The sequence below is a fragment of the Pelomonas sp. Root1237 genome (assembly GCF_001425055.1).
Taxonomy (GTDB): Bacteria; Pseudomonadota; Gammaproteobacteria; order Burkholderiales; family Burkholderiaceae_C; genus Pelomonas.
Genome location: NZ_LMDK01000001.1, coordinates 109043 through 164379, shown reverse-complemented (window position 1 = coordinate 164379; position 55337 = coordinate 109043). Strand labels below are relative to the sequence as shown.

Genomic DNA, 55337 nt, shown 5'->3' with positions numbered 1-55337 from the left:
ACGCCGGCCATCTCGTCGTCGGGCCTACCGAGGCCTACACGCCGGAAGAGATCACCGCCGTCTTCAACACCAATGTGCTGGGCGCCCAGCGCGTCAACCGCGCGGCCCTGCCGGTGCTGCGGGAGCAGCAGCGCGGCCTGCTGCTGTGGATTGGCAGCACGACGACACGCGGCGGCTTCCCTCCCTTCCTGGGCCCCTATGCGGCAGCCAAGGCGGCCATGGACTCGCTGGCCGTGACCATGAGCTTCGAGCTGGCCCGCTTCGGCATCGAGACCAGCATCGTCGTGCCCGGCGCCTTCACCAGCGGCACCGACCATTTCGCCAACGCCGGCAAGCCGGCCGACGAGGCCAAGGCCGCGGCCTACGCCCGCTATGCCGGCCTGATGGACCAGATCGGCACGCGTCTGACCGCGCTGATGCCGCCCGAAGCCGACCCGCAGGCCGTCGCCGACGAGGTCGTGCGCGTCGTGGGCCTGGCGCATGGCGAGCGGCCCTTCCGCTCGGTCGTCGACTTCATGGACGACGGCGCGGCGGCGGTGACCGATGTGGCCGAGCGGGTGCGCGAGGACTTTGCCGCGCGCATCGGCATCGCCGACCTGCTCAGACCCACTATCGCCTAGAAGCCGAAGTTGACCGTCAGCGTGCCACCCGCCGTGACAGCCAACGGGCCGACGACCTTGACCGTGCCGTTGAGGCTTGCGTTGAAGGAGTAGGACAGGCCGGCCGTCACGTCCGCCGCAAAGACCAGGCTGGCCGGCGGCGCGGCATAGGGCGCCACCCAGGGCGGCGCGGCGGGCAGGGTCAGCTTGAAGGCGCCGGTCGTCGAGTCCGACATGGTCTCGGCGATGGTGATGATGCCACCGCTGGCCAGCTTCTGCGTCGCCGCGACGGCCGCCGTGTTGACCACCCCATCCACCATCACCGTGCCCGTGGCCTGGCCATCGATGGCCGGGGCGGGCGACAGCGGCGCGACGCTGGTGCTGACGGCTGTCACGGTATTCGCCGTCACCGGCACGCCGGTCACGACCATGGTGGCTCGGGCCGCGGACTTGATGACGAGGTCGTAGCTGCCCGGTGCCACCGGCGTGAGCACGAACTTGCCGCTGCTGTCCGGCGCGGTGGCCTTGAGCACGACGCCGCCCTGTTGCAGGCTGACCTGGGTGCCGCCATAGGCGACGCTCGCATCCACATAGCCGCTGACGCCCGACAGCAAGTTGGGCACGACGGCGACGACGGGCTTGAGCAGGTATTGGCCCGAGTTGCCGGCCGTGACGACGGACTTGCAGGCGTCGAAATCCAGCACGAAGTCGGCCATCTGGTTGGCTGCGATGTCGATGCTGGCATTGAGCTTGAGGCCACTCTGCTGGCCGCTGGGCGTCTTCAGCGCGACCTCGCTGCCGCCCGTGGGAACGACCGAGTTGGCCAGCGGCGTGGCGCCGCCGTTCTCGGCCAGCACCAGGCGCAACTGGGCGTAATGGCCCACCGCCAGCGGCGTCTGGCCCAGGCTGGCGAGCACGCCGTTTTGCAGCGCCAGCAGGTCAAAGCGCTGTGTCGGGCCCACCACCAGGTCCGTCCAGCCGGCGCCATCTTCGACGGCGTCGGCGCTGGCGTTGACGCGGACCTTCTGCACCGTCACATAGACATGATCGAAGCCGCAGGCCGGCGAATCGGTCAGGCTCAGAGCCAGCGTGCCCGAGGTGCTGTTCGAGGGCGTCGTGACAGGAGTGCCGGCATCGCCGCCACCACCGCCGCAAGCCGCCAGGGCGACGGCCGCCGCACATACGCCCAGAGTTCTGTAGCTCATGAGAGCCTCCAATTCAGATGCCCTCCCCGTCTGCAGTGTTGGCTTTCGCCGTGTGCCCAGGCTTTACCAATCGCGTCGGCTTGTTACCCGCTCAGCGGCGCTTGCGGGCGGCCGCAGCCAGCTCCTGAGCGCTGACCACCCAGGCCGGGTTGCCCACCACGCGCTCAACGACGAGGTCGATGAAGGCCCGCACCCGCGCCGGCTGGGCCACGCGGCTGCCGTAGTACAGGTACAGGCCAAGGTGGGCGCAGACATGCTCGGTCAGCAGCGGCACGAGCTGGCCGCTGCGGATCAGCGGGGCGGCAGTGGCGCCGACGAGCTGGCCGATGCACTGGCCGGCCACGACGGCATTGGCCTCCAGCTCGACGTCGTTGGTCATGAAGACCGAGGCGACGTCGCGCCCGACGATCTCGTCGCCCACCAGGAACTCCCAGGGCATGGGCTTGCCCGTGCTCGGGTGGCGAAAGCCGCTGCAGCGGTGCCGGGCCAGCTCGTCGATGCTTTGCGGTGCGCCATGGCGGGCGATGTAGGCGGGCGCGGCGCAGACGATCAGCTGCAGTGGCAGCAGGTGGCGGGCAATCAGGCCTTCGCCCGGCGGCGTGCCGGCGCGAAAGCCCACGTCGACGCGGTCCGCCACCCAGTCGCCGATGCGGTCGTCCAACTGCACATCGGGCTCGACGTCGGGGTGGCGGGCGCAGAACTCCTCCAGCACCGGCCACAGCACCGGCAGCATCAGCGAGCGCGAGGCCGTGACGCGCAGCGGCCCGGCAATGACGTCACGACCCAGGCGCGCGCCATGCAATGCGCGCTGCAGTGCTTGCAGCCCGGGCGCTGCGGCGCCGAGGAAGCGCTCGCCCTCCTCGGTCAGGCTGAGCCGACGCGTCGTGCGGTGGAAGAGGCGCACGCCAAGGTGGGCCTCCAGCTGCGTCAGCGCCTGGCTCGCCGCCTGCGGCGTGATGCCCTGGGCCACCGCGGCCTGGCGCAGGCTGCCCAGCTCGGCGGCCTTGGTGAAGGTGGTGATGGCGCGCAGTTCGTTGAAGGCCATTGTCAGGATTTACTTGCCAATCAATGAAGCGATTCTGGGCTAGTTGAAGATCAATCCCGATCCTAAATTTCGCTCCATCGGCCGATCCACCCTTCACCCCACACCGGAGCCCAACATGACCACCACCCCCACCTTCAAGCGCGTCTGGATGATCACCGGCGCCTCGCGCGGCATCGGCGCACGCATCACCGAAGCCGCCCTGGCCCATGGCGACGCCGTCGTCGCGACGGCCCGTGACGCAGCCGCCATCGAAAAGCGCTTTGGCGCCCAACCGGGTCTTCTGGCCGTGGCCCTGGACGTCACCGACGAAGCCCAGGCCGTCCAGGCCACGGCCGCCGCGCTGGCCCGCTTCGGCCGCATCGACATCCTCGTCAACAACGCCGGCTACGGCCTGCTCGGCGCCGTCGAGGAGGCCAGTGCCGATGAAGTGCGCCGGCTGTACGAGACCAATGTCTTCGGCCTGCTGAACGTGACCCGCGCCGTGCTGCCGCAGATGCGCGAGCGCCGCAGCGGCCATGTCATCAACATCTCGTCGCTCGGCGGCGTCCGTTCGGCCGCGGGCTTCGGCGTCTACTGCTCGACCAAGTTCGCCGTCGAGGGCATCACCGAGGCCCTGCATGCCGAGCTCGCGCCGCTGGGCATCCACGCCACCGTCGTCGAGCCCGGCTATTTCCGCACCGAGTTCCTGGAAGGCCAGTCCCTCGTCACCTCGCCGCGCGAACTGGCCGACTACGCCGCCAGCGCCGGCCAGGTGCGCGAAGCCGCCAGGCGCATCAGCCTCAACCAGCCGGGCGACCCCGAGCGCCTGGCCCAGGCCGTGCTGACGCTGGTCGATGCCAAGACCCCGCCGCTGCGCCTGCCGCTGGGCACGGACACGCTGCAGGCCATTGCCGACAAGCATGCCTTTGTGGAGCGCGAGACGGCCGAATGGCGCGGTCTCGCGGCATCGACGGACTTTCCGGCCTGAACCTCAGCCGCGCCGACGGCCGTGGTCGTGCACCACCTCGCCGTCGGACTTGGTGAAGGGCGGCAGCGGGCCGACGGGCAGCAGCTCCAGCACCGCTTCCGACGGCCGGCACAACGCAGTGCCCAGGGACGTCACGACGATGGGGCGGTTCAGCAGCACCGGATGCTGCTGGATCGCATCCAGCAACGCGTCGTCGCTCAAGGCGGGGTCGTCCAGGCCCAGCTCGGCGAAGACGGCTTCCTTCTCGCGCAGCAGCGCGCGCAGCGGCTGGCCCGTCGCCGCGGCGATGGCGCGGATCTCGTCGCGGCTCGGCAGCGCGTTCATGTACTCGACGACGCGCGGCTCCAGGCCGGCATGGCGGATCAGCGCCAGCACATTGCGCGAGGTGCCGCACTTCGCGTTGTGGAAGATCGTGATGTCGCTCATCGCGCCACCTTAGCCTGTGTGGCGATCCACGCGTCGATGCGCTTCTCCAGCACCGACAGCGGCAGCGAGCCCTCGCCCAGCACCTGGTCGTGGAAGGCGGCGAGGCTGAACTTCGCACCCAGTTTCTGCTCGGCGCGACGGCGCAGCTCCTGGATCTTCAGCGCCCCGATCTTGTAGCCCAGGGCCTGGCCGGGCCAGGCGAGGTAGCGGTCGATCTGAGCGACGGCCTGCTGCTCGCCAGCGCCGGTCGTGTCCATCCAGTACTTCAGCGCCTGCTCGCGGCTCCAGCCCTTGGCGTGCATGCCGGTGTCCACGACAAGGCGCGCCGCGCGGCTGATCTCCATGCGCAGCATGCCGGCGTAGGCCACGGGGTCGTTGGCATACAGGCCCAGTTCATGGCCCAGGGTCTCGGCATACAGCGCCCAGCCCTCGCCATAGGCATTGATCCACATGCGACGGCGGAACTCGGGCATGGGCATCACCACCTGCTGGCCAAAGTGGAAATGGTGCCCGGGCTGGCCCTCATGCAGGAAGAGGGCAGTCATCGTCGCCACGGAGTAGTCCTTGGGGTCGTTGATGACGGCCCAGAACACGCCGGGCGCGCTGCCGTCGGCCTGGCCGGCGGTGTAGTGATCGGAAGCCGTCTCGCGCGTCAGCTCGGGCTCGGCGCGGATCTCCAGCGCCATGCGCGGCAGCTGGCCGAAGAGCCTGGGCAGCTGCGGCGCGACACGGGCGTTGATGGCGCGATAGGCATCCAGGATCTCGGCCTCGGTCTTGAAGGGCCGGAAGCGCTCGTCGGTACGCGCCCAGGCCAGCAGGCCGCCGTTCTTCAGCGGGTCGCCCGTGAAGCCGAGCTGGGGTGCGATGCGCGTGATCTCGCCCTGGATGCGTGCCACCTCCTTGAGGCCCAGCTCGTGAATCCGTTCAGGCGTCAGGTCGGTCGTCGTCTGCTCGCGCACCCATTGGCGGTACCAGGCCTGGCCGTTGGGCAGGGAGGTCCAGCCGATGCTGCCGCGCTGCTTCGCGGCGGGCAGGTAGTCGGTCTCGACGAAGGCGAGCAGGCGACGCAGCGCGGGCTGGGCGCGCTCGGTCAGCTCGCGGCGGTAGGCCTCGATCAGGCGCGTGCGGTCCTCGGCGGTGAGGTCGGCGGGCAGGGCGCGCACCGGCGCCGTGTAGGGGCTGTGCTCGGCGTCGACCTCGGCCAGGTTCCGCAGCTGCGGCAGTGCCGCCTCGACGACGGGCCGTGACTGCACGACGCCGCGCTTGATGCCTTCGCGCATATTGGCGATGGCCTGGTCGCACCAGGCCGGCAGGCCGGCGACGCGCTTCAGGTAGGCGTCGAGCTGGGCGGCCGTCTTCAGCGGCTGGCCGGCCTGGCCGCTGGAGAAGAAGGCCAGCTGGAAGGGCGTGGCGCCCATCTGGTGCAAGGGCAGCAGGTGGTCGGGGTAGCGCTCGAAGGCGAGCTGGGCGCGCAGCTGCTGCTCCAGCAGCTCGCGGTTTAGGCGCTCGGCCGGTGGCAGGCGGGCGGCGGGCAGGGCGGCCAGCTCCTTCAGGAAGCCGCGCCAGGCGGCGAAGCGCTTGGCCCGCTCGGCCGGCGCGATGTCCAGGCCCAGCTGGTCGTCAAAGCGGTTGTCGCCGGCCTGGGTGGCGTTGAGCGGGTCGAAGCGGGCGCGGGTGTCGTAGTAGCGCGTCGCCACATCGGCCAGGCGCTCGGCGGGGGTGGCGGCCTGGCTGGGGGCGATGAAGCAGGCAAGAGCCAGGGTCAGGGCGAGCAGTCTCATCGTTATCGTCCTTGTTGGGAGGACGGCATTCTGTCGGCGTCCGCAGTCTCGCGCTGTCAGCAGCGCGGGCAGCCCCACAATCTCGCGGCTGACTTTTTCACCCCGCAATGCGCCTCATCTCACTCGCCCTGCTGCTGACCATCGCCTTCGCCCTGACCGGCTGCAACAAACGCCTCAGTGAAGTGCCCGCCGCGCTGCCAGCCGCCTCGGCCGCGCAGGACAGCAGTGCGACGGCCAAGCTGCGTGAGGAAGGCGACGGCCTGCTGGCCCTGCACCGCCAGATCGTCGTGCTGATGGACGGCGAGGCCACCCTGCCGGCCGCCCAGCGCCGCGAGGTCCAGGCCCTGGGCCAGCAGCTCTTCCACGAGCTGCTGCAGCGCCAGCAGCGCCTGGCCGATCTGGCGCTCAAGCCCGAATCGCTGGACGCCACCGCCGCGCTGCTGACGCGCATCGAGAGCGAGCCGAGCTGGTTCGACGCCGACCGCCTCGCCTTCAAGGAAGTGCTGAGCCAGCTCGCCACCGGACTGAAGAGCGCGCAGACGCTGGACGGCATCAAGCTTGCGCGCCGCGCCCAGGAGGACCTGGACACGCTGGCCGAAGTCGAGAAGGCTTATGAGCAGGAGCTGAAGGAAGTCTTCGGCGGCTTTGCAAAGCGCGGCATCGAGCTCAAGCGCGAGCGCGAGCGCTGGAGCGACTACGTCGCCAAGCTGAAGGCGCTGCACACGCGCGACGCCGTCATGAAGCAGCACGGCGCACAGTTGCCGGCCGCGGCTGACCTGGCGCCGGAACCCGCCGCGTCAGGTGCGATGCGCGGTGTCGCCGCCAAGGAGCGCGAGGTCTTTGGCGACAAGCTGCCGCCCAAGACCGTGCTGCTGACCTTCGACGACGGCCCGCATGCGCGCTACACCGACGAGATCCTGGAGATCCTGAAGCGCTACAACGCACCGGCCGTGTTCTTCCAGCTCGGCCAGAACCTCGGCAAGGTCGATGCCGACGGCAAGATCCAGCCGGGCAATGGCAGCGCCGTGGCCAAGCGGGTTCTCGCCGCTGGCCACCAGCTGGCCAACCACAGCTTCACGCATGAGCTGATGTCCAAGTTCGAGCTCGTCAAGGTCAAGGAAGAAGCCGCCAACACGGAGGCGCTGCTGGACGCGGCGGGTCGCAACGGCGACGCGTTGTTTCGCTTTCCTTATGGCGCGCGCAACGATGGGGCGTTGACCACCATTGAGGCGCTGAAGCTGCGCTCGATGATGTGGAACGTCGACTCGCTGGACTGGAGCGACCCCATCCCCAAGAGCATTGCCGCGCGGGTGATGGCCGAGCTGGACAAGCAGCAGCGCGGCATCGTGCTCTTCCACGACATCCACGCCCGCACGGTGCAGGCCCTGCCGCTGGTGCTGGACCAGCTCGCCGCCGAGGGCTGGCGCTTTGCGAGCTGGAAGGACGGGCAATTCGTCGTGTCCACCGACAAGACCGCCGCCGCACCGCCACCCGCCCCCGGCGAGCTGTATCGCGACAGCCATGCGCTGGTCATCGGCATCAACCAATACGCGGCCTGGCCCAAACTCTCGCACGCGGTGCGCGACGCGCAGGCCGTGCGTGAGTCCCTGGTTACGCGGTTCGGTTTTCGCGCCGACAACGTCACGCTGCTGACCGACGCCGAGGCCACGCGCGCCAACATCCTGAAGGCGCTGAATGAGCGCTTTGGCGACGCCAAGCGCGTGAAGCGCGACGACCGCGTCTTCGTCTTCTTCGCCGGCCACGGCAGCACGCGCAAGCTGCCCAGCGGCCGCGAGGTCGGCTATATCGTGCCGGTGGACGCCGGCCTGAACGACCTGCAGGCCGACGCCATCGCCATGCCGCAGCTGCAGGAGGTGGCCGAGGCCATCACGGCCAAGCACGCTCTCTTCGTCATCGACGCCTGCTATTCGGGCCTGGGCCTGACGCGCGGCGGCTCGGCGGCAGCCGACAGCAACTTCGCTCGCACCAACGCGCGCCGCATCGGCCGCCAGATGATGACCGCCGGCGGCGCCGACCAACAGGTGGCCGACGACGGCCCCGGCGGCCATTCGGTGTTCACGTGGACGCTGCTGCAGGCACTGAACGGCAAGGCCGACCTGAATGGCGACGGCCTCATCACGGCCACCGAACTGGCCGCCTATGTCGCGCCCGCCGTGTCCTCCATCGCCCACCAGACACCGGCCTTCGGCAGCCTGCCCGGCTCGGAGGGCGGCGAATTCATCTTCGAGCTGCCGACGGCGCAGGAGCCGGCGCTGAGCGGCGCCGTGGCCCAGCTCGACGACAAGGCCAGCCAGTTCGCCGCCAAGCTCGACGAGGCCAGCACCGCCGGCCGCCAGGTGTCCGCGGCCGCGAGTGGTGCAGCCAGCGGCGTGCAGGTCACGATCAAGGGCCTGGACGGCAAGGACCAGGCCCTGGCCGCCACGACCGCCCGCGTCGACCCCGGCGCCCGCGTCGCCGCCCAGCGCGCCAACGACCGCGGCCTGCAGCTCTACCGCGAGCGCCGCTACGACGAGGCCGAAGCCGCATTCAAGGAGGCTTTACAGCTGCAGCCGAAGTTCGCGCTGGCGGCCAACAACCTGGGCTTCGTGTTGTACCGGCGCGGCAAGCCTGCCGATGCTGCAGTGTGGTTCGAGAAGGCCGTCGAAATGGACGGCAGCCGGTCCCTGGCCTGGCTCAACCTCGGCGACGCGCGGCTGCTGGCAGGCGACGAGGGCAAGGCGATGGCGGCCTACAAGACTTTCCTGGAGCTGGCGCCCAAACATGCAAGGGCGGCGGAGCTGCAGGGGTGGATTGCGAATCCGTCTGAGGGGACGCGGCCGAAGCCGGTGTGATGATCGAAGCTGACCGTATGACCTTATGAGCGACGAGCGCGTTGTCCGGCTGGTGCAGGCATTCGATTCCTCTTTGGAGGAGGGCCTAGCGGTACTGGCGACAGATCCAACAGCTGTTCATTTGAGGACAAGCCTCGGCGAAACGGCTCTGCATTTGGCTTGCTTTGATAGCCCGATAACCGCAATCCATGAACTGATCAGGCGCGGCGCCGAGGTCGACACCCTCAGCGACTGTGGGTCGACCCCTTTGTCGGATGCGGCCTCAATCGGACGCGTTGAACTGGTTCGCCTGCTGCTCGATTCAGGCGCTTCAATTTGGCTGGATGGCCAACTCGAACCAACGTTGCACCAGACAGTTCGCGGAGGCCATGTTGAGGCCGCCCGCCTGATCCTGGAAGCCGGCGCGGATGTGAATCAGCAAGCGGACTTTGCCGATACCCCGTTGCATCTTGCCGCTGAAGATGACCTCCTGGAGATTGCGCAACTGCTTCTTGAGCACGGCGCTGATCCCAACCTTCAAAACAGCTATGACGGGACCGCGCTTGACATGGCGATTCGACACAACAGCGAACGCTGCGTCGCGCTTTTGTCGAGTAAGCACTGAGTCTGCGCCGCCTGTCGGCCTACTTCTCCATCAACTCCTTCAACGCCCGCAAATCCTTGAGCACATGCACCGCATCCCGCTCAAAGTCCTCATCGCTCGCCCCGGCCATCCTCAGCACCACGAACGTCAGCGCACAGCCCTCATCCACCGGCGTGACCCGGAAGGCGTTGTGCGTGATCACGCCGTCCGGCGTCGTCACATCGTGGTCCAGCACCCCAAACTCGTTGCGCGACGCCATCCTGATCTGGATGCGGCCCATGGGTGAGTCGGTGACCACCCAGTGGTCGCCTTCCTGCTCGATGTCGGCCGACGCCAGGCCCGAAGCCCAGCGATGCAGGTTCTCGCGCCGGCTGGCGAACTCGTAGACCTCGTGCGCCGGCGCGGCGACGGTTTCGCTGACGACCTTGATTTCGCGTGGCATGCGGGCCTCCAAAGCAGTTGCAGAGCTTGTCACGAAGGAATGGGCACCGGCAAACCGCGCGCCCGTCGGCCCTCGTGGCGAGGACGCAATCAGCTCGCCTGTGTTCCACTTCCGCCGTGAATTCCGAAGTCTCCTCGCCCAAGCCGGCCAAGCCGCCTGCACCCGCCTTTCCCCTCCCGCAACCCAGCCACGCCGCCCGCTTCCCCGCGGGCCTCGCGCCTGAGGACTGGGCCCGCATCCGCCAGGCCGCGCACGCGCTGCCCCAGGTGCTGGTGCCCGCCGATTTCGACGATGGCAGTGACGAGACCCTGGATCGCCTGGGTTGCATCCAGATCTCCCGGGCCGCTGGCGGTGGCCGGCCGAGCCGCTGGATACTGCCCGCGCACATTGCCGTCGCGCTGGCCCAGCTCGAAGCCACGCCGCAGACCAACACGCTGCGCCCACAGCTGCAGCAGCGCCTGCACCAGCTCGAAAGCCTGGGCCTGCGCCGCGAAGGCCTGGTGTTCACGCGGCTTTGCGTGCACCCGATCACGCTCGCGCACGAGGGTTGGCGCATCGACCTGTCGCACCGCGTGCCGGTGCCCGAGGAGCCCGTCTGGGCCTTTTTCCGTGATGGCGACACGGCCGCGCTGCGCCACAACCTGGGCCAGGCGCCCGAGTACTCCTACACGGCCGAGCTGATCCTGCACCTGAACCACCTCATCGCCCGCAGCGAGGCCATGGGCCATGCCAGCCAGCTCGCGTCGTTGTTGCCGCGGCTGCAGGCCGAGTGCGGCGTGCCCATGCCCTACGAGGACCTGAAGGCCGCACTGAACCGCGCCCAGGACCGCTGGGAGCAGACGGTCGAGGAGCAGGACACGCTGGCCAGCCTCGGCCGCGAACTGGCCTTCCAGGGCTACCCGGACAGCTTCGACGCGGCGCGCAAGCTGGGCCGCAAGGTCACGCTCTACCTGGGCCCGCCGAACAGCGGCAAGACCTATGCCGCCTTCGAGCGGCTGGCGCAGGCACTGGACGGCGCCTACCTGGCACCGCTGCGCCTGCTGGCGTTGGAGGGCCGCGACCGGCTGGTGGGCCGCGGCGTGCCCTGCTCGCTGCTGACCGGCGAAGAGAACGTGCCTGCCAACGACGCCCGCGTCGTGAGCAGCACCATCGAGATGGTCAACACGCGCGACACCATCGACGTGGCCGTCATCGACGAAGCGCAGATGATCTTCGACGACTCGCGCGGCTGGGCCTGGACGCAGGCCATCGTCGGCGTGCCGGCGCGCGAGCTCATCATCATTGCGTCGGCCTATGCAGCGCCGGCCATCGAGCGGCTGCTGCTGCTGTGCGGCGAGAAGCCCGAGCGCCGCGTGTTCGAGCGCAAGCAGCATGTGCAGCTGATGCCCGCACCCGTGCCGATGACGCATCTGCACGCGGGCGATGCGGTGGTGGCCTTCAGCCGCCGCGACGTGCTGATGCTGCGCGACCAGATCGCGCAGAACGGCCACGTTGTCAGCGTCATCTACGGTGCGCTGCCACCCGAGGTGCGCCGCCGCGAGGCCGAGCGCTTTGCCGTCGGCGCCAGCCAGGTGCTGGTCGCGACGGACGCCATCGGCATGGGCCTGAACCTGCCCATCCGCCGCGTGCTGTTCTCGACGCTGGAGAAGTACGACGGCGTCGGCGACCGCGCGCTGACCGTCGGCGAGGTGCACCAGATCGCCGGCCGCGCGGGCCGCTACGGCATGCATGACGAAGGCTTCGTCAGCGTGCTCAAGGAGGCCGAGGCCGACGCGATGAAGACGCTGCGCGAGCTGCTGCCCAAGGAGCCCCGCGCGCCGCGCGACTTCAAGTGCCCGGTGGCGCCCAACTGGCGCCATGTGCAGACGATCTCGGCGCGCCTGGGCGTGAACAGCCTGCACCAGGTGCTGACCGTCTTCATGCAGCAGCTGCGCCTGGACGACGCCCACTTCGAAGTGGCCGAGCTGGAGCAGATGCTGGGCCTGGCCGAGATGCTGGACCGCAACGCGGGCGCGTTGTCGCTGCAGGAGCGCTTCCGCTACGCGCAGGCGCCGGTGGACGACCGCCTGCCCCAGGTCGTCGAGCAGTTCCAGGCCTGGGCCGCCAGCCACGCGCGCACCGGCAAGGCCGGCACGCCCTGGTTCCTGGACGACGTCGACGAGCACAGCCGCCTGGACCGCATGGAGCAGGCGCTGCGCCAGTGCACGCTGTGGCTGTGGCTGGACCTGCGCTTCCCCGAGGTGTTCGGGCACGTGGAGGCGGTCATCGACCTGCGCGGCCGGCTCAACGACGGCATCGAGAGGCACCTGAAAGGGAAGAAGCCGTTGTGGCAGAGACGGGGAAGGTGAGGCGTACCATTGCAGCCATGCAGCTCACCACTGGCACCGTCGTTGGCGGCAAGATCGTCGTCGAAGGAGATCCGCTGCCCGAGGGCACGGTCGTCACAATCCTGACACGCGATAGGAACGAGACCTTCCTTGTGTCTCCTGAACTCGAAGCCGAGCTGCAAGCATCGCTCGGCGAGTTGGAGCGCGACGAAACGATGCCGGCCGACGTGCTGCTGCAACGACTTCGCATGGCATCGTGAGTGGCCGCGTCGCCGTGGTGGTGACCCGCAGGGCCGCCACCCAGTTGGAGCGGGCAGCATCGTGGTGGCGCGAGAACCGGCCGGCTGCGCCTGACGCCGTGGCGAACGATTTCGAGGACGCACTGCGTCTGCTGGCCTTTCAACCCGAATTGGGTGCGCGCTCTGCGTCGCCACACTACCCGGACCTGCGACGGCTCTTCCTCGCCCGCATCCGCTATCACGTCTACTACCAGGCGCTGCCGGACAAGGTGGTGATCCTCGCGTTCTGGCACGCCAGCAGGCAGTCGCCGTCTCTCTGAGTTCGCTGGCAGGTCAGCCAAATCGGCTCAACGCCGCGTCACATGCACAGTGCGATCAGATCGCGAGCGGTCGCCACGATCGCCTCCCGCGGCGGCCGTGGCACCCAGCCCAGCCGCTCCCGCGCATGGCTTGAATCCTGGTGCCGCGCCGTGCCCAGCTCGCTCGCCGCCGCCCGCACCGCCGGGCTGACCTTGGCCAGCAGGCGCACCGCCCAGTCGGGCATCTGCAGCGTCGGCACGCGCTGGGCCTGTTCTCCCAGCTCCGCACGCAGGATGGCCGCAATCTCGCGCAGCCAGAGAAAACCGCCGCAGGCGATGAAGCGCTCGTCGGCCATGCCCAGCGCGGTCAGCGCGCGCCAGTGCAGCTCGGCCACGTCACGCACGTCGACGATGCCGAAGCCGATGTTGGGCAGGGCCGGCACCTTGCCCTGCAGCAGGCTCTTGACGATGACGACGCTGGCCGAGTAGTCGGCACTCGCCACCGGGCCGAGCACGACTGACGGATTGACCGTGCAGAACTCCAGCCCGCCGCCCTCGCGCGCCACCCAGTCGCGCGCGGCGCGCTCGGCGATGGTCTTGGACTGGATGTAGGGCGGGATGCCGGGCGTCTCCAGCCGCGTCCAGTCGTCCTCGGTGAAATGGTGCTCGCCCGGGCCATGCCCATAGGAGATGGCCGCGACGGATGAGGTCATGACGACGCGCTGCACGCCGGCATCGCGCGCGGCCTTCAGCGCGCGCAGGGCGCCGTCGCGGGCGGGCACGATCAGCTCGTTGGCGTCGCGCGGCACGCCCACCGGCAGCGGCGACGCGAGGTGGGCCATGTGGCTGCAACCAGCGGCCGCCTCGGCCCAACCGGCGTCGGCCATCAGGTCGGCGGCAAAGCAGCGCAGCTGTTCGCTCGCGTCTCCGTCATCTGCGCCCAGCAACTGGCGCAGCGCCGGCTCGCGCCTGAGGTCGCGCACGGTGGTGTGCACCTGCCAACCGTTGGCCAACAGCTGGCGGATCAGCACGCCGGCGATGTAGCCGCTGCCGCCGGTGACGAGGACGCGAGGAGGGGTGTTCATACGCTTCACTCCACGAACACGCGCGCGTGCCCCTCGTGCGCCGCGGGCGAGCGCCAGTAGGGCGATTCAAAGGTGACGTGGATGGACGGGCACTCGTCCTTCGGCCGCAGGAACACGCTGCGAACCTGCCTGCCCTGGGCCTGCAGTGCGCGGCGCAGCTCATCCTCGCTGGGCAGCTGGAATCCTGGCTGGGTGTACAGCAGCAGCTCCGCTGCCGAAGGATGCCGGGCGAGCGATGCGAAGTCGACCTGGCCCATGTGCAGCAACACGCCGGCGTTCTGCAGCTCCGGCCAGTGACTCAAGGTCTCGTAGCTGGCCAGCGTCCCGCCGCGGCTGCAGACGAAGACCCAGCGCAGCCGGTTCACCCCCGCGATGGGCTCGAAGCTCTGCACCTTGGGGGTCTTGTAGATCTCCAGCATTTCGATGCCCGGGGTCTGAGCCAGCTCGCTGATGTCCGTGAGGCTCAGGCAATGCGCCAGGCGCAGTTCACGCAGCGCCGAGAACCGCGCCAGGCCTTCCAGCGAGGTCAGCGGCGCGCCGGCAAGGATGAGCGATTCCAGGCCGCTCCAGCCGTTGAGTGCATTCAAGGACTTGAGCTTGCGGGGCCGCCTCAGCTCCACGCGGCGCAGGCTGGGGTTGTTCAGCCATTGGGGGTTGAGCTTCTCGGCGTCCAGGCAGCGAAAGGCGCGCAACCGAGGGAGCTTGCGGTAGTCGCCATGGGCCTGCGGCGCCTTGTGCAGGTAGATCTGCTCCAGTGCCGGCAGCAGATCGATGTCCTCCAGGCTCAGCTCTTCAGACGGGCTCCTGAGGCCGCGGATCTTGTGGGCGTAGGGTTGCAGCGCCCCCAGCGAACCCACGCCGGCACCAGGGCTGACCCAGTAGACGTCGTTCTCCGCCAGTGCGGCCTCCGAGGCGGCGCTCCAGCGGTAGATGTCCAGATCCAGCGTGCCATCAGGGCGCCCTTGCAGCCAGTGGTCATCGCTCTTTTCGAGAAAGTCCGGCGTCTCGCCGAACCATCCCTCGAACTCGCAGTCATGCTGTGGGCCGAGCTGGCACATCTCCTTCGTCCATGCGAGCAGGGCGTCTTCCGTCATCAGCAGCGGCGGGGTGTGGCCGGTGACCACCCACGACGCCACCTCCAGCGAAGCGGCGGTCCAGTCCACGAAAGCGCCCGTCTTGCGCGCCTGCGGCTCATAGCCGCGCGCCTTCAGCACCGCCGCCAGCGAGTCGGCCTTGGTCTGCGTGTTGGTGTGGAAGAAGAACTTCAGCGGCTTCGCATCGGTCGGCCGGACCCGCCAGGCCCGCAGCGAGGCCAGTTGCTGGGGCGTCTTCCAAGCCGCCCGAGCCACGCTGCGCTCGAAGCGCTCCTCGGTGACAAAGCTTTCCATGCCGACGCCTCTCCCTGGATGAATGCGCCCCATCGTAAGCAACGAAAACGACGGGCCGCCCCCATGACGCCCGTCATGCCCGGGCCATTCCCATTGCCAGACGGTCACCCGGCATGGACAGTCTCGGCTTTCCGCAAGTTTCCGGGACACCCCCTTGACCTCCGCCACCCTGACCGCGGCCGCCGACGCCACAAGCGACGCACGCGCCCGCCATGACCGATCCTTCCTGGGCCACCCCGCCGGCCTGGGCTGGCTGTCCTTCTGCGAGCTGTGGGAGCGTTTCAGCTACTACGGCATGCAGGCGCTGCTGGTGCTCTATCTGAGCAACTACCTCTTCCTGCCGGCCCACATCGGCCATGTGGCCGGCATGGATGCGCTGCGCTCGGCAATAGAGAACGTCACCGGTCCGCGCTCGCCGCAGCAGCTGGCGTCTGCCGTGTTCGGCCTCTATGTGGGCCTGGTCTACCTGCTGCCCATCTTCGGCGGGCTGATCGCCGACCGGCTGCTGGGCCGCACCAAGACCGTCGTCATCGGCGCGCTGCTGATGGCCACCGGCCACTTCCTGATGGCCATCGAGGCCGCGCTGCTGCCGGCCCTGGGCTGCCTGCTGCTGGGCGTGGGCTGCTTCAAGGGCAATATCGCGGCCCAGGTGGGCGACCTCTATGCGCCGGGCGACAAGCGCCGCGCCAGCGCCTTCCAGATCTTCATGCTGGCGATTCAGATCGCCGTCATCGCCGCCCCCATCGTCTGTGGCACCCTCGGCGAGAAGGTGGGCTGGCACTGGGGGTTCGGCTCGGCCGGCGTGGGCATGTTGATCGGTCTGTTCGTCTATCTGGCGGGCCGCCGCTGGCTGCCGCCCGAACCGCAGCGCAGCGCAGCCAAGGCTGAGGTGCGTCCGCCATTGGGCCGCCGTGGCGTCGTGCAGGTCGCCCTGCTCGTCGGCATCCTGCCGCTGCTGATGCTGTCCATCGTCGGCAATCAGCAGTTCAACAACGCCTACCCACTGTGGTCGCAGCAGCACATGGACATGATGGTCGGCAGTTTCCAGGTGCCAGTGACCTGGCTGCAGGCCGTGGACGCCACGGTGAGCTTCATCACCATGCTGGGTTCGATCGCCTTCTGGCGCTGGTGGGCCACGCGGCGACGCGAACCCGACGAGGTCACCAAGATGGCGCTGGGCTCCTTTGTCGCGGCTGGCGCGCCGCTGCTGCTGCTGATCCCGGCTTTCGCCATCGAAGCCGGCGGCGGCAAGATCAGCATCCTGTGGACCTTCGCCTACACCCTGGTCAACGACATCGGCTTCGCCAACATCATGCCAGTGGGCCTGGCCTTGTATTCACGCGCCGCGCCGCGCGGCCTGCAGGGGGTCATGATCGGCATCTACTACCTGCACCTGTTCTTCGGCAACACCTTCGTCGGCTGGCTGGCCGGGCTGCTTGAGACCATGCCGGGCTCGCAGTTCTGGGGCCTGCATGCGGTGCTGGTGGCCGCGGCGGGCGTGGGGTTGCTCATCGTCAAGCTGGTGTTTGGCCGCTTGCTGGCGCCGGACGAGGCGCCGGCTCAGGCGTAACGGGAGCTTTGGCGCGCTCGGGCGTCGACACGCCCAGCGAGCGCGTCAGGGCCGCCATCAAGTCCTTGTAGGTGGCCAGCACCTGGTCCTTGCCTGCGGCGTTGCGGGGCTCCGAGAAGCAGGGGTTCCAGGCCTCGCTCCAGGCATAGGCGCTGTCGGTTCGCCGGTCGCCGTCGGGCCCCTGGACCAGGGCCCGCAACCTGGCGTCGTGGCCGGCGCCGGTGTAGGTCTCGAACAGCACGTGGATGTAGGCCTGGTAGGTCTTGTAGACCTCGGCCTCGAACACATGGCGGTAGATGTTGAGCGTCCTGTCCAGGTCGCGCTTGGCGTGGATGGCGTCGGCAGGCGAGATGGTCTTCCAGTAACCCACCCAGGTGAAGAAGCACAGCAGCTGGTTGAGCTTGGGCGCGATGTCGTCGTAGATGGCCAGGCGCTTCTCGATGAGCTTCTGATTGGTCCAGTTGCTGAGGTCCAGGCGCTTGAGCTGGCGGCTGAACAGCCAGCCCAGCAGGGCCACCGACAGCGGCGTCAACACGCCGACGATGAGCTTGGCGATCTCCAATGTCGGCCATTGAGCCATGCGACCCTCCTTCGGCACGGCGTGCCGCGCCGCAGCGTAGCCGGCCGCGGCCTTGCGGTGCAATCCCGTCTGCCTAAACTGGGTGGCCATGAACGACGCCCTTGACCGCCTGGCCCGTGAGCTTGCGCTGGACGCACCGGCGCAGCAGGCGCTGCGGCTGCGCTTTGGCCTGGCCTGCGTACAGCGTGTGCGGCACCTGCTGGAGGACGCAGCGGTGGTCGCCTGCCTCGATGTACTGGCCCGTTTTGTGGCTGCGGGTGCGACGCGGGAAGACCTGGACGCGGCGGCTGCCGAAGCTGCGCGGCTGGCCAACCACCACCCTGGTTCGCGGTCATTGGACGGCGTGGGCCATGCGGCCGTGTCGGCCTCCTATGCCGTCGCCAATGCCCTCGCCGGCCGGGCGTTGCAAGCCGCCGAGTACGCCGCCTACGCCAGCGTCTACGCCGAGGGCGGCTATGGCGCCGTACAGCAGCGCGAGTCCTTCCAGCCCGAGTTCGACTGGCAGCTGGAGGAGCTGCGCCGCCTTGCCGCTGAAATGCCGATGTAGCGTCGGCTGGGTGCCTGCCTACACTGCTGCACATGATCACCGTCCACCACCTCAACAACTCCCGTTCCCAGCGCGTGCTGTGGCTGCTCGAAGAGCTGGGCCTGCCCTACGAGATCAAGCACTACCAGCGCGACGCCAAGACCGGGCTGGCGCCGCCCGAGCTGCGCCAGGTGCACCCGCTGGGCAAAAGCCCCGTCATCACCGACGGTGGGCTGACGGTGGCCGAGAGCGGCGCCATCCTGGAGTACCTGGTGGACCGCTACGGCCAGGGCCGGCTCAAGCCCACGGGCGAGCAGGACCTGCTGCACTACCGCTATTTCATGCACTTCGCCGAGGGCTCGGCCATGCCGCCTCTGGTCATGAAGCTGGTGTTCAACAAGGTCAAGCGCGCGCCCATGCCCTTTTTCGTCAAGCCCATCGCCAAGGGCATTGCCGACAAGGTGCTGAACAGCTTTGTGCAGCCCAATATCGACGCGCAGCTGAAGTTCCTGGAGGGCGAGCTGGCGTCGCGGCCCTGGTTTGCCGGCGCCGAGTTCAGCGCGGCCGACGTGCAGATGAGCTTTCCTGTCGAAGCCGCGGCAGCACGGGGCACGATGGACAGCTACCCCAAGCTGAAGGACTTCCTGGCCCGCATCCACGCGCGGCCGGCCTACAAGAAGGCCCTGGAACGCGGCGGGCCTTACAGCCTGATGAGCTGAGCGGCCTCGGTGGACCGCTTCGTCTTCAAGTCTGCCTCAAAGGTCTTCGCGTTTCTGTCGCCACTGATCGTGCTGGCCGTCGCGCTGACGGTGCTTGTCAGCCAGAGCGCGGACTTCTTGCTCTTCGCGGTTTCGGTGGACGCATTGGCCCTGGCGGCCGTAGCGCGGCAGTTTCCGCTGAACAAGCCCATCCTTGAATTGACGACGACGGAGATCCGATACGGCCAAGGTTTGCGCGACACGATCCTGCTTCGGGATGTCAAGTACGCATCCGCCCCTGGCGCCAGTTCTCATGACTGGCCAGGCGTCGTGAACATCAACCTGAACATGGAGGCCCGCAAGGCTGGCGGGCAGTTGCACTACGACATGAAGGTCATCAAGCTCTTCTGCCCTGACGTCGCGCCGAAAGAGCTTGAAGCGCGAATCAATCAACTTGTCGAAGCGGCCAAACGCAACCTCTGATCGGGCCTGCGACGCGCGCAGACCTACACTGCCGCAGGGCCGCGCCGACGTGCGATCCATCCGTCTTGCCCCGCCGGCCTGTCGCCCGGCCGCTGTGAACGAACAGCGGCGCTGACCTCCCCGTGTCGCATTGCGCTCTGACACGCAGGTCACCTGGGGGCTCTCATGCCCGGCTATGAAATCAAAGTCCAGGCGCTCGCCATCGATGGCGCGGCGGATCTGCAGATCCGCTCGCTGCTGGACAACGACCAGTTCGCCGACCCGGCGGGTGCGGCCGAGGCCCTGGGCATCTCGCCCGCGCAATGGCCGTTGTTCGGCCAGGTCTGGCCCTCCGGGCTGCATCTGGCCGCCGCGATGGCGATCCGGCCCCTGCTAGAGGGCGAACGCATCCTGGAGATCGGCTGCGGTCTGGCTCTGGCCAGCCTGGTGTGCCACCGCCGCGGCGCCGAGGTCACGGCCAGCGACATCCACCCGCTGGCCGGCGCCTTCCTGCTCGAGAACCTGCGCCTGAACGAGCTCACGCCCATGCGCTACTGCCATGGCGACTGGAGCGAGGACGCGGTCGCCGCCGAGGGAGGCGCACCGCGTGTGCAAGGACGCTTCGATCTCATCATCGGCAGCGACGTGCTCTACGAACGCGACGACGGCGGCGCGCTGGCGGCCTTCATCGAGAAGCACGCGCTGCCGCAGTGCGAGCTGTTGATCGTGGACCCGAACCGGGGCAACCGCGCGGCGTTTGGCAAGCGGATGGCGGGGTTGGGGTTTGAGTTCAGCGAGACGGTGTTGAGTGCGGAGGCGGGGAGACCGGACTACCGGGGAAGGTTGATGAGGTTCGCGAGGGGTTGAGAATCACAACACCCTCCTACAACCAACGCCCGACGCCCGGTATCCACAGATCGCAAGCTTACGAATCGCTGTTTGCTGCAAACGCATCTTTCGAGCGACCGACCAGATAGTTAGCCCTGAACTCCTGGACGCTATGCACGAATGCTGTACGGTGAATCATTCGATGGCAGTTGGCGCACAGAACGGTGAAATCCACTCGCGGGTCGAGCTCAACGAACTGCCCTTTGAGTTGCGCGATTGGCGTGAGGTGGTGTGCCTCAATGAATTCTTTGCCGATAGCACCATAGGTCGCCTCAAAGTCGAATCCGCAAGCGGTGCACTTGTAGCCGTGAACTAACTTTGCTTGCTGAGACAGCTTGCGATTGCGTTCGAGCCGCTTGTGCTCTCTGAGTGTTCGCAGGTCCTCCTTGCCCAATAAAGTCTCGTCCGCCTCCGCATCCGCCCTTTCAAAGAGCTGGGCTTCTTTAGAGACAAGCGCGTAGTAGAGGTCCACGAATCTTTGCAGGTCCGCTCGCAAACGTTCATCGGCTGGCAATTCGCTCCTCGGGTAGTAAACAGAGCAAATGTTCCCGGCTTCATAGAAAGCGCTCAGATTTGTTGCGTCGCCCGCAGCTAAGTCGATCTCGCCGATGTGCAAATCACTCGCCAGCGAGCCCAATCGCGCAACGAAATCAGCCGCTCGCACTCGCAATGCATTTTTGGCTTTGGAGCGGTACTGCTTTTGTGCACTCGTGATGCCCTGATTGAGCGACAAGTAGACGCCAGCAAAGTCCTCGCGAACAAGGTAGACCACGTAATAGCCGTCTTGAGCCGTCTCGGTAACGAAGCGGTCGAATACCGCCGCCCATGGAGCTTGCGCCCACCCTCCTTGCCCCGGACTCCCTCGCGTGACGTAGCGCGGGTTCGCGCTGATCGCTTCGCTAAGTACCTGCGGCATGTCCCTGCGAACAAACTCAGCGACCGAATCTCCTGCAAAGGGGCGCGCCATTGCTTTCGGATACTCGTCAAGGAATAGGCTGAGCGCCGCCTGAAGGCTCATCTTCTATCTCCGCTCGCGTGAGGCGCTCCCTTCGGCCCGTACTCCACCACCCTACAGCCCGCCCCCTGCGGGTTGTCGCAGCAGGCCGCCAGCTTCTTCAGGCTGTCGCTGAACTGCTCGTCCCATTGCGCCTTGCTGTGCAGATTGCCCGGGCTCATCCAGTGCGACTGCGGGAAGTTCTTTGACCACTCGTCGCCGCCCTCTTGTGGCGCGTTGCCGGTGGACTGGCGCATCGCGACCTGGCAGGAGTTCATATTGCCCATGCGATGGCAGGCCGTGCAGGTGTTGCCCCGCGTCGTGATGCCGAAGGCATTCAACTTCGCCCAGGCGCGCTTGAAGTCCTCGCCGATGGCCTTGGGTTGGTAAAAGCCAAAGGGATCGCCGGGCAACATGGTCGTCTGGGCGATGTAGGGGCTGTACATGAAGGGACCGCTGTCGTGGCAGCCGATGCAGGCGGGCTGCTTGAAGGCCACCTCGTAGGGTGACAGCCAGACCTTGTCGGCCCCCGGCACCAAGCGCGCGCGCGTGCTGGGTGAAGGCACGGCGCGGCCATCAATGCCCGCGCCCTCAGTCAGTGGCGCCTTGGCCTTGGCAGTGAACCAGCAGGTCTTGCCATCCCTGAGGCTGTGCGAGATGACATTGATCTCGTCGAACAACGGGCTGCCCGCCGGCCGCGCGACCTGCTTGCGGCAGACGGCACTGATCTGCGCGGTCTTGTCGTCGCGCAGCACCAGGGCGCGGCTGCCGGGCACGCACTGGCCCTGGCTGCCGGCGTCGTGCTGGGGCAGCAGCGAGGGCCTGTCGCAGCGCGGTGGCGCGGGTTGCGAAGGCACGGGCTTGCCGTCAACGGTGATGGGGATCTCCTCGCCGGCCATGCAGTCGAAGGCCGGGATCTCGCTGATCTGCTCGGCGCATTGGCGGCCGTATTCGTACAAGGTCTCGGCCTGGGCGGCACCGGCCAGCAGCAGTAGCAACAGGGCTCTCATGCGACCACCAGCCCTTTCTCCGCCATCACGACGGTGCGTATGGCCTGGTGGTAGCGGGCGTAGCCGGTGCAGCGGCAGATGTGCTGGCCGACGGCGTCTTCAATCGCCGCGTCCAGTTGCTCGCGGCGGATGGGCTGCGCGCGCAGCCGCCCGAGCAGCATCTCGGTCGCCATGACAAAGCCCGGCGTGCAGTAGCCGCACTGGAAGGCGAAGTGGTCGAGGAAGGCTTGCTGCACAGCGCTGGGTTTTTCCATGCTGCCGGTGCCCTCCACCGTCGTGATGCTCTGGCCTTGCAGCAGGGCCACCGGCGTCGAGCAGGCCAGCATGGGCTGGGCCTGGCTCGATGGCGCACGCCGCGCGGCTACGGTGCAGGCCTTGCAGACGCCGATGCCACAGCACAGGCGCGTGCCGGACAAGCCGAGCTCTTCGCGCAGGAAGTCGACAAGGGGCAGGTCGGTGGGCACCTCGGTCTTGATGGGGCGGCCGTTGACGTGGAATTGGACGGGGACGAGGTCGGTCATTGGGAGGCCTCTCGTTGGTGTTGGTTGATGGCGAGGCCCAGCCGGGAGTTCGCCCCGGCGGGCGACCTACTTTCTTGTGTCGACAAGAAAGTAGGCAAAGAAACGACCCCCGATCCGCCCGCCCTTCGCTGCGCTTCGGGTCCCCTGCGGTACTCAGGCCTTGAGGCCCCGCGCAAAACTCCCTTCGCTACGCTGCGGTCAAACAGTTGCGCGGAGTCAGTTCTTGAAGCGTGCTGCGCACGCGGCCTCAAGGCCCTCCGTTCCTCGGCAGGCTCAGAGGGGGCAATAGAAATGCCTCGTTGCGAACGGCCTCCGGGTTTGGCTGTTGGCTGTTCAGGAGCCTCCCCTTCTAAACCGCCGAGAAGCACAGGAGCCCGGGGCGCGAGCGCAGCTCGCATCAACTTCTGACTTCGCGCCCCTTTGTGCGGCCCCGGGCTTCGAGCATCGCAGGGGACCCCGACAGGGGCGGTTTCGCAGGGGAGAGCTTTTTGCCTACTTTTTGGCGGCGCAAAAAGTAGGTCGCCCGCGGGGGCGAAATCCCCGCTGGGCCTTGCCACAAAGCCGCTCATGACAAAGCCCTCTCAATGTCAGCGCCAGTAATCGGCAACGACCGAAACCGCTTCCCTGTCGCATGGGCGATCGCATTCCCGATCGCCGGCGCAATGGGGCAGAGCACCGCCTCCGCAATGCCCTTGGCCGTCGTCTCGGTGGTCGGCAGCGGCGTGATGCTCATGCGCGCCAATGGCACATCGGCGCTCAGCGCCACGTGATAACGGTCGAGGTTCCAACGGCCATCGCCCGCGCCGCCCGCCTCCAGCGGCAGGTCTTCCAGCAACGCATAGCCAATGCCCATCGCGATGCCGCCCTGGGCCTGGCCTAGCAGCAGATCGGGTTGCAACACCTTGCCGGCATCCACCAGCAACTGCACGTCGACGACACGCGGCGCAAAACTCTTGGGCCCGATCTCGACGGCGACCAGCACGCCCGACGGCGCATACAGGCTGCGACCGTAAAGCGCGGCCTCGGGCTTGGGCGGGATGACGTTCTGGCGCAGCACCGGCGTCCAGCTCGCCTGGCCAGCGGCGCGCAGCGACAAGCCGTCGATGGGCAGCTGCAGCGGCGGCCCGGCCGGCACGGCGTAGGTGCCGACCACCCAGGACCCTTCGTAGAGCCCATGCACCATGGCAGCCGAGGTCAGGCCCATTTGATGGACTTTGGTGGCCAGCGCACGCAGCGCCAACGGCGCCAGGCCCGGCGCGGTGAGATGACCCTTGTCCCACTTCGTCTTGCCTTGGACCTGCGCCAGCGGCACGCCCCAGAGCGCTGCCGCCGCCGGCAGCAGACCGGCCTGGAAGAGCACCTGGCTGGCCTGCTCGGTCACATGCACCTGGTGGAAGGCTGTCAGGCAGGCGCTGCTGGACATGGCAAAGCCGGCTGTCCAGTTCGGCTTGCTCCAGTCACCGCCGGCATAGGTGCTGACGTCCAGCGCATTGAAGCTGCCGACGTCGCCCATGACGATGTCATGCGCGTTGTGGCCCAGCCAGGCGGCCGTGCTGATCGCCAGCGTCGTCGCCGAGCCATTGCCCATGTCGACGCAGTTGGTGCGCACGGTCAGGCGCCCGATGCCGTCCATGGCCACCTCGGCCATGACGCCATCCTTGCCCGTGCCATAGGCCTGGTTGGCCAGCGCAAAGCCGACGCCGTAGCGGATGCCCTCGCGCGCCTTGCGGGCCTTCACCAGCTCGCGGTCGCGCCACAGCGCGTGCTCGCGCGAGCGGCGGCAGATCTCGCGCAGCGTCGTCGCCTGGGTCAACGGCGCGCCGGTGATGGTGCGGTCGCCTTCACGCAGCGCGTTGAGCTCGCGCAGCGCGATCGGGTCGCGCTTGAGCGCCACGGCCACCTCGTCCACCAGCGTCTCCACCGCGAAGCTGGCCTGCGGCCCGCCGAAGCCGCGCATGGAGCCGGCGACGACGCCCGTGCTGGGCTGGGCGATGGCATCGACATAGGCTTGGCGAATGTCGTAGCCGCTGAGGCCGCAATAGGCCGCCAGCATGGCGACGAACTGGCTGTAGTTGTTCTGCCCACCAGAGGGCAGCACCTGCTGGCTGCCGAAGGCGAGGAACTTGCCGGTCTTCGCGTCCACCGCGATGCGCTGGGTGATGTGGCTGGCCAGCTGCTTGAGGCCGCCCTGGAACTGCTCGTAGCGGTCCTGGGCGATGCGCACCGGCCCGTCGGCCAGGGCCGCGGTGACGGCCAGCAGCGGCGGGAAGGTGGACACGTCGCGACCACCAAAGCCGCCGCCGGGATAGCAGGAGTTCAGCACCACGGTCGCGACCTTGACGGGGCAGTCCTTGCTGAACAGCGCCAGGCTGTCGCCCGAGTCGCCGTTGGTGGCCTGGGTGCCGAGCACGAGGTTGAGCGTGCCGGTGCCGGAGCGGTCCAGCCAGGCCAGGCCCGCCTCGGGCTCCATGAACATCGGGTCCAGCACCTGGGTGCTGTAGCTGCCGCCGAGCTGCAGCACGGCGGAGCTGGGCGACTGCAGCGCGGCGTTGATGCGGCCGCGCAGCCGGCGGGCGGTGCTGTTGTAGGGCTGGGTCTTGGAGTCGGGCTGGTAGGGGTCGGACGCACAGCCCACCTGCACCTGCGAGAACGGCTCGATGCCCGCCGCCTCATAACGCGTCAGGTAGTTGACCGGGCTGTAGGCCATGACCCAGGGCTGGGCGGGAGGCGCGGCCAAGCCGCCGGTCTGCACGACGCCGGGCTGGAACTGCAGCGCGCGCTTGGCGCGGCGGTAGGTGTTGCCATCGGCAAAGATCAGGATGGCCACGGGTTGGCCGTAGAACTGCGGCGCCGTACCGACCGGCACCAGCAGCTGGTAGACGCCATCGGCACCCGCGCTGGAGAAGGGCAGCTGAAGGTTCAGCGAGGCCAGGTCGCGCTGCGGCCCGGTGTAGCCGGGCAGAGGCGTCTGCGTGATGGTCAGGAGCGGCTGCGCATCGGCGGCGTCGAGGCGGGACAGGTCCAGGCCCGCGAAGGCGAGGCCGGGATCGGTCGCGCGCAGGATCATCGCCATTCGCTCGGTCTGCGGCCAGCCGGGCATGTCGACGGCGCGGAAGTCGCGGGCGTAGATCTTCTGACCCGTCACCTTGGCCAGGCCGTCGATGCGAAAGCGCGCCTTGCCGGGGCCGCCGGACCAGTCGGGCGCACCCGGTGGCGCATGCGGTTGGACGGGCGTGCCTTCCGGCTGCGGCAGGGCGCCGGGGTTCTTCAGGGCTGGTGGCTTGAAGGCCAGGGCCAGCTCATGCACCAGCAGCGTCACTGCGGCTGCGCCGCTGCCAATGACGCGGCGCCGCGTCAGTTGGAATGGCCCGTTTGTGTTCTGCGACACGCTTGTCTCCCTTCCATGCGATGGGGGGAGTTTGGCGCCGCCAGCCGCCCTGTCTGGCGGGGGTTTTGCCTGAGTCGATGCCCTATCGAGTCAGTCGATGGATCAGCAAGGCCGCACGGATGGCACCACGCTCGATGGAGGCGATCTCCAGCCACTCGTCAGGCGTGTGCGCGCCACCGCCCGCGGCTCCGAGGCCGTCGAGGCTGTCGATCAGCGGCGCGACGAATTGGACGTCGCCCGCGCCGCGCAGGCCGGGCGGGAAGGGCACGATGGCATTCAGGCCGGCGTCAGCGCTGGCTTGGGAATAGGCCTCCAGCACCTTCAGATTGCCCGGCGTGGGTGCCATCGGCGGGTAGCTTTCGTGGAAGCTGATCTTCGAGCGCGTGCCGGGCAGGGCCTGGTCGACGATGGCCTGCATGCGCTCGCGCGCCTTCGCACCCTGCTCGGCGGTCAGGTAGCGCAGGTCGCCGCGCACCTGGGCATCGCGCGGGATGACATTGGTCTTGCCGAAGGCCTGGCCCTGGCTCTCGCCGTCATCCCATTTGGCGCTGGTGCCGGCCACGATCGTCGCGGCATTGAAGGTCAGGTCGGGCTCGATGAGCTGCTCGCGGAAGGCGTTCAGCACACGCGCCGCCTCGTAGACGGCGCCGTAGCCATCCTTGCCGAACACGCCTGCCGAATGGCCGGTGCGTGCCGTGACGTTGAGATGCCAGCCGCCCGAGGCACGCCGGCCGATGGTGGCGGCGTCGCGGCCCTGCTCGTCCTTGGTGGCGCCCTCGAAGGCCAGGGCCACGTCGCTCTGCTTTGCGGCGTCGATCAGCGCGGCCCGCGCCACCTCGGCGGGGCTGCCGACGCGCTCCTCGTCGCCGGTGAAGACGGCCCGCACGGTGCGGCCATCCAGCGCGCCGGCGTCGTTCAGCGCCCGCAGCGCGAGCAGGATGATGACGTCGCCGCCCTTCATGTCGGACACGCCCTGGCCGCGGACCTTGCTGCCGTCGCTCTGCCAGGGCGGCACCGGGCTGTCCTTCTCGAAGACGGTGTCCAGGTGGCCGATCAGCAGCACGCGCTTGCCCTTGTCGCCACTGCGCTCGGCCACCAGATGGCCGGCGCGCTTCATCTCGGCTGGCATGTCGACCCAGTGCGCCTTGAAGCCGATGGCCTCGAAGGCCTTGGCGTAGACGGCGCCCACTTCGCGCACGCCGGTCGGGTTCAGCGTGCCGCTGTTGATGAGGACGCTGCGCTCCAGCAGCTTCAGCGCGTCGGGTGTGTGGCGCTTCACGTTGGCGACGATCTGCTGCTCCTGGGCGTCGAGCCCGGCGGCCATCGCCGAGGACGTGACGAGCAGCAGGGCGAGGGCGGTTCGGATAGCGTGCCGGGTCTTCATGCCTTGAGTGTCCAACACCCACCATGCAACGCCGCCTGCTGCTGACCCTGCCTCTAATGAGCTGTCTGCCGGCATGGGCCGCCCCGTCGACGGCCCTGCCCAGCGTGCGGGTCCTGCCCGAGCCGCTGGCCATGCCGGGGCTCGCCCGCAGCCGCACGCTGCGGCTGTGCCTGCCGCCCAGCTACGACAGCGAGCCCGAGCGTCGCTACCCGGTCATCTACATGCACGACGGCCAGAACCTGTTCGACGCCGCCACCAGCTTCGCCGGTGAATGGGGCGTGGACGAGACGATGGCAGCCTTGGGGAAGGAGACCGGCTTCGAGGCCCTCGTCGTCGGTATCGACAACGGCGCCGAAAAGCGCAACAGCGAGATGGCGCCCTACGACCACAAGGAACTCGGCAAGGCCGAGGGCCCGGCCTATCTCGACTTCATCGTCAACACGGTCAAGCCCTTCATCGACAACGGCTGGCGCACGCGGCCCCGAAGCGAGCACACGGCGCTGATCGGCAGCTCGCTCGGCGGCCTCATCAGCCATGCGGCCCTGCTGAGCCATGGCGAGGTGTTCGGCCGCTATGGCCTGTTCAGCCCGTCCTACTGGGCGGCGCCCCAGCTCTTCGAAGCGACCGCTGCGGCCCGGCTGCCAGCCGACACGCGCATCCACCTCTACTGTGGCGGCCGGGAAGGCGGCAGCATGGCGGGGCAGACGCGCCAGATGCACAAGCAGCTGGCGCGCCAAATGCCGCCCGAGCAGTTGAGCCTGCACATCGCCGCCGAGGCGGGCCACAACGAGGCGGCCTGGCGCGCCGAGCTGCCGGCGGCGCTCAAAACCCTGTTCAGGCCGGGCTGACGGCGTCGTCGACGGCGGCGCTGCGCGCGACCTGCAGCCGCTTCTCACCGCGCCAGGCGGCCAGGCCGTCGGGCGCCTCGCGCGGCGACAGGCCGTTGGCGCGGATGGCGCCCATATAGCCGTCGCGGCCGTGGGCCTTGGTGGCGTACAGCGCCGAATCGGCCAGGGCCAGGCAGGCGCGCCAGTCCCACAGCCGCGGGTGGCGCGGGTCCAGCGGGAAGGCGCAAAAGCCGACGGACACCGTGACGTGCACGGTCTCGCCGGGGCCGATCTCGAAGGGCTGGTCGCGCACCGCGGCGCAGACGCGCGCGGCCAGCTCGGCGGCATCGCGCCGCTCGGTCTCGCGGGCCAGCACCAGGATTTCCTCGCCGCCCCAGCGCACCAGGGAGTCGGTCTCGCGAAAAACCTGGCGCAGCCGCTCGGCCACCTGCACCAGCACCGCGTCGCCGGCCGCGTGGCCATGCACGTCGTTGACGCGCTTGAAATGATCCAGGTCCAGCAGCATCAGCAGCAGGTCGGCATCCGGGCCGGGACCTTCGCCCGCTCCTTCAATTCCGGGGGTCTCGAAGCGGCGCAGGCACAGGCGCAGGTCGTCGTCCAGGCGCAGCTCGAGGTAGCGGCGGTTGCGCAGACCTGTCAGTGCATCGGTCAGGCTCAGCTCGCGCAGCTCGGCCGTGCGCTCGTCCACCAGGGCCTTGAGTTCGACCTCACGGCGGCGCAGCAGCCGCGTGCGCCAGCGCATCCAGGCCCAGATGGCGAGCAGGGCCAGCAGCCCGCCGCCGATGCGGGCCGACGTGGTCTCCCACCAGGCCGGCTCCAGCGTGATGGGCAGCTGCAGCTGCTCGGTGCCCCACAGGCTGTGGTGGGCCGTGGCACGCACCTGCAGCGTGTAGTGGCCGGGCCGCAGCGGCCCGAAGCTGGGGTTGCGGCCGCTGGCGTCGACGCGCGTCCAGTCGCTGTCCAGGCCTTCCAGACGGTATTCGTAGCGCAGCCGAGACGGGTCGGCATAGTCCAGCGCCGCGAACTCGATGGACAGGCTGCGCTTGCCGGGCGGCAGTTTCAGGCCGTCCAGAAGATTGCGGGGCTGCTCCCAGGGCTGGCCGTTGACACGCAGGCCGCTGACGACCAGCGGCGGGCTGGTGCGCTGCGCGCGGTAGGCGTCAGGCAGCACGCGCAGCAGGCCTCGACTGCCGCCGAACAGCAGGCCGCCGCCGGGCAGCTCGGTGCTGGCAAAGAACCAGAAGCTGCCAAAGTTGGCGCCCTCGGCGCTGCCGAAGCTGTCCAGGCGGTCGGCCGCCGGGTCGTAGACATAGAGCTGGCTCCAGATACGGCCCTGCGCGTCCTCGTGCAGATTGCCGCCGAATACGCCCTCCACGCCATGGCGCTCGCTGATGCGCTCGAAGCGCGCGCGGCCCTCGCCGTCCCAGCCCTTGAGGCGATGCAGGCCGCTGACCGGCGTGTCCACCCACAGCCGCCCGTCGCGCCCCCACAGCAGGCTCATGACGATGGGGCTGGCCAGGGACTCGGCGGGTGCCTGTGGCACCACCTCCAGGCCGCCCTGGCCAGCGGTTCTCTCGCGGAACAGGCCCTGCTGGCCGCCCACCCAGAGGCGCCCGTCCGGCGCGGCGCTCAACACATAGACGCCACCGTGCAGCGGCCCGCTCAGCGGATGCACCCGCTCCAGCGCTGCGGCGCCATCGCCGGCGAGGCGGTACAGGCCCTCCTGCATGCCCAGCCAGATGCTGCCGTCGGCGCGCAGCAGCAGCTGTTGGGCACGGCCGCCGTCCAGCGCCCAGTCGCGCAACAGGCGGCCATCGGCGGCGCGGTGCTCCAGGCGGCCGGCCGCGGCCATCCACAGGCTGCCGTCGCCCGCCTCGGCCATGAGCTCGACGACGCTGCGCCGCTCGCGCGGCCATTCGCCCAGCGTCGCCAGGTCGCGGCCCGGGCGGCCGTCCAGGCGGGCGATGTGGCCGGTCTGCGTCGGTGCCAGCACCTCGCCGTTCTTCAGGGCCAGCACCGCGCGCACATCGGCCTCGGCCAGCGGGCTGTTCAGGTCGGCATCAGGGCCGCGCACGGCCAGGGCTGGGTGGGAGAGGTGGCGCTGCACACCCAGGCCATAGCCGCTGACCCACATCGCGCCGCTGCGGTCGCGCAGCAGGCCGCTGATGTCGTTGCCGGCCAGGCCCATCGCGCGGCGCGGGTCCTGGCGCAGCCTGGCCTCGACGGCGCCGCTGGCCGGGTTGACCCAGAACAGCCCGACCTTGCCGCCCACCCAGAGCCGCCCGTCCGGGCCTTCCGCCAGCGCATTGATGGGCATGTCCAGCGTCTGCACCCAGCGCACCTGGCCCTGCTCGACGACACCGAGGTGGCCGTCCTGCGTGCCCAGCCAGATGCGCCCGCCGCGATCCTCGGCCAGGGCCGGCACGGGCATGCCCTGTTCCAGGCCGGGCAGGGCGAGGTCCTCCCAGGCACCGTTGACAAAGCGGGCCAGGCCGCGCCAGTGGCCGGCCCAGACGACCCCGTCGGCGCCCACCTGCAGGGCCAGCACCCGCTTCTCGGCCTGGCCGCGCCAGCGCAGCTCGTGGGCCTCGAATCGCTTGGCCGCCGGGTCGTAGCGGTACAGGCCCTGGCCCAGGGTGCCGACCCAGATGGCGCCGTCCGCCGCCGCCGCCAGCGCGCGGATGGGCGGCTGCGGGCCCGCGCCGCCCTGAGCGCTGCCATGGCTTTCGACGCGGTCCTGGCCGGGGTCGTAGGCCACCAGGCCCTGGAACTCCGTGCCTATCCACATGCGCCCGTCGGCCGCGGCGCTGAGCGCCCGCACCCAGCCCAGGCTGCGCTTGGCCGTCGTGTCACCGGCCTGCTCGATGGGTCGCAGCCGGTAGCCGTCGTAGCGCGTCAGCCCCTTGCTCGTGGCGATCCACATGAACCCGGCCCGGTCCTGCGAGATCGCCGGCACCGAGTTCTGCGGCACTGTCACGCTGCGGAACTGCACCTCCAGCGGGCCCACGCCGGCGTCGGCGCGGGCCAGACCCGCCCCGAGCAGCATCAGGCCAAGCAGGCCTTGAATTAGGGGGTGCATGGGCCGGCATCCTAAAGGCGGCGATTGACGGCGCCGGCCTGCTGGGGTTACCGCGGACGGGGGAGATGTGCAGTGCTTGTCGGCGATCAGCAGGCTTAATGCGCCAGCAATGTGGCCAGCACACGCTGCGGGTCGGTCATGAAGTCGCGCGTGACGCGGTAGTGCTCGGTGTCTTCGTAGGCCACGCGGCGCACGCCGTCCGGCGTGCACTGGTAGATCCAGGCGTCGGGATAGGCCATCAGCAGCGGCGAATGCGTGGCGATGATGAACTGGGAATTCGCCTTCACCAGTTCGTGAACGCGCGCCAGCGCGGCGAGCTGGCGTTGCGGCGACAGCGCCGCTTCGGGTTCGTCAAGCAGGTACAGGCCCCGGGCGCCAAAGCGCTCGTTGAGCAGCGCGAGAAAGGATTCGCCGTGTGACTGCTCGTGCAGCGACTTGCCGCCATAGCCGCTGATGATCGGTGAACCGCCCGGCCCCGCGTCCAGGTTCTCGATCTCGGTCGCGACGTTGAAGAAGCTCTCGGCGCGCAGGAAGAAGCCATCGCGCGGCGGCTTGTAGCCCTTGGCCACCCGCAAGTACCCGTGCAGCTCGGAATGCGACAGCCGCGTGCCGAAGCGGAAGTTCTTGCTGCCGCCCTCGGCGTTGAAGCCCAGCGACACGGCCAGCGCCTCCAGCAGCGTCGACTTGCCCGAGCCGTTCTCGCCGACGAGGAAGGTGACCTTGGGATGCATCTCCAGCCGCTCCAGCGTACGCACGGCGGGCAGGTTGAAGGGATAGCGGTCGAAGGAGTCCACCTTGTCGCGCTGCAGGGCGAGGTGGAAGACGAATTGGGTGGAGAGCATGAGCTCGGGCGCTTTGGAGATAGGCGGTCTTGGGACTATGCAGCAGCAGCGTTTTGCGAATGCCACGCGTCAGCCAGAACGTCAAATCACCGCCGCCATCGCATCCACCACCACCCTGCCATCCAGCAGCCGCAGCGTTCGCGACGCCTGCGCCGCGTGCTCCAGCGAGTGCGTGACCATGACCAGCGTCGTGCCCTCGGCGTTGAGCTCGCGCAGCAGCCGCATGACCTCCGCGCCGTGGGCGCTGTCCAGGTTGCCGGTGGGCTCGTCGGCGAGCAGCAACGCGGGCCTCGCGGCGATGGCGCGGGCGATGGCCACGCGCTGTTGCTGGCCACCACTGAGCTGGCTGGGCCGGTGGCCGGCGCGATGGGCGATACCCAGGCGCTCCATAACCTCTGCGATGCGCTCGCGACGAGCGCGCGCGGGCAGTTCGCCGTATTCCAGCGCCAACGCGATGTTCTCGGCCACGCTGAGGTCGTCGATGAGGTTGAAGCTCTGGAACACGAAGCCGATGCGGCCGCGGCGCAGCGTGTTGAGCTGCTTCTCGGTCCAACCGGCGACGTTCTGGCCGTCGAACCAGTATTCGCCGCCGCTCGGCGCGTCCAGCAGGCCGAGGATGCCCAGCAGCGTGGACTTGCCGCAGCCCGAAGGGCCGGTGATGGCGAGGTATTCACCGGCCTCGATGTCGAGGTCGATGCGGTCCAACGCGGTGGTCTCGATGTCGCCGGTGTGGAAGGTCTTGGTAAGGTGCTTGAGCTTGAACATGGTCAGTGGATGTCGAGAGCGGAAGCGCCCGCCAGGACGCGGTAGGGGGAGACGACGACCTGCTCGCCGGCTTGCAGGCCGCCCAGCACTTCGATGACGCCATCGGCGCGCCGGCCCAGTTGCAGCGGGCGGCGCTGGGCGTGGCGGCCGTCCGAGTCGAGCACAAAGGCCCAGGCGCCGCCGGTGTCGGCATAGAAGCCGCCGTCGGGCAACAGCAGCGCGTCCTGCGCCTGGCCCAGCGTCAGGCGCACGTCCAGACCCTGGCCGACCTGCAGCGCGGGCGGCTCGGCGTCGAAGGCCAGCTCGACGGTGAAGCGGCCGTCCTTGACCTGCGGGTCGATGCGCGCGACGTGCAGCGCATGGCTGCGGCCTTCGTGGGCCAGCGCGCCGGCCAGGCCTTCGTGCGCGCGGCCGAGGTGGAATTCGTCCAGCCGCAGGTCGAGCTTGAAGCGGCCCAGGCTGTCCAGTCGCGCGATGCGAGTGCCGGCGCGCACGCTTTCGCCCACCTGTAACGCCAGGCCCGTCACGCGGCCGGCCACCGGTGCGCGCACGGCCAGGCCCTCGCTGGCGGCGCGCATGGCGGTGAGGCGCTGGTCCAGGTCGGTGACGGCGCGCTGCATGGCCTGCACGGACTGCTCGCGGGTGCGCAGCTCCTCGCGGCCGTCGGCCTGCAGTTGCGTGAGCAGGCGCTGGGCCATGGCCAGTTTGTCGGCCGAGTCCTCGAGCGCCGACGGCGACAGGAAGCCCTGCGCGGCCAGGCCGACGTTGCGCTGGTGCAGGCGGCGCACGCGCTCCAGCTCGAACTCGCCTTGCGTCAGCTCGCGGCGCTGCGCGGCTTTCGCCTGGGCCAGCCCGGCGCGGAAGGTGGCAAGGTTGGCCAGCTGCTGCGCCGCCTCGCTGGAGCGCGCCATCAGCTCCTGGGCGCGCTGGGTGCTGCTGAGCACGACGAGCAGCTGTCCGGCCGCGACGCTGGCGCCATCCTTCACCAGCACCTGCTCGACGCGGCCATCCTCGGTGGCGTCCAGCAGCACCGACTGCAGCGGCTGCACGACGGCGCGGCCGACGACGAGGTCGCGAAAGGGGCCGGTTTTCACGGCGGCAATTTCCACGTCGGCGCGCGCCACCGCCACACCGCGCGGCCAGTAGCGCACCAGCAGCAAGGCCGCGGCAAGCGCAGCCAGGACCGCCAGCACGATCAGGCCGTAGCGCCTGGGCACCGCGACGCGGCGGTCCATGGCGGCGCCGGAGAGCGCGGCACTCATTGGCGCGTCAGCCACGCAGCGCCTGGAGTGGCCGCAGCGCCAGCGCCGCATGCAGGTGCCGCGCCACGGCCAGCGTCGTCACCACGGTCAGCAGCGCGACGGCGGCCAGCAGCGCCCACAGCGAGAACGGTCCCACCGGCGCGCGCTCGACGAAGCCGCTCAGGTAGAGCTGCGACAGCCAGGCCGCCAGCGGCAGCGCCACGGCGCAGGCGGCGGCCAGCACGCCGACGAACTCGGCGGCCAGCAATCCCGCTACTGCACCGGGGCCGGCACCGTGCAGCTTGCGCAGCACGATCTCGCGCTCGCGGCGGCGCAGCGTGTAGGCGGCCAGGGCGTAGATGCCCACGGCGGCCAGCGCCAGGGCCAGCAAACCCGCGAAGCCGATGAGCCGGCCCAGGCGGGTGTCCTCTGCGACCTTCTGCAGCAGCATGTCGCGCATTGGCAGGGCCTCGATGAACGAGTCGGGAAAGCGTTCGTTGAGCAGTGCCGTGAGCTTGCGACGTGTGGCCTGCGGGTCACGGCTGTGCACGCCGATGGCGCCCGCGCCGCGCGTCGCTACGGCCGAGATGGCGTGCGGCTGCGGCGGGCTGCGCGGGCCTTCCAGGCGGATGTCGTCGATGACGGCGACGACGGTGGCGGGCTTGCCATCGTGGAAGTTGGGGGACACCCCCAGCGTCTGGCCAACCGCCGCCTCGGGGCTGGCAAAGCCGAGCGCGCGCACGGCGCTGCGGTCCAGCACGAGGCCGTTCTGCGCCACCTCCGCGACATGGTCGGCCGACAGCCGGCCGGCGATGACCCGTATGCCATAGACCTGCAGATAGCCGGGAGTGAAGTCGACGCCGGTGCGCAGGTTCATGGGCGGGGCGCCTGGGCGGTTGAACTCGGAGAACCAGCTCGAAAAATCCCGCCCCGGCACGTCGTCGGCAGCGGCCGCCGCGACCACCTCGGGCCAGCGGCGCACCTCCTCCAGCAGGGCCATGGTTTGCGCCGGCTGCGCTTCCCAGGGCAGGTCGACGGCGACGCGGTCCTGCAGCTCGAAACCCCGCGGCATGCCGCCGGCATGCTCGGCCTGCCACAGCACGGTCAGCGCCAGTGACGCGAACAGCGCGGCGGCGCCGAACTGCAGCGCCGTCATGAGCCGGCGCAGCCAGCGGCTGGCCGCGCCCTCGCTGTGGCTGCGGCCGGCCAGCGACTCTGCCGGCCGCACACGCAGCGCGATGGCCGCCAGCGGCAGCGAGCTCAGCCCTGCAATGCCCAGGCACAGCAGGCCCGTCAACGCCGCCATGACGGGCGACAGCACCGGCGCGTCGAAGGGATGCTGCAGCAGCACCGACGCCGTGGGCGAAGCCCACCAGGCCAGCAGCACTCCGAGCGCGCCGGCCAGGCCCGCGACAACGGCCGCCTCGGCAAAGAACTGCACGGCCAGCTGGCCGGCGCCCGCGCCCAGGGACTTGCGCAGGCCGATCTCGCGCTGGCGCCTGAGCGTGCGCACGCTCCACAGGTTGACGAAGTTGATGACGGCCAGGCCCAGCACGCCGGCCGATGCAGCGGCCAGGCCGGCCAGCTGCTGACGCCGCTGCGGGCTGCCGGCGCCGTGCAGGCCGATGTCGGCCACGGGCAGGGCGCGCAGATAGGCCGCCTTGCCGCCCCCCTTGAGGAAGTCCATCGGGAAGCCCGGCGGCAGGGGTTGCCGGTCGACCAGGCGCTGCGCCAGGCCGGTGAGCTGCTCGGCCGTGGCGCCAGGTTGCAGGCGGGCGAACAGCCGGCCGGAGTTCTGGTACCAGTTGTCCGAGCGCGCCAGGTAGGCCTTGGCGGCCGGTGCCTGGAAGCCGGCGATGGCGTCGTAGATCAGCGGGCCGTTCATGTTGGGCGTGGGCAGCACCGCCTTGACGGTCAGCGCGAACTGCATGGCCGGCGTGCGGCCCTCGGGGTCGGGCGGCAAGGACAGGGTGAAGGTGCGGCCGAGGACCTGCGCGGTGCCGAAGAGCCGCTCCGCGGCGACTTCCGTCAGCGCAATGCCTTCGGGCGACGACATCGCGGCCTTCAGGTCGCCGGCGACCGGCTGCAAGCCCAGCAGCGTCTGCAGGTCGGGATCGGCCATGGCGATGACCAGCCGCACGCCACGGGGCTGGCCCTGCGCCTCGCTGGCGCGCGCGTGCAAAAAGGTGTAGAGCACGCGGCTCATCGGCCCCACCGGCGCGCCGGTGTCGCGCAAGGCGGCGTTCAGCGGCACGGCCGGCACGTCGCCGAACCAGTCGGTCGTGATGCCGCCGGGCCCGCGCACCCGCCACTCGAAGGTGATGAGCCGGTCGGGCTCGGGCACGCGGGCATCGGGCCACAGCGTGTCCTGCAGGAAGCTGGCGGTCAGCAGCGTCAGCGCCAGGCCCAGCGCGAGGCCGGCGATGACGAGGGCGGCCGGGCCGGGTTCGGCACGCAGTTGCCGCCAGGCGCCGCGCCAGGCGGTGGAGGTGGGGAGCTGGGTCATGGCCCGGTTTTGCAAGAGGCGGGCCAGGAGCGTTCTCCCAGGCCAACGCGGCCTGAAGGCATGGCGACCGTCCGCAAGCGGACAGCTCGACTGTCCGCTTCCGAACACCACCTTCCCCGCAGCCCCGGCCCCGCTTAGAGTCGCGCCCTCTCATGCCCGGCATCCTCATCCTCGACGACGACCCCGACGTGGCCCTGGCCGCGCGGCTTGCGCTGCGCAGGCTGAGCGCGGTGGCCGTGCGCAACGACCCGCGCGAGCTGGCCGCCGCACTGGACGAGATGGCGCCCGACGTGCTGCTGCTGGACATGAACTTCACACCCGGCGCCAGCGATGGCGTGGCCGGCCTGGCGCTGCTGCGTGAGGTGGTGGCGCGCCGCAACGCGCCGGCGGTGGTCGTCATGACCGCCTATGCCGAGGTGGAACTGGCCGTGCAGGCGCTCAAGAGCGGCGCGGTGGACTTCATCACCAAGCCCTGGGCGAACGACAGGCTGGTGGCCTGCGTGCAGGCGGCGCTGGCCCGACGTGCTCCCGCGCCTGCCGCGGGCGAGCTGCTGGGTGAGTCGACGGCGATGCAATCCCTGCGCTCGCAGATCGCGCAAGTCGGCGCCAGCGAAGCCAGCGTGCTCATCCTGGGCGAGAACGGCGTCGGCAAGGAGCTGGTGGCGCGCGCACTGCATAGCGCCTCGCCGCGTGCGGCCGGGCCGCTACTGGCCGTGGACATGGGCTCGCTGCCCGAGGTACTGGTGGAGAGTGAACTCTTCGGCCACCGCCGCGGCAGCTTCACGGACGCCCGCGAGTCACGGCCCGGGCGCTTCGTCGCAGCGGCCGGTGGCACGTTGTTTCTCGACGAGATCGGCAACCTGCCACTGGCCCAACAGGCCAAGCTGCTGGCCGCGCTGGAGCGCCGCGAGGTGACGCCACTGGGCAGCGACAAGCCGGTGCCGGTCGATGTGCGTGTGCTGGCCGCCACCAATGTGGCCGAGGCCGAGCTGTTCGACGCGCGGCGCTTCCGGCCCGACCTGCTGTACCGCCTCAACACCGTGGTGCTGCGCGTGCCGCCGCTGCGCGAGCGCGGTGCCGGCGACATCGCGCTGCTGCTGCGCCACTACCTCGCGCAGTTCGCCAAGGAGCGCACCGTCGAGGTGACACCGGACGCCCTGGCCAGGCTCTGTGCCTACCGCTGGCCTGGCAATGTGCGCGAGCTGCGCCAGGCCTGCGAGCGCGCGACGCTGCTGGCACGCGGGCAGGTGCTCGCGTGGGACGACTTCGGCCTCAACGCCGCGCCGCTTGCGCCTGCCGAGCAGGGGTTGGACCTGGCCCAGCGCGAGCGCGAGGCCGTGCAGGCGGCGCTGGCACAGGCCGACGGCAATATCAGCCAGGCGGCCAAGCTGTTGGGCGTCAGCCGCGCGGCCTTGTATCGACGGCTTGAGAAGCATGGGCTTTGAACGAACCCGTGTCGTGGTGGCTGCGATGGGGCTGGCAGCAAGCGCGGCGGGCGCCGCCGCTTCAATGGACGCCCCGCGCCTGCTCGTCGCCTGCGCGCTGACCGGCTGCCTCGCTGCTGCCATTGGGTGGACTGCACTGAGTCGCCTTGCCTACCGGCCGACGCCGCTCCCACCCGACCCACCGCCCGCACCGCGCCCGGACCTGGATGCCGCACTCGAACACGCCCCGCTCGCGCTGTGGCGCCTCATGGCCGGTACACCGCCTCTCGCGCTGAACGCCGCCGCGCGCCGGCTCATCGCCCCGGGCCGAGCCGCCGAACCTGCGGCACTGCTTGCTCTGCTGGACACCGGCCCCGGCCGGCGCGTCGTCACCCTGCCCACCGAGCATGGCCAGGAGCGCGCCGTGCTGGCCGTCTCGGCGCTGACGGTGCAGGGCCAAGCCTGGCGGCTGGCGGCACTGGCGCCCATCGAATCCGAGCTGGAGACCGAGACGCTGGCCGCCTGGCGCCAGCTGGTGCAGGTGCTGACCCACGAGATCATGAATTCGCTGACGCCGATCGCCTCGCTCGCCACCAGCGCGCCGGCCCTGCTGGACGCCGGCGAGCACGAGGAGCTGCAGGCGGCCCTGGCGACGCTGGCGCGCCGGGCGGCGCATCTGCAGGCCTTTGTCGAGCGCTATCGCAGCGTCAGCCAGCCGCCCGCGCCAACGCTGGCCGACACGCCGCTGCTGCCCTTGCTGCAGGCGGTGCAGCGGCTGTTGGCGCCGGCCTGGGAAGTGGCCGGCGGCGCGGTCAGGATCGTGGTCGAACCCGAAAGCCTGGCCCTGCGCACGGACGCGGCGCAGCTGGAACAGGTGCTGATCAACCTGGCGCAGAACGCGCTGCAGGCTTGCGCCGGCTATTCCAAGCCCGAGCTGCTGATCGAAGCCCGCCTGAGCCGCGGCGCGCGGCTGCGGCTGACGGTGGCCGACAACGGTCCGGGCGTGGCGCCGGGGCTGGAGAGCCGCATCTTCACACCCTTCTTCACGACGCGCGAGGGCGGCAGCGGCGTGGGCCTGGCAGTCGTGCGCCAGCTGGTGCATGGTCTGGGCGGCTCGGTGCGCCACGCCAAACGGCCGGGTGGCGGCGCCTGCTTCGTCTTGACGTTTTGATGCAGTTGCAGCGGAGCTAGGGGGTTCCAGGTTCACGGCCTCGTCACCGCCGCCGCCTACCCTGCGGCGCTCGGTCACCCAGGAGCCATCCGATGTTCAAACCCCTTCGCTGGGCCGGCCTGTGCCTGCTCGCCTTCGCCTCGCTGAATGCCACCGCTCACGACCGCGGCCGCGCCGAGAACGCGCCGCTGGTCATCGGCCACCGTGGCGGCGCCACCGGCTACCTGCCCGACCACACGCTGGAGAACTACGCGTTGGGCATCGCCATGGGTGCCGACTATGTCGAGCCTGATCTTGTCGCGACCAAGGACGGCCACCTGATCGTCCGCCACGAGCCCAACCTGATCGCGACGACCAACGTCGCCTCGCTGCCGCAGTTCGCCTCGCGCAAGCGCACCGCCGTCATCGATGGCGCGACCGAGACGGGCTTCTTCGCCAGCGACTTCACGCTGGCCGAGATCAAGACGCTGCGCGCCATCCAGCCGCTGGCCGACCGCGACCCATCCTTCAATGGCCAATTCGAGATCCCGACGCTGGAGGAGGTCATCGCCTTCGTGAAGCGCAAGTCGGCCGAGGAAGGGCGGCGCATCGGCATCTACCCGGAAACCAAGCACCCGACCTATCACCAGAGCCTCGGCCTGGCCCTGGAAGACCGCCTGCTGCGCGTGCTGACCAAAGCTGGCTGGAACCATCGCAGCGCGCCGGTCATCGTGCAGTCCTTCGAGACGACCAACCTGAAATACCTGCGCAGCAAGTCCAGCCTGCGCCTGGTGCAGCTGGTGGATGCCGACGACGTCAATGCCGACGGCAGCCTGGCCTTCAACAAGCCCTATGACAAGCCCTACGACTGGGTCGTGTCCGGCCGCGCCGGCCTGTTCAAGGACCTGCTGACGCCAGCCGGCCTGGCCGAGGTGAAGACCTATGCCGATGGCATCGGCCCGTGGAAGGTCTACCTGATGTCCAGCGCCTGCAAGACGGTGGCCGCGGGCGGTGGCTGTGCCGACAGCAACGGCGACGGCCTGGTCGACGAGCGCGACCGCAAGCTGCTGCCCGCCAGCGACATCGTCGCCAACGCGCACAAGCTCGGCCTGGTGGTGCACCCCTACACCTTCCGCAGTGAGCAAAAGCGCCTGGCCAGCGACTACCAGGGCAGCCCGGTCAACGAATACCTGGCCTTCTACGAGCTGGGCGTGGACGGCGTGTTCGCCGACTTTGCCGACTCGGCCTTCGCGGCTCGGGCGATGTTCCTGCTGAAGAACGACGCCGGCTACGCCCGCTGCCTCGTGAACGGCCGGGGCTGCGTCTCCAGCCGGGATTGAGGTACGGAACGCGGACCGGCGCCGGGCCGCTCCCAAGCCGGCCCGCAGGCGATGTGCTTGCGGCTCAATGCCGCAAGCATCGCCGTCCCCTCGGGGGACCGACTGGGTTTGCCCGCGTTCAGCGCGCAAAACCGGGCGAGGGGTGCACTCTTACCGGCTTTCCTCGGTGGTGTGACCGTGTGGCGGGTGTTAGGCTGCCCGCTGTTACACCCCGGGGATGGAGTCGATGTTTCACGAGCTGCAGGAGTTGCTGGGCGCCTATCTGATGCCGGTATTGATCGCGATACCGCTGGCCATCATCGTGCTCATCGCCGCCTTCAAGCGTGACGACTACCGTCCGCCGCGCGAATACACGCCGCCGCCACGCCCGCCGCAAGGGGACCAGCGCGCCAACGCGCCGGTGGTGTTGCCGCCGCTGCCTGGCTCAGCCACTGCTGGCCCGTCGATGGCCAGCGCCTTCGTCACGGCGCCTACGCCGATGCAGCCGCCGGCCGCCCCCGCGCCCGTGGTGCCGGAGGGGCCACCCACCGTGCTGATCGCTGATGACTCGGCCGTCGTGCGCACCAAGCTCAAGCGCCTGCTGGAAGGTGCGGGCTTCGTGGTCGTCCAGGTCAACGACGGCAACGAGGCCATGGCACAACTGGACGAGAAGCCCGAGATCGCCGTGTTGATCACCGACCTCGAGATGCCCAACAAGGACGGTTTCGAGCTGATCGCCGACGTGCATGGCAGCCTGATCACCGAAGACCTGCCCGTCATCGCCATCACCGGCCACGACGAGCTGCACGGCCGCGTCGGCCAGATCGAGGGCGTCTACGGCATCTTCAAGAAGCCCTGGAACGACCGCGAACTGCTCAAGCGCGTGGAGTCGCTGGTGCACCTGCGCAGCGCCGCCAGCAAGCGCGGCCGCCGCGTCAGCGACCTGCGCGCACCGCCGAACGCGTAAACGAAGCCCCTCGTCCAGTCGCGCCCTGCTGAACGCGGGCGCGCCTGACCGGTCCCCCGAGGGGACGGCGATGCTTGCGGCATGGAGCCGCAAGCACATCGCCATACGCGGGCCGGCTAGGGAGCGGCCCGGCGCTCGGCCCGCAAGAGAGGGGACCTCCGTTCAAGCCGGCCTGAAGCTCCACTTCATCTTGATCTCCGCCTGACCGGTTCCAGCCGGCAGCCGCGCCTGATCCTGGCCCCCTGAACTGAGCTGCACGAGGCGTTGCTGCAGCCAGGGCTGGGCCTCGCGCCATTGCAGGCCGATGCGGCCCTCGTGGCGCTGCTTGCGGCGATTGGCCTCCTCGCGGGTCTGCACGCCCTGCACATCCTGCGGCACCAGGCCCAGCGCCGTCCAGACCCGGCCGTTGCGGGTGTCCAGCACGGCCTGCAGCGTCGGGCAGGGCGCATCGTCACGGCGAGTCTCGCTGCCCTGGGCCGTCTCGGTGAAGGGGACAACGCCCTGCACATCGTTGAAGCGGCCCTGCACGCGCTCGTCCAGCTTGGCGCTCAACTGCAGGTTGCAGGCCATCGGTCCGGTGAACAGCAAGTAAGGCGTGGCCGGGCCGCTATCGTCGGGTGCATCGGCACCGCCACCGGCGGCGCGGCAGGCGTCGCGGGCCTTGCCGGCGGGCTGGCGCTCGCAGGCGGCCACCGCCTGGCCATAGCCCTGCATGACGCCCTGGCTGCCGCGGTTGACGCCGGGCATCGCACCCGCGCTCAAGGCCGACGCCTCGCGCATCAGGCAGGCGCTGTCCTGCCCGCAGCGTGCCTGCAGCGCCTGCGCCTTGGCTTGCATGGCACGCCAGTCGGGCATGGGCGCGGCGGGGGCAGCCGCGGCCACGCGCTGGGCGGCCTCGGCCTGGCGGCGGTGATCTTCGGGGTCCAGCGGGTTGTAGGGGATGGGCGTGCCGTCGCTCTGCAGCAGGGCGCTGAACTGCCAGCGCTGGCTGAGCGTCTGCTCGCCGCGGTCCGCGCCGGCCTGCACGGGGCCCTGGCGCAGCAGTTCGACGTCGAGCACGAGGCGGCGCTGCTGAGCGGTTTGCGCTTGCGTGGTGTCGGCCAGCAAGCTGAAGGCGGCGAGGGCGAGCAGCAGCCTCGGGGCGGTGGGATGTGAAGGCATGGGGAAGAACTCCGGCAGGGATGTGGTGGCCGGCATCGTCGGCCGCAGGCGCCAGCGGCGCATCACCCATGGGGAGCCATGGATTTATGACAGTGCCATGGCTCTCACGTGGCTCTTCGCGGGCGATGCGCCGGGAGGGCCTGAAAAACACACTTCCGGCCGTCAACAACCCTGCCATCACCACCATGAAACTGCTCTTGACCCCCCTCTTGCTGGCTTCGGCCGTGCTGACCGCGAATGCGGCGGCCGGTCAGCCTTTCGCCACTTCCGGTGTTCACGCCAGCGCGGGCGGCCAGACCGCCGGCGGTGCCGGCCAGTCGCACGTCAGCAACAGCTTTGCCAACGTGAACGTGCAGGCTTCCGCCGAGGCGTCGCTGAACACGGGCAGCCTGCATGCCCTGGCCTGGTCCAGCAACAACCCGACGCTGATCAAGGGCTGCCGGCCCGACATGCTGTCGTGCAACTGGGGCACCAGCGCCGACGCCTGGTTCTACGACAAGGTCACGCTGCAGGCCGACGAGAGCCATGACCCGGGCGACCCGGTCAGCTGGAGCTGGTCGGTCGAGGGCGAGACCAAACGCGGCAAATGGTGGAGCGGCTCCTCGGCCACCAGTCGCTTCTATGTCGGGACCAATCCCGAGGGCTGGCGCAACGCCATCACGCTCGACGCCAAGAACAGTTCACGCGAGATCAGCAGCACCTTCCTGGTGCCGGCGCATGGCCAATCGCTGGTGGTCTACATCTATGGCTCGCTGTCCGTGTTCGCCGAAGGCGGCGCGGTGGCAGACTTCTCGCACACCGCCCGCTTCAACTGGGACCTGCCCACGGGCGTCACGGCCACGTCGGCCTCGGGCCATTTCATGACCGCGGCCGTGCCGGAGCCGTCCACCTACGGCCTGATGCTGGCCGGCCTGGCCGTGCTGCCCTGGGCCCGGCGGCGGCTGGCAAGGTGCGGCTGAAGGTCGCCGGTCTTCAGGGCAGCACCTTCACCTTGATATTTCTGAAGTGCACCGTGCTCTCGGGGTCGTGGCCCTGCAGCGCGAAGGTGCCGCTGGCGAGGTAGCGCTGCTCCAAGCCCTTCTTGCGCACGATGGGCGACTCTTCGGTGTAGTCGGCTGTCTTCTCGGCACCGACGAACGTGGTGACGTGCTTGCCCTCGACGCGGATGGTCAGCGTGAACCATTGGCCGTCGGGGGCGATGACCTTGGGGAAGTCCTGCACGCCCCACAGGCCGCCGGTTCGGCTGGGGTCGCTGTGGGAGTTGTTGACCTGCACCTCGTAGCCCAGGCTGGGCCAGCCGACGTCCTGCCACTTGGTGTGGAAATAGACGCCGGAGTTGGCCTTGGCAAAGGTCATCACGTCGGCCTTGAACTCGAAGTTCCTGAAGTCGTGCTGCTGCACGGGGCCGACGTAGAAGAGGTGGGAGCGCGGCCCTTGCACGATGAGGGCACCGTCCTTGACGCTGAAGCTCCCGGGCGCGTCGCTCGCACGCCAGTTCTCCAGCGTCTTGCCGTCGAACAGCAGCTTCCAGCCGGCGGCGGTTTCTTCGGGACTCAGCGTGTTGATGTTCATGTCGGCGGCGTTTGCTGCGGTGGCGAGGGCGAGGCTGGCGGCGAGGGTGGTGGCTTTCATGATCAAGCGACTCCAACGATCTGCAGGACTTTGAGGGGTGGGCCGTCGAAGGTGACGGAGGGCACATTGCCGACGAAGCCGAGATCCTTGCTGCCCTCGGGCGTCGTGTAGAAGCCCCCGGCCGTCAGGTCGCGGAAGCGCTTGAAGAAGCGTGCCGCGGCGGCGCGCTCGGGCTTGGCCTTCTGCACCCAGCAGATGTCGTCGGCGATCTGCGATTGCGCGGTGACATCGAGTTCGGCGAAGCGTTTGCCGAAGCGCAAGCGGCTCTCGGCGTCCAGCCAACCCAGGCCCGCGACGATGACGTCCTTGTCCTTGAGCTGATCTGGGTAGGGCGCGCTGATCCACTCGTCGATGAAGAGGTGGACCTTGAGCTGCGCGGCGCTGGGTGAGTATTCGTCGGCCGGGATGATGAGGCCACACAGCGCCTGCGCGGCACGCGCCTGATCAGCCGTGAAGGTCAGCGGCCACAGCTTGCCGCTGCGATAGGTCGTGGTGAGCTGAGGATCCGTGCCATAGCCCTTGCCTTTGCGCACAGCGGGCGTAGCGCCGGCCGACACCTCCACGCCCATGGCGGCGCTGGCGGCCAGCATCCATTGCAGGGTCTGTCTGCGGTCCATGCTCAGAGCTCCTTCTTGCGCATGCGTTCGACGATGTGGTCCGCCTGGCGCCAGGCCAGGGCCATGATGGTCAGCGTCGGGTTCTTGTCGGCGTTGGACGCGAAGGGCGCCCCGTCGGACAGAAAGAGGTTGGGCACGTCCCAGGTCTGACCCCAGCCATTCGTGACCGAGTTGCGCGCATCCGCGCCCATGATGGCGCCGCCGACCTCGTGGATGATGGAACCGCCCGGCGCGATGGCCTTGGCCCCGTCCAGTTCCGGCCCGCCGTCCTGCACGCGGCCGCCCATGGCGGTGATGATGTCGGCAAAGGTCTTTTGCATGTGCGCAGCCTGGCGGGTCTCGTGCTCGGCCCACTGCCAATGGAAGCGCAGCACCGGGATGCCGAAACGGTCCTTCACCGTCGGGTCAATTTCGCACCAGGACTGCTCGTTGGGGATCATCTCGCCGCGGCCGGCGAAGTGGACGAAGGAGCCGTACAGCCGCCTCACGTCCTGCTTGAAGCGCGCGCCATAGCTGCCCTGGGTCAGCCACTCCAGGCCCGCGCCGGTGCCTGAGGTGGGCATGCGCCGGCCTGTGCTGATCTCGATGTGATAGCCGCGCGGAAAGCCCAGCTTCTTGTGCCAGTCGCGGCCCTGCTGCTGGTAAAGCCACCAGGGCGAATAGGCGTGGCCGCCGCCGGCGCCGTCCTCGTTGTGGGGCGGCAAGGCTTCCAGGCCTGGCACCTGGCCCGACAGGTCGCTGCCAACGGTATCCATGATGTAGCGGCCGAGCTTGCCGCTGGCGTTGGCGAGGCCCCCCGGCTTGCTGTTCAGCAGGATGCGCACCGATTCGCAGGCGCTGGCCGCCAGCACGACGGCGCGGGCCTTGGCCTTGATGTGCTTGCCGGTCTTGCGGTCGACAAAGCGCACGCCGCTGGCCTTGCCGCTGGCGGTCGTCACCTCGTAGACCATGGCGTCGCAGAGCACGTCCAGATTGCCGCTGGCCACCGCCGGCGGCAGGTGCACCGCCGGGCTCTGGTAGGTGGCGCCGATGCTGCAGCCGCGCCCGCAGGGCGTGGCCCAGAAGCAGGCGGCGCGGTCGCGCATGGCCTGGGCGACCAAACCTTGAGCGCGCGGGTTGCCGGGATGCAGCAGGGCGGGGATGCGGGCGTCGTCGAGCTTTTTCGTCAGCACCGCGCGGTGGATGGGCACGACGGGCACGCCCAGCGTCGCCGCATGCTTCTTGATGAGGCGCTCGCCCACGCGCATCGCCGGCGCGGGCAGCAGGCAGCCCTCGGGCGAGTCGGGTGTGTTCTCCAGGCCCTCGTTGCTGCCATAGATGCCGACCAGCATCTCGACCTTGTCGTAGTAGGGCGCCAGATCGTCGTATCCGATCGGCCAGTCAAATCCCAGGCCATCACGGCTGTGGGGCTTGAAGTCGTAGGGGCCGTTTCTCAGCGAGATGCGGCCCCAGTGGTTGGTGCGGCCGCCCAACATGCGTGAGCGCCACCAGTCGAAGCGCTGCTGGGGGTCAGTGGAAGCTTGCGTGTAGGGCTCGCCGGGCACCTGCCAGCCGCCGTCCACCGTCGCGTCGTAGAAGCCGAAGGGCTTGTCCGGCGTGCCGGCACCGCGCAGCGGCGCGTCGGCGTTGGTCTGGAACATCGGCGTCTCGGTGCGGAAGTCGTAGTTGCGGCCGGCCTCCAGCATCAGCACCTTCACGCCCTCCAGCGCCAGCGTGTAGGCCGTCTGGCCGCCACCGGCGCCTGAGCCGACGACGATGACGTCGTAGTCCCTGGCCAAGCTGCGCGTCGTCACGAAACCCATGCACCTCTCCCGCGGAAGACGGCGCAGTGTGCCACCAGCAGAAAGCGTTTTCAGTGGTTGTTGGGTTGGGCTCGGGGGCTGATCAAGGCAGCGACGGTGACGAGCCCCAGCGCCAGCAGCAGCACCGGCAAGACCCGGCGCGTGACGGGGTCGAACAGCAGGCCGGCCAGGGCCAGCGCGGCACTGCTGGTCAGCGCATCACAGAGTTGCAGCGACGAGGTGTTGCTGCCTTGCTGCTCCGGCGGCGACAGCTTGAGCAGCAGCACCGACAGGATGGGGAAGGACAGGCCGATGCCCAGGCCGACGAGCGTCCAGCCCACAAAGACCAGCGCAGAGGGCAGGGCGAACAGCAGCGGCGCGATGACGAGGGTCAGCGCCAGCGCCGTCAATGTGAAACCGCCCGGCAGCAACAGGCGCCTCGATTCGGGCCGCTGCACGCGAGCCTGCAAGGCGCTGCCGATGCTCCAGGTCACCGCGCCGGCGCTCAACGCAATGCCGGCCTGGGTCAGGCTCCAGCCGAAGTGCTGGGTCAGCATCAACGGCAGGAAGGCCTCGGCGCTGGCAAAGGTCGCGGCGATGAGGCCGCGCAGCAGGATGACCGTCGGCAGGCCACGCGCCGCCCTCAGCGTGCCGGCGGGCAGCAGCAGCCGGGCGGCGATGCCGGCGGCCACCAGGCCGGCCGCGAACAGCAGGGCCGAGCTGGCGCCGCTCTGCTGGCTGGCGCTGTGCAGCGTCAGCGCGCCCACACTGGCCAGCAGGGCCCAGCGCATCGCGCCCCAGCGCAGCTCGTCACCGGTGCCCGAGCCCACCCGCTTGAGGGCCGGCAGGATCATCAACGCCGCCACGGGCACGGCCGCCGCGACGACCAGGAAGACGGAGCGCCAGCCGATGAACTGCACGAGGAAGGACGCCAGCGCCGGCCCGACCAGGCCGGGCACGACCCAGGCGCCCGCGAACATGGCGAACATCTTGGGGTGGAGTTGCTGCGGCACGACCTGGCCGACGCCGACATACAGCGTGACGCCCAGCACGCCGCTGCCCAGGCCCTGCAGCGCGCGGCCGAGCACCAGCACGGGCATGGATGGCGCAAAACCCGCCAGCAGCAGGCCAACCAGGAAGGCGGCGAGGCCTGCCAGCGCGGCGCGATAGGGGCCGCGCTTGTCGCAGAGCTGGCCGGCCGCCGTCATGCCCAGCACCGAGGTGGCCAGCGTCGCGCCGAAGGCCAGGGCGTAATAGGGCAGGCCCTGCAAGGCCTCAGCCACGGCCGGCATCGCGGTGGCGACGGCGATGGACTCGAAGGCCAGCATGGAGATCAGCGCGATGGCGCCGATGCAGGCGGCGCTGCGGCCAGGGGCGAAGAGTTTTTCGGACGCGACGGCCGGCGCGTCGATGGGGTCAGCAAGATTCATGGCGATGGAGACTAAAAGCTCAAGCCCACTTCAAGTCAAGCAGGGTTTTGGGGGTGGGCGCGACAATCGCGGCATGTCAGTTTCCGTGTTGCACTGTGCCTCGGCCGGCTTCGAGTCGGCCTGCCGCATTCCCGCCCTGCCCGCCTCCCATCGCAGCCATGGCCTGCATGGCCACAGCTATTTCGCCACCGTCCGCACGGCACTGCCCGCGGGCTGGCCTGCTTTTCCGGGCGGTGAGGTCGAGGCGCTGCGTGCGCGCATGACTGAGACCGTGGCGCCGCTGGATCATGCCTTGCTGAACGACCACCTGGCCGAGCCCACCGACGAGAACCTCGCGCGCTGGGTGCGCCAGCGGCTGGACGTGCCCGGCATCGTGCAGGTGGGCGTGCAAAGCACCCAACACAGCGGCGTGGACCTGGACGGCGCCGGCCATGCGCATGTCTGGCGGCGCTACCGCTTCCAGGCCGCCCACCAGCTGCCGAATGTACCGGCTGGCCACCAGTGCGGCCGCATGCATGGCCATGGCTTCGAGGTCATCCTGCATGCCAATGCGGACCTCGGCGAGCGCGACCTGTCCATCGACTACGACCACCTCGACGAGGTCTGGGCGCCGCTGCATTTCGCGCTGAACTACCGCTGCCTGAACGACATCGCGGGGCTGCAGAACCCGACCAGCGAGAACATCTCGGCCTGGCTGTGGGACAGGCTGAAGCCCGAACTGCCGGAGCTGAGCTGGGTGACCGTCTACGAGACCGGCTCCAGCGGCGCCAACTTCAACGGCAACAGCTACCGCATCTGGAAGGAGATGACGCTGGACAGCGCCGTTCGCATGAAGCACGCGCCCGTTGGCCATCCGCTGGCCGGCATCCATGGCCACACCTTCACGCTGCGGCTGCACCTGGCTGCGCCGCTGGACCAGGTGATGGGCTGGACGGTGGACTTCGGTGACGTGAAGTCGCTGTTCAACCCCATCTTCAAACGGTTGGACCATCACCCGCTGTTTGAGATTGCCAATCTGCCCGACGGTGACGTGGCCTCGATTGCAGCCTGGGTGCTGCGCGAGGGCGGCGCGGTACTGCCGCAGATCGACCGCGTGGACCTGTACGAGACGCGCGGCTCGGGTGCCATCGTCAGCCGGGCTGACTCCGAAGAATTGATCCCCGTATGACGTATTCGGTCAAAGAGCTGTTCTTCACGCTGCAGGGCGAAGGCGCCCAGGCCGGCCGCGCAGCCGTGTTCTGCCGCTTTGCCGGCTGCAACCTCTGGACCGGCCGCGAGCAGGATCGCGCGACGGCGGTCTGCACGTTTTGCGACACGGACTTTGTCGGCACGGATGGCGAGGGTGGCGGCAAGTTCGCAACCGCCAATGCGCTGGCCGATGCGATTGCCAAAGCATGGCCCGGCGGTGGTCGTCCCTACGTCGTCTGTACCGGCGGCGAGCCGCTGCTGCAGTTGGACACGCCGCTGATCGACGCCCTGCACGCCCGCGGCTTCGAGGTCGCTGTCGAGACCAATGGCACGCAACCCGCGCCGCCGGGGCTGGACTGGATCTGCGTCAGCCCCAAGGCCGATGCGCCGCTGGTGCTGACCTCGGGCCACGAGTTGAAGCTTGTCTATCCGCAACCGCTGGCCCAACCGGAGCGGTTTGCGAATCTGGACTTCCAGAACTTCTTCCTGCAGCCCATGGATTCGGTGCTGCAGCGCGAGCACACCAAGGCGGCCGTGGCCTACTGCATGGCCCATCCGCAGTGGCGGCTGTCGGTGCAGATGCACAAGGTCGTCGGCATCGCCTGATCAGCCGCGGCAATAGCCTTCGCCGCTCTTCACGATCAGACAGTCGTGCTTGTCGGCCAGCCATTTCATGCCCGTCTCGGGGCCGCTGCCGGCGCGGATGGTTTCGAGCACGCCATCGCGCGTGAATACGAGCGTGTCGGTGCCGGCCTTGGCGTCGAAGTTGCGTGGACCATCCAGGTTCTGCACCGTGACGCTGTAGGTTCCAGGCCCGCCGGTGATCTCCAGATAGGTGCCTTCGGGGCCGTGCCATCGGCCGACCCAGGGGCTGGACGCCTTGGATGCCGAAGCAGCCGATGCTGGCACCGGTGCTGCCGCGGGGCTATCGACCGACCTGCCGCAAGCGCTCAGCGCGGCAACGCCGGCAGCCAGCATGACAAGAGGGTGGATTCGCATGGCCTTGCGGGATTCAGCGGGGATGGCCAAGTCTGATCGCCTGCGGGGTTCCCTCGTGTCGGAGGACTCCCCGTTTTCAGCAACCGATCTCGACGGCCTGCAAGGTGTGGCCATCGCGCACATCCACGGCTACCGCGAGCCAGCGGCTGGCGTGGCCAGGTTCGGCGGCCTTCACCGGCACGGCCCACTGCGCCGGGCCCCGTCCCTCCCAGAGCGGCAGCTTCCCGTATTCCCGCACGACACTGTCGTGGTTGAGCGTCTCGCCACGGTTCTCGCCAGCGCGCACGCGGCTTTGGTGGCCGTCCTCGACGCGAGCCCACCAGAGCTGGACGTGCGCGGGCGCGCCAGGCAAGGCCTCCGCACTGAGCTTCAGTTCGCCGCTCGCGCTGCGGCTCCAGCCCAACCGTACACGAGCCGGCTCGGCACTCGCCGCGGGCAATGAAGCGCTGCGCCAATCCCGCCCATTGATGACGATTTGCGGTGTGTACGCATAGCGTGAGCCATTAACGCCCACGCCTTGTTTCTGGCGCTCGGTGAAGGCCGGGCTGGAAAACCGATCCGGCCAGCCCAGGCCGTTCCAGTAGTCAACATGAAAGGCTGCCGCGATGACGCCGGGCTGGCCCTTGAGGCCGCTCAGCCAGCGGTCCGCCGGCGGGCAGGAGGAGCAGCCTTCGGATGTGTAGAGCTCGACGATGCGCGGCACCGTCGCGCCGCTTTGCACGGTTGTAGCAGGACAGCTTTGGGCGCCGGCGAGAGGCGTGGCCATGGCGAGGAGCAGGGCAGTCAGCTTCATGGGGCATGAGTCGACCATGATCGACAAACCTGACATGCCAGAACGACAAAGGGAGCCCGCAGGCTCCCTTCTGCGCTATGAGTCCGGCCGCCTGCTCAGGCGCCGGCGCCACCCGGGAACAGTTGATTGACCAGTTCGGTAATCTTCTTGTCGGCGTCGATGAACTTGCCCATGTTGCCACCGCCGCGCGTCGAGTCGTACTTGGCTTCACCGACCGGCTTACCGTTGTTGTAGACCTTGATCTCCGCGTAGGCCATGTACAGGGCAAGGTCCCAGCGCCAGTTGGCCGTGTAGGTCGACGTGATCGGGCATTCGATCAGCGAGGCGCCAGCCGGCAGCTTGCGGACCGCATAGCCCTTGGCCTCGAGCGCCTTCCTGTAGCTCTCGAAAACCCCTTCCCTGACGTCGCCGTTATGGACGATGCAGATCTGCTTGGCCTCCAGCCGCTCGACCGGCTGCACGGTCTGATGGATGGCACAGCCGCCCAAGGATGCAGCAGCGGCAATGATCAGCAGTGTGTGGATCCTCATGATGATTTCCCTCCCGAAAGTTGTTTGGATTTGGTGCTCTTCGCGGCTTGCGATCAGCGGGGGCACTATGCCGATGAATGTCACCAGTTGTGACTTGAACTTCGCTCATTGCCCTCGGCGGCCGTGACGGCTTCACGAGAGGCCCAAAGAAAAGGGAGCCCGCAGGCTCCCTCTTGGTGATCGGCCTGGAAGCCGGATCAGAAGCGATAACCAATCCCGAACTTGACGGACACCGGGTCCAGCGTCGTCTCGATGGTCTGGCCAGTAGACAGGCTGCCGGTCGTCTTGATGAAGGTCTTGGTGACTGCCAGACTGGCGGACCAGTCCTTGGTGATGTTGAAGGCACCACCGAGTTCCATGGTCGTGCCGAAGCGGCTCTTCATGGACAGCGTCGTCGGGCTGGCGGGCGAGCCACCGGTGAGGCCGGACAGTGCGGCCGTGGCGCGTGGCTTGAAGAAGTAGCCATAGGTGACGCCCGCGCCGACAAAGGGACGGAAGCTGCTGTTGGCGTCGCCGAAGCGGTACTGGGCCAGCAGCGTCATCGGCAGGGACTTGACCGTGCCGAGCTTGCCCGAACCTTCGATGGCGCCAGCACCAACGACGTCGTGCTTGAACGGCAGCGCGATCGGCAGATCGATGCTGATGTTGTCGGTCCAGTAGTAAGTCACGCCGCCGACGAAGGAGCTGGCCTTCTTCACGTCGACCTTGGTGCCCGCCAGGCTGGGCGCGGTCAGATCACCGCTGTCGACATGCGGGTTGATCTGTGCGGCACCGCCATAGACGACGATGCTGCCGGCCGATTGCGCGTGAACGAGGCCGGTAGCGGAGAGCAGGGTGACTGCGAGCAGGGATTTGATGTTCATGAAGTTCTCCTGAAGGGTCACGCGGACTCAGAGCCAGCCTTTGCGAGCCAGTTCCAGGGACACCACCTGCGACAGCAATTGATTCCCGAACGGGGTGGGGTGGACGGAGTCGGCGAACAGGTAGTGACTGACATCGCCGCTGATGACGTTGTTGGCGCTGCAGACCAGCGACGAACCCAAGGGGTTCTTGGCCGCGCTCAGATCACAGGCCGGCGTGGTGACATTGCTCAGGCTGAACTTCGCAGGATCGGCAATCTGGTCACGCACCCCTTGGGCGGCATCAACCCAACCCACGTCAGCGCCGGCCAGGCCGGTCTTGAGTTGGTCGTTGAAGGTATTGACCATCTGCAGGATCAGGCCCTGCGTGGCTGCGGGCAGGCTCTTGGCGAAAGGCGTCAGGCTCACGTCGGGCAGGTTGATGACCACGACGTTCTTGGCACCCTTGCCCACCACCAGCGCCTTGACGTAGCCGGCCAGTTCCGCACCGGCCTTGCCCATCTCGGTCACGCCCTTGGTGGCAGCGGCCGTCGGGTCACCGCCAGCGGCGATGGTGGCCTGCACGGTGGCCAGGTTGATGAACACATCATTGCCACCGGCATAGACGAAGACGAGCTCGGTGCCCTTGAAGCTGCCACCGACTGCCGTCAGGTGGTTCTGCATCTGCGTGACGACGGGCACCGTGAGCTGGCCCAGCACGGCGTTGGAACCACCCAGCAGCTTGTTGCCCGGGCCGACCGGGTTGGTCACTCGCGCGCCACCCTGACCGTAGGCGAAACAACCCGCGTTGTTCTTGACGGGCACGCTGAACCCCTGGGAAGCCAGGCCGTCCAGGCCTTGCTGGGCCGGGCAGGGCTTGGGCAGGCCGTAAAGCGTGGCAATGCGTTCCACCCAATGCGGGCCAACGCCATTGACGGTGTACTGACCACCACCCAGGGCGGCAACAGTACCGACCTTGTAGGTGCCCTGGTCGCTTAGGCTGTCACCGAAGGACACCACACTGGTGGGAGTGAACTTGGGCGTCGTGTCCGCCGAGGCGCCACCGCCTCCGCAGCCCGCCACCAGCAGGCTGCCCAACAGCGCCACCGAGGCGGCGGCGATCCGGGTGAGGAAGGGTTTCATTGTTGTCTCCTAGGCGACACCGCAACATCGCAGTGCATTCAATTCGGGAGCGCAACTCTAGCCGCAGCTTTTTAGAACGGTCGTTCGTTTTTCCCCTCATTCCGCGTAAAGAAACAACGCCGACGGCTTGGGGAAGGCCTGCGCAAGCGCCGCGATCCACAGGGGCTGTACCGCCTTGGGCAAGTCTGTGGATGGTTCTGGCACAACTGGGCAGATATCCACAGGCCGACGACCTTTCGCGAAGTTGTTCCCAATCGAGGGTCAATCCATCAGGCTACGGCGCACAGGCTTGTGCGGCTGCCAAGCGCTTGTGCCGCAAGGACTTTTTGCCCTTGTCCACAGCGCAGGCGGTGCACTACTACGATCACTACCTTTGAAATCTTGAATACTGTTTAGGAATACACGGGACACTTTCGGCGATGCAACGACCCTCATACGCGCTCCCCTGATGGACATTCCGACCCTGCAGCAGCGTCTGCGCCAGTTCGCCAGCGACCGCGACTGGCAGCCCTACCAGACGCCAAAGAACCTTGCGATGGCCATGACGGTGGAGGCCGCCGAGCTGCTGGAAATATTCCAGTGGCTGACTCCCGAGCAATCCCTGAGCCTGAGCGACGACCAGCGCCGCCATCTCGGCGAAGAGCTGTCGGACGTGCTGCTGTACCTCGTGCAGATTGCCGACCATGGCGGCGTGGACCTGGATGCCGCCGTCGAGCGCAAGCTGGCAATGAATGCCCTGAAACACCCGCCCAGGCATCCACCGAAGAAGTCTTGACGAAGATGACGCAAACCATCGCCGTCGTCGACTTCGAAACGACCGGTCTCGGGCCCACCAGCGGCGGCCGTGCCACCGAGATCGCTGCCGTGCTCGTGCGTGGCGGCATGGTCGTCGACGCCTGGAGCAGCCTGATGAACAGCGGCGCCTGGGTGCCGCCCTTTATTCAGTCCCTCACCGGCATCAGCAACGAGATGCTGGCCAACGCGCCGGACTCGCCCACGGTCATGCGCGAGCTGGCCCGTTTCACCCAGGGCTGCCCGCTCGTCGCGCATAACGCTTCTTTCGACCGGGGCTTCTGGCATGCCGAGATGGAGCGCGCCGGCGTGGCGCGCGACCCGGCCCACGAGTTCGCCTGCACCGTGCTGTTGTCGCGCCGGCTCTGGCCCGAGGCCAAGAGCCACGGCCTGGGTGCGATCACGCAGTTCCACGGCATCCGCTTCGACGGCCGTGCCCACCGGGCGATGGCCGATGCTCGCGTGACGGCGGAGTTGTTACTGAAGGTTCAGAACGAGGTCGCGCGACGCTTTGCGTTGGACCTGGGCGACGCCGCTGTGGATCACGCACTGATGCTGGAGTTGCAGCGCACGCCGTTGCGCTGGCTCAGGCGCGGCCTGGTCGACCATGTGAAGGCCTGTCGCGCCAATTCCTTGGCTGCTTGAGCGGATAAAAAATTCTGTCAAGACCCTGCAGCTCATCATCGGGCTAGGACAATCGCGCCCTTTCGTCCCGTGCTATTGCCAAGAGTTCCATGTCCGTGATCCAGGTTCGCCCCGCCACCCTGCGCGATGCCAAGGCCATCGCCGAGATCCATGTCGCTGCCAGCCAGGACGCCTACAAGGCCCTCCTGCCCGCCGCCGCGCTGGATGCGATGTCGGTGCAAAAGCGCCAAGCCTTCTGGCGTGAGGCCATCGACCTCTGCGAGCCGCAGGTCATCGTTGCCCATCTGGACAACAAGATCATGGGTTTCGCCGGCTTCGATCGCTCCCGCGACAAGGGCACGCCCGCCACGACCGGCGAGGTCTGGGCCATGTTTGCCGACCCGGTGC

51 protein-coding genes (2 of these 51 running past the window's edge) are annotated in these 55337 nt (G+C 68.7%); 23 read left to right on the top strand and 28 right to left on the bottom strand.

Going from position 1 to position 55337, the window contains the following annotated elements; translation table 11 throughout:
• Positions 1-620: the 3' portion of an SDR family oxidoreductase gene (locus tag ASC91_RS00750; RefSeq protein ID WP_056191120.1), read on the top strand. Its footprint begins 280 nt before the window's first position; 620 of the gene's 900 nt are visible here — the last part of the coding sequence; its start codon lies off the left edge, out of view; it ends in the stop codon at positions 618-620.
• On the opposite strand, the gene ASC91_RS00745 is transcribed toward ASC91_RS00750, so the two are convergent.
• Positions 617-1804, bottom strand: coding sequence for a DUF4382 domain-containing protein (locus tag ASC91_RS00745; protein WP_056191119.1), 1188 nt, complete (start codon positions 1802-1804; stop codon positions 617-619). The genes ASC91_RS00750 and ASC91_RS00745 overlap by 4 nt on opposite strands.
• Positions 1805-1895: 91 nt before the next feature.
• Positions 1896-2849: a LysR family transcriptional regulator gene (locus ASC91_RS00740; RefSeq protein WP_056191115.1), complete on the bottom strand. Its 954-nt coding sequence runs from the start codon at positions 2847-2849 to the stop codon at positions 1896-1898.
• Positions 2850-2964: 115 nt separating this feature from the next.
• Here ASC91_RS00740 and ASC91_RS00735 point away from each other — a divergent pair, with 115 nt between their 5' ends.
• Positions 2965-3816, top strand: coding sequence for an oxidoreductase (locus tag ASC91_RS00735; RefSeq protein WP_056191113.1), 852 nt, complete (start codon positions 2965-2967; stop codon positions 3814-3816).
• A gap of 3 nt (positions 3817-3819) precedes the next feature.
• Here ASC91_RS00735 and arsC read toward each other — a convergent pair whose 3' ends face one another.
• Positions 3820-4242, bottom strand: a complete 423-nt coding sequence (gene arsC, locus ASC91_RS00730; protein ID WP_056191110.1) for an arsenate reductase (glutaredoxin) — start codon at positions 4240-4242, stop codon at positions 3820-3822.
• Entirely contained in the window at positions 4239-6023 is a 1785-nt protein-coding gene (locus tag ASC91_RS00725) for a DUF885 family protein (protein ID WP_056191108.1), read from the bottom strand. Before ASC91_RS00725 ends, arsC begins: the two co-directional genes overlap by 4 nt.
• Positions 6024-6130: 107 nt before the next feature.
• Between ASC91_RS00725 and ASC91_RS00720 the strand changes: the two genes are divergently transcribed.
• Together ASC91_RS00720 and ASC91_RS28650 are read left to right on the top strand one after the other, a co-directional pair.
• On the top strand, positions 6131-8875 hold the full coding sequence (locus ASC91_RS00720; protein WP_056191106.1) for a polysaccharide deacetylase family protein: 2745 nt from the start codon (positions 6131-6133) through the stop codon (positions 8873-8875).
• Between the two features lie 25 nt (positions 8876-8900).
• Positions 8901-9479, top strand: coding sequence for an ankyrin repeat domain-containing protein (locus ASC91_RS28650; RefSeq protein WP_082532314.1), 579 nt, complete (start codon positions 8901-8903; stop codon positions 9477-9479).
• 19 nt (positions 9480-9498) lie between these two features.
• Here ASC91_RS28650 and ASC91_RS00710 read toward each other — a convergent pair whose 3' ends face one another.
• Positions 9499-9900, bottom strand: coding sequence for an SRPBCC family protein (locus ASC91_RS00710; protein WP_056192493.1), 402 nt, complete (start codon positions 9898-9900; stop codon positions 9499-9501).
• A 116-nt stretch (positions 9901-10016) separates the two neighbouring features.
• Between ASC91_RS00710 and ASC91_RS00705 the strand changes: the two genes are divergently transcribed.
• Genes ASC91_RS00705 through ASC91_RS00695 form a run of 3 tightly spaced genes read left to right on the top strand, consistent with a single transcriptional unit; the run spans position 10017 to position 12786 of the window.
• Positions 10017-12248 carry a helicase-related protein gene (locus tag ASC91_RS00705; RefSeq protein ID WP_056191102.1) on the top strand — a complete coding sequence of 744 codons (2232 nt, stop codon included), beginning with the start codon at positions 10017-10019 and terminating at the stop codon, positions 12246-12248.
• Between the two features lie 17 nt (positions 12249-12265).
• Positions 12266-12487 carry a hypothetical protein gene (locus ASC91_RS00700; RefSeq protein ID WP_056191100.1) on the top strand — a complete coding sequence of 74 codons (222 nt, stop codon included), beginning with the start codon at positions 12266-12268 and terminating at the stop codon, positions 12485-12487.
• Positions 12484-12786 (top strand): type II toxin-antitoxin system RelE/ParE family toxin, encoded by a 303-nt coding sequence (locus tag ASC91_RS00695; RefSeq protein WP_056191098.1) that lies wholly within the window; start codon positions 12484-12486, stop codon positions 12784-12786. Before ASC91_RS00700 ends, ASC91_RS00695 begins: the two co-directional genes overlap by 4 nt.
• A gap of 38 nt (positions 12787-12824) precedes the next feature.
• On the opposite strand, the gene ASC91_RS00690 is transcribed toward ASC91_RS00695, so the two are convergent.
• Together ASC91_RS00690 and ASC91_RS00685 are read right to left on the bottom strand one after the other, a co-directional pair.
• Positions 12825-13850, bottom strand: coding sequence for an NAD-dependent epimerase/dehydratase family protein (locus tag ASC91_RS00690; protein WP_056191096.1), 1026 nt, complete (start codon positions 13848-13850; stop codon positions 12825-12827).
• Between the two features lie 5 nt (positions 13851-13855).
• Positions 13856-15238: a ribonuclease E inhibitor RraB gene (locus tag ASC91_RS00685; RefSeq protein WP_056191093.1), complete on the bottom strand. Its 1383-nt coding sequence runs from the start codon at positions 15236-15238 to the stop codon at positions 13856-13858.
• A gap of 154 nt (positions 15239-15392) precedes the next feature.
• Between ASC91_RS00685 and ASC91_RS00680 the strand changes: the two genes are divergently transcribed.
• On the top strand, positions 15393-16808 hold the full coding sequence (locus ASC91_RS00680) for a peptide MFS transporter (RefSeq protein WP_056191091.1): 1416 nt from the start codon (positions 15393-15395) through the stop codon (positions 16806-16808).
• Here ASC91_RS00680 and ASC91_RS00675 read toward each other — a convergent pair.
• Positions 16753-17388 carry a hypothetical protein gene (locus ASC91_RS00675; protein ID WP_200955197.1) on the bottom strand — a complete coding sequence of 212 codons (636 nt, stop codon included), beginning with the start codon at positions 17386-17388 and terminating at the stop codon, positions 16753-16755. The two genes, ASC91_RS00680 and ASC91_RS00675, sit on opposite strands and share 56 nt — an antisense overlap.
• A gap of 88 nt (positions 17389-17476) precedes the next feature.
• Between ASC91_RS00675 and ASC91_RS00670 the strand changes: the two genes are divergently transcribed.
• From ASC91_RS00670 to ASC91_RS00655, 4 genes are all read left to right on the top strand, one after another.
• Positions 17477-17935: a hypothetical protein gene (locus ASC91_RS00670; RefSeq protein ID WP_056191089.1), complete on the top strand. Its 459-nt coding sequence runs from the start codon at positions 17477-17479 to the stop codon at positions 17933-17935.
• A 32-nt stretch (positions 17936-17967) separates the two neighbouring features.
• The gene (locus ASC91_RS00665) at positions 17968-18633 is read left to right on the top strand and encodes a glutathione S-transferase family protein (RefSeq protein WP_056191087.1); all 666 of its coding nucleotides are present in this window, start codon (positions 17968-17970) and stop codon (positions 18631-18633) included.
• A 9-nt stretch (positions 18634-18642) separates the two neighbouring features.
• Positions 18643-19095 (top strand): hypothetical protein, encoded by a 453-nt coding sequence (locus ASC91_RS00660; RefSeq protein ID WP_056191085.1) that lies wholly within the window; start codon positions 18643-18645, stop codon positions 19093-19095.
• A gap of 165 nt (positions 19096-19260) precedes the next feature.
• Positions 19261-19941, top strand: a complete 681-nt coding sequence (locus tag ASC91_RS00655) for a methyltransferase (RefSeq protein ID WP_056191083.1) — start codon at positions 19261-19263, stop codon at positions 19939-19941.
• 58 nt (positions 19942-19999) lie between these two features.
• Here the strand turns inward: ASC91_RS00655 and ASC91_RS00650 are convergent, their stop codons facing one another.
• From ASC91_RS00650 to ASC91_RS00630, 5 genes are all read right to left on the bottom strand, one after another.
• Positions 20000-20980, bottom strand: coding sequence for an MrcB family domain-containing protein (locus tag ASC91_RS00650; RefSeq protein WP_056191081.1), 981 nt, complete (start codon positions 20978-20980; stop codon positions 20000-20002).
• Positions 20977-21966, bottom strand: coding sequence for a hypothetical protein (locus ASC91_RS00645; RefSeq protein ID WP_056191079.1), 990 nt, complete (start codon positions 21964-21966; stop codon positions 20977-20979). The genes ASC91_RS00650 and ASC91_RS00645 overlap by 4 nt, the downstream gene beginning before the upstream one ends.
• Positions 21963-22487, bottom strand: a complete 525-nt coding sequence (locus ASC91_RS00640) for a (2Fe-2S)-binding protein (protein ID WP_056191077.1) — start codon at positions 22485-22487, stop codon at positions 21963-21965. The genes ASC91_RS00645 and ASC91_RS00640 overlap by 4 nt, the downstream gene beginning before the upstream one ends.
• 565 nt (positions 22488-23052) lie before the next feature.
• Positions 23053-25875 carry a xanthine dehydrogenase family protein molybdopterin-binding subunit gene (locus tag ASC91_RS00635; protein WP_157280977.1) on the bottom strand — a complete coding sequence of 941 codons (2823 nt, stop codon included), beginning with the start codon at positions 25873-25875 and terminating at the stop codon, positions 23053-23055.
• 82 nt (positions 25876-25957) lie between these two features.
• Positions 25958-27259 (bottom strand): M20/M25/M40 family metallo-hydrolase, encoded by a 1302-nt coding sequence (locus tag ASC91_RS00630; protein ID WP_056191073.1) that lies wholly within the window; start codon positions 27257-27259, stop codon positions 25958-25960.
• A gap of 23 nt (positions 27260-27282) precedes the next feature.
• Between ASC91_RS00630 and ASC91_RS00625 the strand changes: the two genes are divergently transcribed.
• Entirely contained in the window at positions 27283-28107 is an 825-nt protein-coding gene (locus ASC91_RS00625) for an alpha/beta hydrolase (protein ID WP_056191071.1), read from the top strand.
• Here the strand turns inward: ASC91_RS00625 and ASC91_RS00620 are convergent.
• From ASC91_RS00620 to ASC91_RS00600, 5 genes are all read right to left on the bottom strand, one after another.
• On the bottom strand, positions 28094-31186 hold the full coding sequence (locus ASC91_RS00620) for a ligand-binding sensor domain-containing diguanylate cyclase (RefSeq protein WP_157280975.1): 3093 nt from the start codon (positions 31184-31186) through the stop codon (positions 28094-28096). The two genes, ASC91_RS00625 and ASC91_RS00620, sit on opposite strands and share 14 nt — an antisense overlap.
• A 95-nt stretch (positions 31187-31281) precedes the next feature.
• Positions 31282-32028, bottom strand: a complete 747-nt coding sequence (locus ASC91_RS00615) for an AAA family ATPase (RefSeq protein WP_056191066.1) — start codon at positions 32026-32028, stop codon at positions 31282-31284.
• Between the two features lie 81 nt (positions 32029-32109).
• Entirely contained in the window at positions 32110-32793 is a 684-nt protein-coding gene (locus ASC91_RS00610) for an ABC transporter ATP-binding protein (protein ID WP_056191064.1), read from the bottom strand.
• A gap of 2 nt (positions 32794-32795) precedes the next feature.
• Positions 32796-34055, bottom strand: a complete 1260-nt coding sequence (locus tag ASC91_RS00605) for an efflux RND transporter periplasmic adaptor subunit (RefSeq protein WP_056191062.1) — start codon at positions 34053-34055, stop codon at positions 32796-32798.
• A gap of 7 nt (positions 34056-34062) precedes the next feature.
• Positions 34063-36540: an FtsX-like permease family protein gene (locus tag ASC91_RS00600; protein ID WP_056191060.1), complete on the bottom strand. Its 2478-nt coding sequence runs from the start codon at positions 36538-36540 to the stop codon at positions 34063-34065.
• A gap of 152 nt (positions 36541-36692) precedes the next feature.
• Here ASC91_RS00600 and ASC91_RS00595 point away from each other — a divergent pair, with 152 nt between their 5' ends.
• The 4 genes from ASC91_RS00595 to ASC91_RS00580 all read left to right on the top strand — a co-directional run bounded on the left by ASC91_RS00595 (position 36693) and on the right by ASC91_RS00580 (position 41400).
• Complete coding sequence (locus ASC91_RS00595) at positions 36693-37985, top strand: sigma-54 dependent transcriptional regulator (RefSeq protein WP_056191058.1); 1293 nt, start codon at positions 36693-36695, stop codon at positions 37983-37985.
• Entirely contained in the window at positions 37975-39135 is a 1161-nt protein-coding gene (locus ASC91_RS00590) for a PAS domain-containing sensor histidine kinase (RefSeq protein WP_082532311.1), read from the top strand. The genes ASC91_RS00595 and ASC91_RS00590 overlap by 11 nt, the downstream gene beginning before the upstream one ends.
• 92 nt (positions 39136-39227) lie before the next feature.
• Positions 39228-40454, top strand: coding sequence for a glycerophosphodiester phosphodiesterase (locus ASC91_RS00585; protein WP_056191054.1), 1227 nt, complete (start codon positions 39228-39230; stop codon positions 40452-40454).
• A 226-nt stretch (positions 40455-40680) separates the two neighbouring features.
• Entirely contained in the window at positions 40681-41400 is a 720-nt protein-coding gene (locus ASC91_RS00580; RefSeq protein WP_056191052.1) for a two-component system response regulator, read from the top strand.
• Between the two features lie 162 nt (positions 41401-41562).
• Here ASC91_RS00580 and ASC91_RS00575 read toward each other — a convergent pair whose 3' ends face one another.
• Positions 41563-42561, bottom strand: coding sequence for a hypothetical protein (locus tag ASC91_RS00575; protein ID WP_082532309.1), 999 nt, complete (start codon positions 42559-42561; stop codon positions 41563-41565).
• Between the two features lie 185 nt (positions 42562-42746).
• Here ASC91_RS00575 and ASC91_RS29910 point away from each other — a divergent pair, with 185 nt between their 5' ends.
• Positions 42747-43520: a PEP-CTERM sorting domain-containing protein gene (locus ASC91_RS29910; protein ID WP_200955196.1), complete on the top strand. Its 774-nt coding sequence runs from the start codon at positions 42747-42749 to the stop codon at positions 43518-43520.
• A 13-nt stretch (positions 43521-43533) separates the two neighbouring features.
• Here ASC91_RS29910 and ASC91_RS00565 read toward each other — a convergent pair whose 3' ends face one another.
• The 4 genes from ASC91_RS00565 to ASC91_RS00550 are packed head-to-tail and all read right to left on the bottom strand — an operon-like array spanning position 43534 to position 48021.
• Positions 43534-44193 (bottom strand): DUF1080 domain-containing protein, encoded by a 660-nt coding sequence (locus ASC91_RS00565; protein ID WP_056191046.1) that lies wholly within the window; start codon positions 44191-44193, stop codon positions 43534-43536.
• A gap of 2 nt (positions 44194-44195) precedes the next feature.
• Complete coding sequence (locus ASC91_RS00560) at positions 44196-44810, bottom strand: gluconate 2-dehydrogenase subunit 3 family protein (protein ID WP_056191044.1); 615 nt, start codon at positions 44808-44810, stop codon at positions 44196-44198.
• 2 nt (positions 44811-44812) lie between these two features.
• Positions 44813-46612 carry a GMC family oxidoreductase gene (locus ASC91_RS00555; protein WP_056191042.1) on the bottom strand — a complete coding sequence of 600 codons (1800 nt, stop codon included), beginning with the start codon at positions 46610-46612 and terminating at the stop codon, positions 44813-44815.
• 50 nt (positions 46613-46662) lie between these two features.
• Positions 46663-48021 carry an MFS transporter gene (locus ASC91_RS00550; protein ID WP_056191038.1) on the bottom strand — a complete coding sequence of 453 codons (1359 nt, stop codon included), beginning with the start codon at positions 48019-48021 and terminating at the stop codon, positions 46663-46665.
• Between the two features lie 73 nt (positions 48022-48094).
• Between ASC91_RS00550 and ASC91_RS00545 the strand changes: the two genes are divergently transcribed.
• Positions 48095-49189, top strand: coding sequence for a 6-carboxytetrahydropterin synthase (locus tag ASC91_RS00545; RefSeq protein WP_056191037.1), 1095 nt, complete (start codon positions 48095-48097; stop codon positions 49187-49189).
• Positions 49186-49815, top strand: coding sequence for a 7-carboxy-7-deazaguanine synthase (gene queE, locus ASC91_RS00540; protein WP_056191035.1), 630 nt, complete (start codon positions 49186-49188; stop codon positions 49813-49815). Before ASC91_RS00545 ends, queE begins: the two co-directional genes overlap by 4 nt.
• On the opposite strand, the gene ASC91_RS00535 is transcribed toward queE, so the two are convergent.
• The 5 genes from ASC91_RS00535 to ASC91_RS00515 all read right to left on the bottom strand — a co-directional run bounded on the left by ASC91_RS00535 (position 49816) and on the right by ASC91_RS00515 (position 53513).
• Positions 49816-50208: a hypothetical protein gene (locus ASC91_RS00535; RefSeq protein WP_157280973.1), complete on the bottom strand. Its 393-nt coding sequence runs from the start codon at positions 50206-50208 to the stop codon at positions 49816-49818. It lies immediately after the preceding gene.
• Positions 50209-50284: 76 nt separating this feature from the next.
• Positions 50285-51001, bottom strand: a complete 717-nt coding sequence (locus ASC91_RS00530; protein WP_056191033.1) for a thioredoxin family protein — start codon at positions 50999-51001, stop codon at positions 50285-50287.
• 95 nt (positions 51002-51096) lie between these two features.
• Complete coding sequence (locus ASC91_RS00525) at positions 51097-51531, bottom strand: Sbal_3080 family lipoprotein (protein ID WP_056191031.1); 435 nt, start codon at positions 51529-51531, stop codon at positions 51097-51099.
• A 197-nt stretch (positions 51532-51728) separates the two neighbouring features.
• Positions 51729-52394: an OmpW family protein gene (locus tag ASC91_RS00520; RefSeq protein ID WP_056191029.1), complete on the bottom strand. Its 666-nt coding sequence runs from the start codon at positions 52392-52394 to the stop codon at positions 51729-51731.
• A gap of 27 nt (positions 52395-52421) precedes the next feature.
• Positions 52422-53513: an SGNH/GDSL hydrolase family protein gene (locus tag ASC91_RS00515; RefSeq protein ID WP_056191027.1), complete on the bottom strand. Its 1092-nt coding sequence runs from the start codon at positions 53511-53513 to the stop codon at positions 52422-52424.
• Between the two features lie 448 nt (positions 53514-53961).
• On the opposite strand from ASC91_RS00515, the gene ASC91_RS00510 reads away from it, so the two are divergent.
• The 3 genes from ASC91_RS00510 to ASC91_RS00500 all read left to right on the top strand — a co-directional run.
• Entirely contained in the window at positions 53962-54288 is a 327-nt protein-coding gene (locus ASC91_RS00510; RefSeq protein ID WP_056191025.1) for a nucleotide pyrophosphohydrolase, read from the top strand.
• 5 nt (positions 54289-54293) lie between these two features.
• Positions 54294-54950 (top strand): PolC-type DNA polymerase III, encoded by a 657-nt coding sequence (locus ASC91_RS00505; protein WP_056191023.1) that lies wholly within the window; start codon positions 54294-54296, stop codon positions 54948-54950.
• An 89-nt stretch (positions 54951-55039) separates the two neighbouring features.
• Positions 55040-55337, top strand: the 5' portion of a protein-coding gene (locus tag ASC91_RS00500; RefSeq protein ID WP_056191021.1) for a GNAT family N-acetyltransferase. 221 nt of this gene lie beyond the right edge of the window; only the first 298 of its 519 coding nucleotides appear in the window; it begins with the start codon at positions 55040-55042; its stop codon lies off the right edge, out of view.

What these genes read in the sequence shown, in the direction of transcription:
- ASC91_RS00745 (WP_056191119.1), bottom strand. Translation starts at nt 1,804, where the DNA reads ATGAGCTACAGAACTCTGGGCGTATGTGCGGCGGCCGTCGCCCTGGCG.
- ASC91_RS00740 (WP_056191115.1), bottom strand. Translation starts at nt 2,849, where the DNA reads ATGGCCTTCAACGAACTGCGCGCCATCACCACCTTCACCAAGGCCGCC.
- ASC91_RS00735 (WP_056191113.1), top strand. Translation starts at nt 2,965, where the DNA reads ATGACCACCACCCCCACCTTCAAGCGCGTCTGGATGATCACCGGCGCC.
- arsC (WP_056191110.1), bottom strand. Translation starts at nt 4,242, where the DNA reads ATGAGCGACATCACGATCTTCCACAACGCGAAGTGCGGCACCTCGCGC.
- ASC91_RS00725 (WP_056191108.1), bottom strand. Translation starts at nt 6,023, where the DNA reads ATGAGACTGCTCGCCCTGACCCTGGCTCTTGCCTGCTTCATCGCCCCC.
- ASC91_RS00720 (WP_056191106.1), top strand. Translation starts at nt 6,131, where the DNA reads ATGCGCCTCATCTCACTCGCCCTGCTGCTGACCATCGCCTTCGCCCTG.
- ASC91_RS28650 (WP_082532314.1), top strand. Translation starts at nt 8,901, where the DNA reads ATGAGCGACGAGCGCGTTGTCCGGCTGGTGCAGGCATTCGATTCCTCT.
- ASC91_RS00710 (WP_056192493.1), bottom strand. Translation starts at nt 9,900, where the DNA reads ATGCCACGCGAAATCAAGGTCGTCAGCGAAACCGTCGCCGCGCCGGCG.
- ASC91_RS00700 (WP_056191100.1), top strand. Translation starts at nt 12,266, where the DNA reads ATGCAGCTCACCACTGGCACCGTCGTTGGCGGCAAGATCGTCGTCGAA.
- ASC91_RS00690 (WP_056191096.1), bottom strand. Translation starts at nt 13,850, where the DNA reads ATGAACACCCCTCCTCGCGTCCTCGTCACCGGCGGCAGCGGCTACATC.
- ASC91_RS00685 (WP_056191093.1), bottom strand. Translation starts at nt 15,238, where the DNA reads ATGGAAAGCTTTGTCACCGAGGAGCGCTTCGAGCGCAGCGTGGCTCGG.
- ASC91_RS00675 (WP_200955197.1), bottom strand. Translation starts at nt 17,388, where the DNA reads ATGGCTCAATGGCCGACATTGGAGATCGCCAAGCTCATCGTCGGCGTG.
- ASC91_RS00670 (WP_056191089.1), top strand. Translation starts at nt 17,477, where the DNA reads ATGAACGACGCCCTTGACCGCCTGGCCCGTGAGCTTGCGCTGGACGCA.
- ASC91_RS00665 (WP_056191087.1), top strand. Translation starts at nt 17,968, where the DNA reads ATGATCACCGTCCACCACCTCAACAACTCCCGTTCCCAGCGCGTGCTG.
- ASC91_RS00655 (WP_056191083.1), top strand. Translation starts at nt 19,261, where the DNA reads ATGCCCGGCTATGAAATCAAAGTCCAGGCGCTCGCCATCGATGGCGCG.
- ASC91_RS00650 (WP_056191081.1), bottom strand. Translation starts at nt 20,980, where the DNA reads ATGAGCCTTCAGGCGGCGCTCAGCCTATTCCTTGACGAGTATCCGAAA.
- ASC91_RS00645 (WP_056191079.1), bottom strand. Translation starts at nt 21,966, where the DNA reads ATGAGAGCCCTGTTGCTACTGCTGCTGGCCGGTGCCGCCCAGGCCGAG.
- ASC91_RS00640 (WP_056191077.1), bottom strand. Translation starts at nt 22,487, where the DNA reads ATGACCGACCTCGTCCCCGTCCAATTCCACGTCAACGGCCGCCCCATC.
- ASC91_RS00630 (WP_056191073.1), bottom strand. Translation starts at nt 27,259, where the DNA reads ATGAAGACCCGGCACGCTATCCGAACCGCCCTCGCCCTGCTGCTCGTC.
- ASC91_RS00625 (WP_056191071.1), top strand. Translation starts at nt 27,283, where the DNA reads ATGCAACGCCGCCTGCTGCTGACCCTGCCTCTAATGAGCTGTCTGCCG.
- ASC91_RS00620 (WP_157280975.1), bottom strand. Translation starts at nt 31,186, where the DNA reads ATGCACCCCCTAATTCAAGGCCTGCTTGGCCTGATGCTGCTCGGGGCG.
- ASC91_RS00615 (WP_056191066.1), bottom strand. Translation starts at nt 32,028, where the DNA reads ATGCTCTCCACCCAATTCGTCTTCCACCTCGCCCTGCAGCGCGACAAG.
- ASC91_RS00610 (WP_056191064.1), bottom strand. Translation starts at nt 32,793, where the DNA reads ATGTTCAAGCTCAAGCACCTTACCAAGACCTTCCACACCGGCGACATC.
- ASC91_RS00605 (WP_056191062.1), bottom strand. Translation starts at nt 34,055, where the DNA reads ATGAGTGCCGCGCTCTCCGGCGCCGCCATGGACCGCCGCGTCGCGGTG.
- ASC91_RS00600 (WP_056191060.1), bottom strand. Translation starts at nt 36,540, where the DNA reads ATGACCCAGCTCCCCACCTCCACCGCCTGGCGCGGCGCCTGGCGGCAA.
- ASC91_RS00595 (WP_056191058.1), top strand. Translation starts at nt 36,693, where the DNA reads ATGCCCGGCATCCTCATCCTCGACGACGACCCCGACGTGGCCCTGGCC.
- ASC91_RS00590 (WP_082532311.1), top strand. Translation starts at nt 37,975, where the DNA reads ATGGGCTTTGAACGAACCCGTGTCGTGGTGGCTGCGATGGGGCTGGCA.
- ASC91_RS00585 (WP_056191054.1), top strand. Translation starts at nt 39,228, where the DNA reads ATGTTCAAACCCCTTCGCTGGGCCGGCCTGTGCCTGCTCGCCTTCGCC.
- ASC91_RS00580 (WP_056191052.1), top strand. Translation starts at nt 40,681, where the DNA reads ATGTTTCACGAGCTGCAGGAGTTGCTGGGCGCCTATCTGATGCCGGTA.
- ASC91_RS00575 (WP_082532309.1), bottom strand. Translation starts at nt 42,561, where the DNA reads ATGCCTTCACATCCCACCGCCCCGAGGCTGCTGCTCGCCCTCGCCGCC.
- ASC91_RS29910 (WP_200955196.1), top strand. Translation starts at nt 42,747, where the DNA reads ATGAAACTGCTCTTGACCCCCCTCTTGCTGGCTTCGGCCGTGCTGACC.
- ASC91_RS00565 (WP_056191046.1), bottom strand. Translation starts at nt 44,193, where the DNA reads ATGAAAGCCACCACCCTCGCCGCCAGCCTCGCCCTCGCCACCGCAGCA.
- ASC91_RS00560 (WP_056191044.1), bottom strand. Translation starts at nt 44,810, where the DNA reads ATGGACCGCAGACAGACCCTGCAATGGATGCTGGCCGCCAGCGCCGCC.
- ASC91_RS00555 (WP_056191042.1), bottom strand. Translation starts at nt 46,612, where the DNA reads ATGGGTTTCGTGACGACGCGCAGCTTGGCCAGGGACTACGACGTCATC.
- ASC91_RS00550 (WP_056191038.1), bottom strand. Translation starts at nt 48,021, where the DNA reads ATGAATCTTGCTGACCCCATCGACGCGCCGGCCGTCGCGTCCGAAAAA.
- ASC91_RS00545 (WP_056191037.1), top strand. Translation starts at nt 48,095, where the DNA reads ATGTCAGTTTCCGTGTTGCACTGTGCCTCGGCCGGCTTCGAGTCGGCC.
- queE (WP_056191035.1), top strand. Translation starts at nt 49,186, where the DNA reads ATGACGTATTCGGTCAAAGAGCTGTTCTTCACGCTGCAGGGCGAAGGC.
- ASC91_RS00535 (WP_157280973.1), bottom strand. Translation starts at nt 50,208, where the DNA reads ATGCGAATCCACCCTCTTGTCATGCTGGCTGCCGGCGTTGCCGCGCTG.
- ASC91_RS00530 (WP_056191033.1), bottom strand. Translation starts at nt 51,001, where the DNA reads ATGAAGCTGACTGCCCTGCTCCTCGCCATGGCCACGCCTCTCGCCGGC.
- ASC91_RS00525 (WP_056191031.1), bottom strand. Translation starts at nt 51,531, where the DNA reads ATGAGGATCCACACACTGCTGATCATTGCCGCTGCTGCATCCTTGGGC.
- ASC91_RS00520 (WP_056191029.1), bottom strand. Translation starts at nt 52,394, where the DNA reads ATGAACATCAAATCCCTGCTCGCAGTCACCCTGCTCTCCGCTACCGGC.
- ASC91_RS00515 (WP_056191027.1), bottom strand. Translation starts at nt 53,513, where the DNA reads ATGAAACCCTTCCTCACCCGGATCGCCGCCGCCTCGGTGGCGCTGTTG.
- ASC91_RS00510 (WP_056191025.1), top strand. Translation starts at nt 53,962, where the DNA reads ATGGACATTCCGACCCTGCAGCAGCGTCTGCGCCAGTTCGCCAGCGAC.
- ASC91_RS00505 (WP_056191023.1), top strand. Translation starts at nt 54,294, where the DNA reads ATGACGCAAACCATCGCCGTCGTCGACTTCGAAACGACCGGTCTCGGG.